General features: G+C 69.5%; 45 protein-coding genes and 1 pseudogene. 26 read left to right on the top strand and 20 right to left on the bottom strand.

From position 1 onward, the window contains the following. Positions 1-314: 314 nt before the first annotated feature. Positions 315-1,139: an NAD(P)-dependent oxidoreductase gene (locus tag DMH01_RS41855; RefSeq protein ID WP_125684989.1), complete on the bottom strand. Its 825-nt coding sequence runs from the start codon at positions 1,137-1,139 to the stop codon at positions 315-317. Positions 1,140-1,174: 35 nt separating this feature from the next. Next, positions 1,175-1,987 (bottom strand): IclR family transcriptional regulator, encoded by an 813-nt coding sequence (locus DMH01_RS41850; RefSeq protein ID WP_125684987.1) that lies wholly within the window; start codon positions 1,985-1,987, stop codon positions 1,175-1,177. Positions 1,988-2,141: 154 nt separating this feature from the next. Between DMH01_RS41850 and DMH01_RS41845 the strand changes: the two genes are divergently transcribed. The 8 genes from DMH01_RS41845 (at position 2,142) to DMH01_RS41810 (ending at position 13,267) form a co-directional block, all read left to right on the top strand. Beyond that, positions 2,142-3,653: a sodium:solute symporter family protein gene (locus DMH01_RS41845; protein ID WP_125684985.1), complete on the top strand. Its 1,512-nt coding sequence runs from the start codon at positions 2,142-2,144 to the stop codon at positions 3,651-3,653. Between the two features lie 46 nt (positions 3,654-3,699). Continuing rightward, positions 3,700-4,644 (top strand): 5-dehydro-4-deoxyglucarate dehydratase, encoded by a 945-nt coding sequence (locus DMH01_RS41840; RefSeq protein WP_125684983.1) that lies wholly within the window; start codon positions 3,700-3,702, stop codon positions 4,642-4,644. 2 nt (positions 4,645-4,646) lie between these two features. Next, on the top strand, positions 4,647-5,903 hold the full coding sequence (locus tag DMH01_RS41835; RefSeq protein WP_125684981.1) for a glucarate dehydratase family protein: 1,257 nt from the start codon (positions 4,647-4,649) through the stop codon (positions 5,901-5,903). Between the two features lie 4 nt (positions 5,904-5,907). Next, positions 5,908-7,053, top strand: coding sequence for a hypothetical protein (locus tag DMH01_RS41830; protein ID WP_125684979.1), 1,146 nt, complete (start codon positions 5,908-5,910; stop codon positions 7,051-7,053). A 14-nt stretch (positions 7,054-7,067) separates the two neighbouring features. After that, on the top strand, positions 7,068-8,525 hold the full coding sequence (locus DMH01_RS41825; RefSeq protein WP_125684977.1) for an aldehyde dehydrogenase (NADP(+)): 1,458 nt from the start codon (positions 7,068-7,070) through the stop codon (positions 8,523-8,525). Between the two features lie 105 nt (positions 8,526-8,630). After that, a complete protein-coding gene (locus DMH01_RS41820) occupies positions 8,631-10,973 on the top strand; it encodes a polysaccharide lyase 8 family protein (RefSeq protein WP_125684975.1) in 2,343 nt (780 codons plus the stop codon). A 277-nt stretch (positions 10,974-11,250) separates the two neighbouring features. Further along, positions 11,251-12,399 (top strand): epoxide hydrolase family protein, encoded by a 1,149-nt coding sequence (locus DMH01_RS41815; protein WP_125684973.1) that lies wholly within the window; start codon positions 11,251-11,253, stop codon positions 12,397-12,399. 58 nt (positions 12,400-12,457) lie between these two features. After that, complete coding sequence (locus DMH01_RS41810) at positions 12,458-13,267, top strand: alpha/beta fold hydrolase (protein WP_125684971.1); 810 nt, start codon at positions 12,458-12,460, stop codon at positions 13,265-13,267. Here DMH01_RS41810 and DMH01_RS41805 read toward each other — a convergent pair. Beyond that, positions 13,260-15,965, bottom strand: coding sequence for a BTAD domain-containing putative transcriptional regulator (locus DMH01_RS41805; protein ID WP_125684969.1), 2,706 nt, complete (start codon positions 15,963-15,965; stop codon positions 13,260-13,262). The genes DMH01_RS41810 and DMH01_RS41805 overlap by 8 nt on opposite strands. Before the next feature lie 124 nt (positions 15,966-16,089). On the opposite strand from DMH01_RS41805, the gene DMH01_RS41800 reads away from it, so the two are divergent. Next, positions 16,090-16,578 carry a hypothetical protein gene (locus DMH01_RS41800; protein ID WP_125684967.1) on the top strand — a complete coding sequence of 163 codons (489 nt, stop codon included), beginning with the start codon at positions 16,090-16,092 and terminating at the stop codon, positions 16,576-16,578. A 57-nt stretch (positions 16,579-16,635) separates the two neighbouring features. Here DMH01_RS41800 and DMH01_RS41795 read toward each other — a convergent pair whose 3' ends face one another. Beyond that, entirely contained in the window at positions 16,636-17,448 is an 813-nt protein-coding gene (locus DMH01_RS41795; RefSeq protein ID WP_125684965.1) for an SAM-dependent methyltransferase, read from the bottom strand. 171 nt (positions 17,449-17,619) lie between these two features. Here DMH01_RS41795 and DMH01_RS41790 point away from each other — a divergent pair, with 171 nt between their 5' ends. The 5 genes from DMH01_RS41790 to DMH01_RS41770 all read left to right on the top strand — a co-directional run bounded on the left by DMH01_RS41790 (position 17,620) and on the right by DMH01_RS41770 (position 25,738). After that, the gene (locus tag DMH01_RS41790) at positions 17,620-18,963 is read left to right on the top strand and encodes a cytochrome P450 (RefSeq protein WP_125684963.1); all 1,344 of its coding nucleotides are present in this window, start codon (positions 17,620-17,622) and stop codon (positions 18,961-18,963) included. A 76-nt stretch (positions 18,964-19,039) separates the two neighbouring features. Further along, entirely contained in the window at positions 19,040-20,089 is a 1,050-nt protein-coding gene (locus DMH01_RS41785) for an alpha/beta hydrolase (protein WP_125684961.1), read from the top strand. A 105-nt stretch (positions 20,090-20,194) separates the two neighbouring features. After that, positions 20,195-22,309 (top strand): EAL domain-containing protein, encoded by a 2,115-nt coding sequence (locus DMH01_RS41780; RefSeq protein ID WP_125684959.1) that lies wholly within the window; start codon positions 20,195-20,197, stop codon positions 22,307-22,309. Positions 22,310-22,412: 103 nt separating this feature from the next. Continuing rightward, a complete protein-coding gene (locus tag DMH01_RS41775; RefSeq protein ID WP_125684957.1) occupies positions 22,413-23,984 on the top strand; it encodes a substrate-binding and VWA domain-containing protein in 1,572 nt (523 codons plus the stop codon). An 8-nt stretch (positions 23,985-23,992) separates the two neighbouring features. Beyond that, entirely contained in the window at positions 23,993-25,738 is a 1,746-nt protein-coding gene (locus DMH01_RS41770) for a hypothetical protein (protein ID WP_125684955.1), read from the top strand. Here DMH01_RS41770 and DMH01_RS41765 read toward each other — a convergent pair. Further along, on the bottom strand, positions 25,732-26,436 hold the full coding sequence (locus DMH01_RS41765) for a class I SAM-dependent methyltransferase (protein ID WP_125684953.1): 705 nt from the start codon (positions 26,434-26,436) through the stop codon (positions 25,732-25,734). The genes DMH01_RS41770 and DMH01_RS41765 overlap by 7 nt on opposite strands. Before the next feature lie 40 nt (positions 26,437-26,476). Here DMH01_RS41765 and DMH01_RS41760 point away from each other — a divergent pair, with 40 nt between their 5' ends. Further along, a complete protein-coding gene (locus tag DMH01_RS41760) occupies positions 26,477-30,406 on the top strand; it encodes an alpha-(1->3)-arabinofuranosyltransferase (protein ID WP_125684951.1) in 3,930 nt (1,309 codons plus the stop codon). Between the two features lie 149 nt (positions 30,407-30,555). Next, on the top strand, positions 30,556-31,461 hold the full coding sequence (locus DMH01_RS41755) for a hypothetical protein (protein ID WP_125684949.1): 906 nt from the start codon (positions 30,556-30,558) through the stop codon (positions 31,459-31,461). A 5-nt stretch (positions 31,462-31,466) separates the two neighbouring features. Here DMH01_RS41755 and DMH01_RS41750 read toward each other — a convergent pair whose 3' ends face one another. Next, positions 31,467-32,666: a lipopolysaccharide biosynthesis protein gene (locus DMH01_RS41750; RefSeq protein WP_125684947.1), complete on the bottom strand. Its 1,200-nt coding sequence runs from the start codon at positions 32,664-32,666 to the stop codon at positions 31,467-31,469. Between the two features lie 68 nt (positions 32,667-32,734). Between DMH01_RS41750 and DMH01_RS41745 the strand changes: the two genes are divergently transcribed. Continuing rightward, the gene (locus DMH01_RS41745; RefSeq protein ID WP_125684945.1) at positions 32,735-34,426 is read left to right on the top strand and encodes a hypothetical protein; all 1,692 of its coding nucleotides are present in this window, start codon (positions 32,735-32,737) and stop codon (positions 34,424-34,426) included. A 3-nt stretch (positions 34,427-34,429) separates the two neighbouring features. After that, on the top strand, positions 34,430-34,609 hold the full coding sequence (locus DMH01_RS41740) for a hypothetical protein (protein WP_016335312.1): 180 nt from the start codon (positions 34,430-34,432) through the stop codon (positions 34,607-34,609). A 925-nt stretch (positions 34,610-35,534) separates the two neighbouring features. Here the strand turns inward: DMH01_RS41740 and DMH01_RS41730 are convergent. After that, a complete protein-coding gene (locus tag DMH01_RS41730; protein WP_125685049.1) occupies positions 35,535-36,767 on the bottom strand; it encodes a glycosyltransferase family 4 protein in 1,233 nt (410 codons plus the stop codon). A 163-nt stretch (positions 36,768-36,930) separates the two neighbouring features. On the opposite strand from DMH01_RS41730, the gene DMH01_RS41725 reads away from it, so the two are divergent. Continuing rightward, positions 36,931-37,629, top strand: a complete 699-nt coding sequence (locus DMH01_RS41725; RefSeq protein WP_125685048.1) for a class I SAM-dependent methyltransferase — start codon at positions 36,931-36,933, stop codon at positions 37,627-37,629. Here the strand turns inward: DMH01_RS41725 and DMH01_RS41720 are convergent. After that, a complete protein-coding gene (locus DMH01_RS41720) occupies positions 37,623-38,657 on the bottom strand; it encodes a DUF3068 domain-containing protein (protein WP_158633296.1) in 1,035 nt (344 codons plus the stop codon). The genes DMH01_RS41725 and DMH01_RS41720 overlap by 7 nt on opposite strands. Positions 38,658-38,882: 225 nt before the next feature. Here DMH01_RS41720 and DMH01_RS41715 point away from each other — a divergent pair, with 225 nt between their 5' ends. Further along, positions 38,883-39,266: a hypothetical protein gene (locus tag DMH01_RS41715; RefSeq protein ID WP_125684943.1), complete on the top strand. Its 384-nt coding sequence runs from the start codon at positions 38,883-38,885 to the stop codon at positions 39,264-39,266. Here the strand turns inward: DMH01_RS41715 and DMH01_RS41710 are convergent. Both DMH01_RS41710 and DMH01_RS41705 read right to left on the bottom strand, forming a co-directional pair. Continuing rightward, positions 39,263-40,438 carry a CdaR family transcriptional regulator gene (locus DMH01_RS41710; protein ID WP_125684941.1) on the bottom strand — a complete coding sequence of 392 codons (1,176 nt, stop codon included), beginning with the start codon at positions 40,436-40,438 and terminating at the stop codon, positions 39,263-39,265. The genes DMH01_RS41715 and DMH01_RS41710 overlap by 4 nt on opposite strands. 60 nt (positions 40,439-40,498) lie before the next feature. Then, the gene (locus DMH01_RS41705; RefSeq protein ID WP_125684940.1) at positions 40,499-40,936 is read right to left on the bottom strand and encodes a MarR family winged helix-turn-helix transcriptional regulator; all 438 of its coding nucleotides are present in this window, start codon (positions 40,934-40,936) and stop codon (positions 40,499-40,501) included. Positions 40,937-40,973: 37 nt separating this feature from the next. On the opposite strand from DMH01_RS41705, the gene DMH01_RS41700 reads away from it, so the two are divergent. Beyond that, positions 40,974-41,495 (top strand): hypothetical protein, encoded by a 522-nt coding sequence (locus tag DMH01_RS41700; RefSeq protein WP_125684938.1) that lies wholly within the window; start codon positions 40,974-40,976, stop codon positions 41,493-41,495. Here DMH01_RS41700 and DMH01_RS41695 read toward each other — a convergent pair. The 5 genes from DMH01_RS41695 to DMH01_RS41675 all read right to left on the bottom strand — a co-directional run bounded on the left by DMH01_RS41695 (position 41,485) and on the right by DMH01_RS41675 (position 45,330). Next, positions 41,485-42,255: a hypothetical protein gene (locus tag DMH01_RS41695; RefSeq protein ID WP_125684936.1), complete on the bottom strand. Its 771-nt coding sequence runs from the start codon at positions 42,253-42,255 to the stop codon at positions 41,485-41,487. The two genes, DMH01_RS41700 and DMH01_RS41695, sit on opposite strands and share 11 nt — an antisense overlap. A gap of 95 nt (positions 42,256-42,350) precedes the next feature. After that, on the bottom strand, positions 42,351-43,040 hold the full coding sequence (locus DMH01_RS41690) for a sigma-70 family RNA polymerase sigma factor (RefSeq protein ID WP_125684934.1): 690 nt from the start codon (positions 43,038-43,040) through the stop codon (positions 42,351-42,353). Between the two features lie 146 nt (positions 43,041-43,186). Continuing rightward, positions 43,187-43,684: a hypothetical protein gene (locus DMH01_RS41685; RefSeq protein ID WP_125684932.1), complete on the bottom strand. Its 498-nt coding sequence runs from the start codon at positions 43,682-43,684 to the stop codon at positions 43,187-43,189. Between the two features lie 108 nt (positions 43,685-43,792). Then, the gene (locus DMH01_RS41680) at positions 43,793-44,413 is read right to left on the bottom strand and encodes a hypothetical protein (RefSeq protein WP_125684930.1); all 621 of its coding nucleotides are present in this window, start codon (positions 44,411-44,413) and stop codon (positions 43,793-43,795) included. Between the two features lie 47 nt (positions 44,414-44,460). After that, complete coding sequence (locus tag DMH01_RS41675) at positions 44,461-45,330, bottom strand: alpha/beta fold hydrolase (RefSeq protein WP_125684928.1); 870 nt, start codon at positions 45,328-45,330, stop codon at positions 44,461-44,463. Positions 45,331-45,451: 121 nt separating this feature from the next. Here DMH01_RS41675 and DMH01_RS41670 point away from each other — a divergent pair, with 121 nt between their 5' ends. Continuing rightward, positions 45,452-48,535: a BTAD domain-containing putative transcriptional regulator gene (locus tag DMH01_RS41670; RefSeq protein ID WP_125684926.1), complete on the top strand. Its 3,084-nt coding sequence runs from the start codon at positions 45,452-45,454 to the stop codon at positions 48,533-48,535. A 1-nt stretch (position 48,536) separates the two neighbouring features. On the opposite strand, the gene DMH01_RS41665 is transcribed toward DMH01_RS41670, so the two are convergent. The 3 genes from DMH01_RS41665 to DMH01_RS41655 are packed head-to-tail and all read right to left on the bottom strand — an operon-like array spanning position 48,537 to position 52,982. After that, the gene (locus DMH01_RS41665; RefSeq protein ID WP_125684924.1) at positions 48,537-48,827 is read right to left on the bottom strand and encodes a hypothetical protein; all 291 of its coding nucleotides are present in this window, start codon (positions 48,825-48,827) and stop codon (positions 48,537-48,539) included. Then, positions 48,824-52,219 (bottom strand): TM0106 family RecB-like putative nuclease, encoded by a 3,396-nt coding sequence (locus tag DMH01_RS41660; protein WP_125684922.1) that lies wholly within the window; start codon positions 52,217-52,219, stop codon positions 48,824-48,826. Before DMH01_RS41660 ends, DMH01_RS41665 begins: the two co-directional genes overlap by 4 nt. A 52-nt stretch (positions 52,220-52,271) precedes the next feature. Continuing rightward, complete coding sequence (locus DMH01_RS41655; RefSeq protein ID WP_125684920.1) at positions 52,272-52,982, bottom strand: GntR family transcriptional regulator; 711 nt, start codon at positions 52,980-52,982, stop codon at positions 52,272-52,274. A gap of 120 nt (positions 52,983-53,102) precedes the next feature. Here DMH01_RS41655 and DMH01_RS41650 point away from each other — a divergent pair, with 120 nt between their 5' ends. Together DMH01_RS41650 and DMH01_RS41645 are read left to right on the top strand one after the other, a co-directional pair. Next, positions 53,103-54,017 (top strand): glycoside hydrolase family 16 protein, encoded by a 915-nt coding sequence (locus DMH01_RS41650; RefSeq protein WP_125684918.1) that lies wholly within the window; start codon positions 53,103-53,105, stop codon positions 54,015-54,017. A gap of 9 nt (positions 54,018-54,026) precedes the next feature. Beyond that, positions 54,027-54,890 (top strand): sigma-70 family RNA polymerase sigma factor, encoded by an 864-nt coding sequence (locus DMH01_RS41645; protein ID WP_125684916.1) that lies wholly within the window; start codon positions 54,027-54,029, stop codon positions 54,888-54,890. A gap of 285 nt (positions 54,891-55,175) precedes the next feature. Here DMH01_RS41645 and DMH01_RS41635 read toward each other — a convergent pair. Then, positions 55,176-55,351 (bottom strand): annotated as a pseudogene (locus tag DMH01_RS41635) (transposase family protein); the annotation flags it as partial. Between the two features lie 56 nt (positions 55,352-55,407). On the opposite strand from DMH01_RS41635, the gene DMH01_RS41630 reads away from it, so the two are divergent. After that, positions 55,408-55,950: a GNAT family N-acetyltransferase gene (locus DMH01_RS41630; RefSeq protein ID WP_233621876.1), complete on the top strand. Its 543-nt coding sequence runs from the start codon at positions 55,408-55,410 to the stop codon at positions 55,948-55,950. A gap of 284 nt (positions 55,951-56,234) precedes the next feature. On the opposite strand, the gene DMH01_RS41620 is transcribed toward DMH01_RS41630, so the two are convergent. Continuing rightward, positions 56,235-57,479 (bottom strand): HNH endonuclease signature motif containing protein, encoded by a 1,245-nt coding sequence (locus DMH01_RS41620; RefSeq protein WP_125684912.1) that lies wholly within the window; start codon positions 57,477-57,479, stop codon positions 56,235-56,237. A gap of 70 nt (positions 57,480-57,549) precedes the next feature. Here DMH01_RS41620 and DMH01_RS43775 point away from each other — a divergent pair. After that, the coding region (locus DMH01_RS43775; protein WP_148106597.1) for a helix-turn-helix domain-containing protein at positions 57,550-57,671 on the top strand (122 nt) is incomplete at its 3' end.

The following is a 57,671-nucleotide window of genomic DNA, read 5'->3' as shown; positions in this document are numbered from 1 at the left end:
TCGCCAGCCGTTTCCCCGCCGTGTTCGGGCACTTCCTCGTGGCCCCGGTCGATCGAACGGCTCTACGTGCTGTCCTTGGGCAGCCAACAAGCCAACAGGCATGTCCACTGGCACCTCGCGCCTCTACCACCCGGCGTCCCTTACGAGCAGCAGCAGACCGCGGTGTTCGACCCGGCACGCGGCTACTTGGACATCCCCGAAGACGACCTGGCCGACCTCGCGCGCCGTCTCGGGGAGCGTCTGACCGGTTGGTCGGGAGAGGGGTGTGTGGAAATAGGGACGTTCAACGTCCCTATTTCCACACACCCGTCACCTCAGAGCGGGTTGTGCGCCCCCAGCGGCGCGGTGCAGAACGGCCCGCCGACGTACTCCGCCGCGATCCCGGTCGGCGCGGGCTTGTCCGCCAGCTGATCCGCGTACGTCTCCGCGTTGTCGAGCGACTTGTAGCCCAGCGCTTCGGCTTCGGCGAGTGAGTAGACCCGGCGCGTGTTGTCCGAGACGCCCCAGATGAGGCGGTAGCCGGGGGAGGGGTAGTTCAGGCAGGCCTCGAACAGGCGCGCGCCGTCGTCGGGGGAGAGCCAGGTCGTCAGGCCGCGCGGGCCGAGGACGAGCGGGCTTTCGAAGCAGGAGCCGATCCGGATGACGATCACGTCCATGCCGAACCGCGAGTGGTACAGGCTGCCGAGCGCTTCGATGGTCGCCTTGCTGACGCCGTAGTAGGTGTCGGGCCGGGGTGTGGAGTCGGCGGGGAGGCCGTCCTCGCCTGCTTCGTCGTTGCGGCGGAAGCCGACGGAATGGTTGCTGGAAGCCAGGATCACGCGCGGCACACCGGCGGCTCGCGCGGCTTCGAGGACGGTGTGGGTGCCGTTGATGTTGACGTCGAGAGTGGCTTCCCACGAGTTCTCGCGGCTGTGCCCGCCGAGGTGGATCAGCGCGTCGACACCGGCGCAAGCCTTCGCCATCGCCTCGGGATCGGTCACCGACGCGGTGATCAGCTCGACGCTCTCGCCGGCCTCGGCTTCGGGCTGCGGAGCCAGGTCGAGCAGCCGCAGCACCCGGCCGGAACGGCGCAACCGCGGCCGCATCAGGGTGCCGACGATACCCGCCGAGCCGGTGATCAGGACGCGCTGGTCTGCCATGGGAACCCCTTGTCAGTGAAGGAAGTACGGAAGGATCAGCGGATGCCGGCGCGGCGCAGTTGCTGGCCGAGTTCCGCGGTGATTTCGGCGAGGAGTTCGCCGACGCGCCGGGCGTCGGCGTCGGTGACCTCGGTGACCGGCATGGAGCAGCTGATCGCGTCGGTGCCGGGGATGCGGTACGGGATCACGGCCGCGACGCACCGGACGCCGAGGCTGCCTTCCTCGATTTCCGCCGCATAGCCGCGTTCGCGGGTCTTCGCGCATTCGGCGTGCAGCGCTTCGACGGTGGTGATGGTGTTCGGGGTGAGTGCCGACAGCTCTCCGGTCAAGAGCCCGTCGATCTCGTCGTGCGTCAGTTCGGCCAGCAACGCCTTCCCCAGCGCGGTCGCGTGGGTGGGCAGCGTGCGGCCGACGCGGGACACGAGATGCGTCGAGTGCCGGGACTCGCGCGTCTCCAGGTAGACGACGTCGGTGCCCTCGCGGCGCGCGAAATGCGCGGTGTAGCCGGTCTTCTCCCGGATCCGTTCCAGTGCCTCGGTCGCGTACGGGACGACCGGGTCGCGGTCCAGATAGGCCGTGCCGCAGATCAGCGCGCGGACGCCGAGGCGGTAGCGGGCGGTGTTGGTGTCCACCTCCAGCCAGCCTGCTTCGAGCAGGGTGCGGAGCAGCCCGTGCAGGCTCGACCTGGGGAATCCGGTCCGCGCGTGGAGGTCCGACAGCGACAGCCACACGTCGTTCGCGGCGAAGGTCTCGATGAGGTCGATCGCCCGCCGGGCCGATTTGACCCCGGCGGGTTCGGCGGCGGGCGCGCCGTTCGCCACGGTGACAGCGGCTTCCTGCTGTGGCATCCGCGCTCCTCCATCCGGCCGTTGACTTGTGACTCCGGCCATATTAGCGTCCCGAACAGCGTTCTTATGGATGAACATAATCACTATAACAGACTCCGTTCATGAATGTGAACAGGTCGGGCTGGGCCTTCGTGAACGCGGAAAGGAGTCAACGGTGCACGTACTCGACTGGGCGATGGTCTGCGCGTATTTCGCGTTGATGGTCGTGATCGGCTGGTGGTCGCACAAGCGGATCCACGATGTGAAGGACTTCTTCACCGCCGGCGGCCGAATGCCCTGGTGGCTGACCGGGATCTCGCATCACATGTCCGGCTACAGCGCGGTGCTGTTCGTGGCCTACGCGGGCGTGGCCTACACGAGCGGGATCACCGTCTACTTCTGGGGCATGGCCAGTATCGGCATCGGTGTCGGTATCGGCAGCTGGCTGTTCGCCGCCCGGTGGAACAGGCTCCGGTCGAAGCTGGGGGTCGCGTCCCCGCTCGAGTACCTCGCGCGGCGGTTCAACGTCCCGACCCAGCAGGCGCTCGCGTGGAGCGGAAGCCTGCTGAAGATCTTCGACATCGCGGCGAAGTGGTTCGCGATCGCCACGATCCTCAACGTCTTCGCCGGGGTGGACTACACCTGGGGCATCATCATCACCGGTTCGGTCACGCTGGTCTACTGCACCGTCGGCGGTCTCTGGGCCGACGCGCTCACCGACTTCGGCCAGTTCGTGATCCAGGCCATCGCGGCCATCGCCATGCTCTGGGTGGTGCTGGGCAAACTCGGCGGCGTCTCCGGTCTGTGGACGATGTGGGGCGATCTCCCGCCGAGCCACCTCAACCCGACGACGTCGAAGTTCACCACGGTCGTGTTGCTCGTCTATGTGCTCGTGAAGACGCTGGAGTACAACGGCGGTATGTGGAACCTGGCGCAGCGCTACATGGCCGCGCCGGACACGCACGCGGCACGCCGGGGCGCGCGGCTCTCCTCGATCCTGTACCTGGTGTGGCCGCTGTTCATGATGTTCCCGATGTTCGCGGCTCCGCTGCTGATCCCGGACATCCAGAACCCGGACAACGCCTACGCGATCATGACGACGACGTTCCTGCCGCCCGGCCTGATCGGGCTGGTGCTGGCGGGCATCTTCTCCCACACGATGGCGATGGTGTCGTCCGACGCGAACGCGATCTCCGCGGTCATCACCCGTGACATGCTGCCGGTGCTGGTCAAGAAGACCCGGCGGTGGACCGAGGCGCAGGGGCTGCTGGCCGCCCGCATCACGACCGCGATCTTCATCGTGCTGACCATGGCGGTCGCCACGCAGGCCCCCAAACTCGGCGGTGTGCTCGGCATCGTGGTGCTCTGGGTCGCCGCGCTGATGGGCCCGATCTCGGTGCCGCTGCTGCTCGGCATGCTCCCGTGGTTCCGCCGGTCCGGCTCCCGCGCGGCGCTGATCTCGTGGGCGGGCGGTCTCATCGCCTACGCGATCGCCTATTACGGCTACAACGCCACCCTCGCGGTCACCGTGTCCACCCCGATCCTGGTCTCGCTGGGGTTGTTCATCGGGCTCGGCTACCTCATGCCCGAGCGCAAGGCCACCACCGACGAGCTCATCGACACGATCGACCGCGACGACGACGTCCTACCCCGCAAGTCGCAGGACGGCACCACCGTGCCCGCCTGACCGGGCCCGTACCCGGGACCATCCACAAAGAACGAAAGAGAAATCCATGGCACAGCCCAAGATCGAACTCGACGGCCTACTGGCGTTCCCCTTGACCCCCTTCACCGAGGGGCTGGAACTCAACCTCGACGCGTTCGCGGAAACCGTCGAGAGCCACGTGGCCGCCGGAGCCGGCGCGCTGTTCGTCGCCTGCGGTACGGGCGAATTCAGCTCGCTGTCCCCGGACGAGCACGCAGCGATCCTGCGCAAGGCTCGTGAGGTCGTCGCCGGGCGGGTGCCCGTATGGGTCGGGGCGGGCGGCGGTGCGGCGACGGCCCGTGCCGGGATCGCGGCGGCGGAGGCGGGCGGCGCGGACGGCGTCCTCCTCCTGCCGCCCTACCTGGTCACCGGTCCGCCGTCCGGGCTCGTCGACCACGTCCGGTTCGCCGTCGGCGAGTCCTCGATCCCGGTGATCGTCTACCACCGTTCCACCGGCGTGTTCACCCCGGACTCGGCCGTGGACCTGCTCGGCATCCCGTCGGTGGTCGGCATCAAGGACGGCTTCGGCGACGTCGAGCTCATGAGCCGGATCATCACCACGATCCGCTCCGCCGGCACCGACCGGGCCCGGGATTTCCTGTTCTTCAACGGTCTTCCGACGGCGGAGGTCTCCGCGCGCGCCTACGCCGCGGTCGGCGTGGCGCGGTACTCCTCGGCCGTGCACTGCTTCGCCCCGGAGATCGCGGCCCGCTTCCACCGCGCGCTCGCGGAGAACGACGACGCCGTCATGGAGGCGCTGCTCGCCGGGTTCTACCTGCCGCTGGTGGCGCTGCGGGACGAGGGGAAGGGCTTCGCCGTGTCGCTGGTCAAGGCGGCCGCGCGGCTGCGGGGTGACAAGGTCGGCTCGGTCCGGCCGCCGCTGGTCGAGCCCACCGCGGACCAGATCGCCCGCCTGGCGAAGATCATCGACGACGGGTTCGCCGTCCTCAAGTCCGTCGAGGCCGGTGCCTGAAGATGAAGGTTCTCGACGTCGTCCTGACCCCGGTCGCCTTCGCCGACCCGCCGCTGCTCAACGCGATGGGCGTACACGAGCCCTTCGCGCTGCGCGGTGTCGTCCAGCTGATCTGCGAGGACGGTGTGGTCGGCCTCGGCGAGTCCTACGGTGACCTCGCGTTCCTCGACCAGGTCCGGAAGGTGCTCCCGGAACTCAAGGGGCACGACGTGTTCGACCTGCCCGGCCTCCGCCGGAAGGTCGCCACCACCCTCGGCGAGGTCGTCTTCGCCGACGCGCACGGGCTCACCGGCGGTTTCTCCGTCAGCAAGACCGTCGCCAGCGTGTACTCGCTGTTCGAGGTGGCCGCGCTCGACGCGCAGGGCCACTACCTCGGCAGGCCGGTGGTGGACCTGCTCGGCGGCAAGGCGCGCGACGCCGTCGACTTCTCCGCCTACCTGTTCTACAAGTTCGGCGCCCACATCGGCGCCGAAGAGGACTCGTGGGGCGAGGTGACCACGCCGGAGGCGCTCGTCGGCGAGGCACGCCGCATGGTGGAGGAGTACGGCTTCGGCTCCATCAAGCTGAAGGGCGGCGCGTTCGACCCCGACCAGGAGATGGACGGGATCCGCGCGCTCGCGGACGCGTTCCCGGACCACCCGCTCCGCATCGACCCGAACGCGGCGTGGACCGTCGAGACCGGGATCCGGGTCGCCGAAGAACTCGACGGCGTCCTGGAGTACCTCGAAGACCCGACGCCGGGTATCGAGGGGATGGCGCGGGTCGCGGAGAAGGCGAACATGCCGCTGGCCACGAACATGTGCGTCGTGCGCTTCGCGGACATCGAGCCGGCGTTCCGGCAGCGAGCGGTCGGCGTAATACTTTCGGACCATCATTACTGGGGTGGGCTGCGGGACACCCAAGCCCTCTCGACCACGGCGGAATGCTTCGACGTGGGGCTTTCCATGCATTCGAACAGTCATCTCGGGATCAGTCTGGCCGCTATGGTGCACGTGGCCGCGGCGACGCCGCACCTGACCTACGCCTGCGACACCCACTGGCCGTGGAAGACGGCCGACGTCATCGCCCCGGGTGCGCTGGAGTTCGCCGACGGTGCGGTCGCGGTGCCCGACAAGCCCGGGCTCGGGGTCGAACTCGACCCCGACGCGCTGGCGCGGGCCCATGAAGACTATGTCCGAAGTGGACAGACCAAACGGGATGACGTGACCTATATGCGGAAGTTCGTCGGAAGCTTCGAACCGAATACGGCACGGTGGTGACGAGGTGAAGGTCACCGGATACGCCTACCCCTGGGACGTCGTCGACGATCCCGGCTTCGTCGAGCGGGTACGGGAACTCGGCGTCGACGAGGTCGCCGTCGCCGTGTCGTACCACAGCGCCCGCGCGGCGACGCCCTGGTCGCCCGAGCGCACTTCGGTCGTCGCGCGCCACGCGGCGCTGTACCGGCCGGTGCGTGAGGAGGCGTGGGGTGAGCTGAAACCCGCCGAGCCGGACTGGGTGGAAAGCCGCGACAGCGCGGGCGACGCCGTCCGGGTGCTGAACGAGGCGGGTGTCCCGGCGGCGGCGTGGCTCGTGCTGACCCATAATTCGCAGCTGGGCACGGAGTTCCCGGACTACACCGTGCGCAACTGTTTCGGCGAGCGGTACCCGTGGGCGCTGTGCCCAGGTCAGCCCGCCGTCCGCGAGTACGCCGCGAACGTGACCGCGGAGAGCCTCGCCGGGCTCGACTTCGCCACGGTCGTCCTCGAGGCCTGCGGTCCGCTCGGCACCGTGCACCAGCACCAGCACGAGAAGACCGACGGCGTCTGGTCGCCCGCGGTGGCCCGGCTGCTCTCGATCTGCTGCTGCGACGAGTGTCTCGACGCTTGGGCCGCGGCCGGGCAGGACCCGGCGAAGGCGCTGGGCAAGCTGCGGGCCGAGGTCCGGCGGCTGATCGACAGCGGTGACCTCCGGGCGACCGAGGACAAGATCCTGCCCACCCTGCGGCAGGTCCTGCTCGACACGCGGCAGCGGGCCACCGACGCCCTCCGGCGCGAAGTGCTCGCGAAGATCCCGTCCGGCCCCCGGATCGTGCTGCACGGCGCGATGGACCCGTGGGTCACCGGCGCGCTGCCGGGGCTGACGCCGTCGGCCCCGGACGACGTCGACGCGGTGGTGCTGCAGAACTGGGCACCCGGCCGTCCCAGCGTCGGCGCCGTCGCGGCGGCACGGGCGAAACTGCCGGAGAAGGTCGCCGTCGGCAGCTACATCACCGCGGTGGCGGCGAGCCCGGTACCCGACATCGAGGCCTACACCATCGAACTCGGCAAGGCAGGCGCCACCGAGCTGCACCTGTACCACCTCGGCCTCGCCGGCCCGGGGCGCTGGGCGGATCTCATCGCCGCCGTCAGCGCCGCGCAAGAACTCTAGGAGACGCAAGAAAAATGAGCCAGGCAACGGATCCCGCCACGCTCGACCAGATCCTCGCGGCCGCCGCCGATGCGGCAGGCACGGCGGCGGCCGCGACCCCAGCCCAGCGCGCCGGATGGCTCAACGCGGCCGCGGACGCCCTCGACGCCGCCGCCGACGAGCTGATCGAGCTGGCCAACCGGGAGACCCATCTCCCGGCTTCGCCGCGACTGCAGGGAGAGCTGAAGCGCACGACGTTCCAGCTGCGCCTGTTCGGTGAGGTGCTGGCCGACGGCGCGTTCCTCGGCGCCACCGTGGACCACGCGGACGCCGCGTGGCCGATGGGGCCGCGGCCGGACATCCGGCGGCTGCTCACCTCGATCGGGCCGGTGCTGGTGTTCGCCGCCAGCAACTTCCCGTTCGCGTTCAGTGTCGCGGGCGGGGACACCGCGTCGGCGCTGGCCGCCGGCTGCCCGGTCGTGCTCAAGGCGCACTCGGGGCACCCGGAGCTGTCCGCCCGCACCGGCGAGATCCTGCGTGGGGCGCTGGTCAAGGCCGGTGCGCCGGAAGGGATCTTCGCGGTCGTCCACGGCCAGCAGAACGGTGTCACGGCGCTGAAGGACCCGCGGATCCAGGCGGCGTCGTTCACCGGTTCGGTGCCGGGCGGGCGCGCGCTGTTCGACATCGCGACCTCGCGGCCGTCGCCGATCCCGTTCTACGGCGAACTCGGCAGCGTCAACCCGGTCGTCGTCACGCAGGCCGCGATCGACGCGCGCGGTGAGGCGATTGCCAAGGGCTACGCGGGTTCGTTCACCCTCGGTGCCGGACAGTTCTGCACCAAGCCGGGGCTGCTGTTCCTGCCCGAGGGCCACGGCCTCGAAGACACGCTGCGCGAGGCCGTCGCGGCGATCCCGGCGCAGCCGATGCTCAACGAGCGCATCGCGGCCGGATTCGCCGACGGGCTGGCGAAGCTGAGCGAGGTCGACGGCGTCGAGGTGCTGTCGGAATCCGGTGGCGCGGAAGGGATCTCACACGGCGCGACGCTGCTCGCCACCACCGCCAAGGCCTTCCTGGCCGACGCCGACACCGTCCGCGAGGAATGCTTCGGCCCGGCGTCGCTGATCGTCACCTACACCGATCAGGCCGAGCTGATCAGCCTGCTCGGGGTGATGGAACCGGGACTCACGGCGACCATCCAGGGCGAAGAGTCCGATGTGGACTGGATCCGCCCGGTGCTGCCGTCGCTGACCCGGGTCGCCGGCCGTCTGCTGTGGAACGACTGGCCGACCGGTGTCACGGTCACCTGGGCACAGGAACACGGTGGTCCCTACCCGGCGACCACCGCGCCGACCAGCACCTCGGTCGGCACCGCCGCGATCGAACGCTTCCTGCGACCGATCGCCTGGCAGGGCTTCCCCGACGCGCTGCTACCGGAACCGTTGCAGGAGAACAACCCGTGGGACCTGCCCCGCAGGATCGACGGGAAACGCTAGAACCTCGTGAGTGGTAAGGACGGCTAGAACCGTCCTTACCACTCACGAGACCCACCACCCGCCGCCGCCCCTGATCCCGTCTCGACCCCCTTGGGAGGCACCGTCATGTCCGGATTCGGTCACTTCGACAGGAGAACGGCTTTGCGGGGAGGCGCGGCCGCGGCCGCTTCGGTGGCACTCACGACCGCACTCGCGAGCCCTTCGACAGCGCAGCCGGCGGCCGCGGGGTCGTCGTCCGTCGTCTCCGGCTATCGCGAACTGCAGACCGGGATCGACCGGCCGTCGGCGGAACGCACCGCCGCGCTGGCGAACCTGGACCGGGTCGCGAAGTCCTACCACGACAGCATGACGGTCGGCGGCGGTCCACTGTGGAAGGACCTCCCGCTCGGTCCCGGCAGCGAGTTCACGACGTCGATGTACGCCCGGCTCCGCGCGATCGCGGTCAACTGGGGCACCCCGGGCGGCGCGCTGGCCGACGACCCGGCCGTGCTCGCCCGGATCAAGGGCGCACTGGAAGTGTTGTACACCAGCGATCAGTACAGCGAGAAGACCGCCGAGATCGGCAACTGGTACACCTACGAGATCGGTATCCCGCTCTACCTGCTGCACATCCTCGCGACGGTCGCCGACGAGCTCACTCAGGACGAACTCGGCAAGTACCTGAAGCCGGTGTTGAAGTTCTCCGGCGATCCGAACCGCCGCACCAACAACCCGAGCGTCGTCGAGACCGGCGCCAACCGCGCGGACAAGTCGATGATCTCCCTCGTCTCCGGCGCGATGCTCGGCGACGTCGAACGGATCAAGCGGGGCGTCGGCGCGTTCACCGACGTCGAAGGCGGGGGAGCGGCGAGTGTCATCGCCAAGCTCCACCGCGCGGCGGGCGACGGCTTCCACGCCGACGGCTCCTTCCTGCAGCACGACTCGGTGCCGTATCCCGGGCACTACGGGATCGTCCTGCTCACCGCCGTCGCGTCCGCGATCCACGTCACCCAGGGTACGGAGTTCGCACTGCCCGCCGACGTGTGCGACGCGGCATACGCGCTGGTCTCCGACACGTTCGCGCCGTTCGTCTACGCGGGCGCGATGATGGAGTCGGTCCGCGGCCGGTTCCTTTCGCGGCAGGGGGAATCCGCACACGACATCGGGCATCAGCTGACCGGCGCGGTCGTCCTGCTGGCGCGGTCGGCGAGCGGGAAACGCAAGGACGAACTCGGCGGCCTCGCCGCGAAGTGGATCACCGAGGACACTTTCGCGCCGTACCTGGAGATCCCCGATCCCGAACGGTTCGCGCCGGGGCCGGATCTCGTCGGCATCCCCGGCATCGAGTTCGCACAGGAGCTGCTGGCGACCAAGATCCGGCCGGCACGGACGGTCGCGACGCATCGCGTGTTCGGCCAGCAGGACCGGATGGTGCACATCACCGAAGGCTGGTCGGCCTCGCTCGGCGTCGCCTCGACCCGGATTTCGCGGTACGAGTCGATCAACTCGATGAACCTGCACGGCTGGTACGTCGGTGACGGTTCGCTGTATCTGTTCCTGCCCAAGGCGAAGGGACATTTCACCGACGCCTACTGGCCGACGGTCGACCCGCTTTCGCTGCCGGGCACGACAACCAAGACCGGTCCGACGCCGAAACTGGAGTCGGTGCCGCTGACGAGCAAGGATCACTGCGGCGGCGTCCGCTGGGACGCTCGGCACGGCGCTCACGCCCTCGACTTCGTTTCCCAAGACGGCACACTGACCGCGAAGAAGTCGTGGTTCTTCACGCCGTCGGGTGTGCTGTGCCTCGGTGCCGGGATCACCGACTCCTCCGGTGAGCGCGTCCGCACCACGATCGAGAACCGCAACCTCGGCGAGAACGGCTCCGGTGTCCTGCTGGCCGACGGCCGTCTCGTCGGCGGCTCGGAGACCTTGCGGCGCAAGCGATGGCTGCACCTGGAGAAGGTCGGCGGCTACATCCTGCTCGACGACGCGGAGGTCACCGCGTTGCGCGAGGACCGGACGGGGACCTGGCGCGACATCGACAAGGGCGCCAACACGAAAGGCACCACGGTGCCCTACACCCGGCGCTATCAGAAGCTGGTCATCGAACATGGGGCCAGGCCCTCGAACGCGAGCTACGCCTACGCCGTCCTTCCCACCGCGTTGGTGCTGGAGACGATCGCCTCGGCCTGGTCCTGGCGCGTGCGGTCCAACACCGCGACCGTGCAGGCCGTCCGGCTGTGGGACGCGACCCTGCTGGCGAACTTCTTCGCCGCGGGCTCCGTTGACGAGGTGTCGGTGTCCGGTCCTGCGTCGGTGGCGCTCGGCCGGACCCGCGACGGCTGGCATTTGGCCGTTTCGGACCCAACGCAGCGGCAGGACGTCCTGCGCGTGACCGTGCGGCGCAAGACCTTCGAGGTGCCGGTGAAGGGCACCTTCGGCGCCACGCAGGTGGTCCGCGTTTAGCCGACTAACTGCGGGTCGTTCAGGTCAGGACCTTGTCGTGAAGGGGACTTTCACTGCATCGGATGCGGTGAAAGCTCCCTTCACCTCTCCATGCTTGCCAGGGGCCGTGTCGCGAAAGCCACTTTCGGGACATCAGACGTCGCGAAAGTGGCTTTCGCGACACGCTCGGCCATGAGCACGCCATGATCGGCGGTGGTCTCACCGCGCCGCGTTTGGTCGACTAACTGCGGGGCCATTCAGGTCAGAATCTGGCCTGAATGGCCCCTACGGTCACCTCATGACCGACATCGAGCAGTTCCGCATCGACATCCCGCAGTCCGATCTGGACGACCTGGCCGACCGCCTGGCCCGCACCCGCTGGCCGTCGGCGCTGCCCGGTGCCGAGTGGAGCAGGGGTGTTCCGGTCGCGTACCTCAAGGAGTTGGCCGAATACTGGCGAGACGGCTACGACTGGCGCGTGTACGAGAAGCGGCTCAACGACTTTCCGCAGTACACCACGACCATCGACGGACAGCGGGTCCATTTCCTCCACGTACGGTCGCCGGAGCCGGACGCGATCCCGCTGATCATGACGCACAGCTGGCCGAATTCGATCGCCGAGTTCCTGAACGTCCTGGGGCCGCTCACCGACCCGCGTGCCCACGGCCTCGACCCGTCGCGCGCCTTCCACGTCGTCGCGCCGTCGCTGCCGGGCTTCGGCTTCTCCCCGTTCCCCGAGCCTGCCGACGAGCGGCCGTGGGACATCGCGCGGGTGGCGCGGACCTGGGCGGAGCTGATGAGCCGCCTCGGTTACGAACGCTATGGCGCACACGGGAACGACGCCGGAGCGCTGGTGACGCCCTGCCTCGCGGTGCTCGCGCCCGAGCGGGTCATCGGCTCGCACATCACGTCCGGGCTCGGCGTGCCGACCGGCGATCCGGCCGAGTTCGAGGGGCTCACCGAACGGGATCAGGCGGATCTCGCGGGGCTGCTGGAGCGCTTCGCGGGCGGCAGCGGATACGCGCCGTACCTGACGAACCGGCCTCAGACGCTCAGTTTCGGCTTCCTCGATTCGCCGGTCGCGCAGCTGGCGTACCTGGTCGAACGGTTCAAGGAGTTCGACGGCTGGCCCGAAGGCGCGGTGCCCGCCGAGCCGATCGACCGCGACCTGCTGCTCACGAACGCGACCCTGTACTGGCTGACCGGGACCGGCGGCACCTCGCTGTGGCCGTACTACGAGGGCGCGGCCGCGATGCCGATCGACCAGACCGCGGTGCCGACCGGCGTGTCCCACGGCGGGCCGTCCGCGCTGCGCACGATCGCCTCCCGCAAGAACGACCTCGTGCGCTGGGCGGATCACGAAAGCCCCAGCCATATGGTCGCGATGGCCGTCCCGGACGACGTGGTGGCCGAGCTCCGGGAATTCTTCGGAAATCTCGCGAAGTGATGTCGAGCGGTGGTCGTCGGCTCCGACCCAGGGGCGAAGCTAAAGTGCGAACGACCCCATGGAGGACCTGATGACCACCTCGTTCGAGACCGTCACCTCGGCCGACGGCACCTCGATCGCCTTCGACCGCACCGGGCAGGGCGCACCGGTGATCCTGGTCGGCGGCGCGTTCAACGATCGGACGACCGTCGCCGGCCTGGCCGCGACGCTGGCCTCGGACTTCACCGTGCTCGCCTACGACCGGCGAGGGCGAGGTGACAGCGGCGCGGGTGCGGTCTATTCGGTGGAGCGGGAGGTCGAGGATCTCGCCGCGCTGATCGAGCATGTGGGTGGTTCGGCGGCGGTGTTCGGGCACTCGTCGGGCGCGGTGCTGGGCCTGGAGGCCGCCGCGAGAGGCGTCGCCATGACCAGCCTCGCCGTGTACGAGCCGCCGTATGTCGTCGACGACAGCCGTACGCGGCCCGCGGCAGACCTCTTCGATCGCGTCCGGGCCTTGATCGCCGACGGCGACCGCGACGGCGCGGCCGAGCTCTTCCTGGTCGAGGGAACGGGCACCCCGGCCGAGGTCGTGAAGGGCATGCGGGACGACGCGATCTGGGCCTGGTTCACCGGTCTCGCCCACACCTTGCCTTACGACCTCGCGCTCTGCGGTCCCGGCAACGTGCTGCCCGCGGACCGGCTGGCCAGGATCGCGGTCCCGACGCTCGTCATCGACGGCGGGGAGAGCGACGCCTGGATGCGGGCAGGCGCCCGCGCGGTCGCCGACACGGTCCCCGGCGCGCGCCACGCCACCGTCGAGGGACAGGACCACGGCGTCCTCCACCAGCCGGAGACCCTGCGCGACCTGCTCACCGGGTTCCTCAGGTGACGACCTTCAGCGGTTCGGGGGACAGGCCCATCGCCGCGTAGTGGTCTCGTGCGGCGCGGGTCTGCCCCAATCCAGTGAGCGCGCGGGCTTCCTGTAGCCGGTAGCCGATCCGCCTCGCCGTTTCCAGCGCGAGCCGGTGCTGCTCTAGGCCCGCCGTCGTTTCGCCGAGGGCGAGGCAGGCGGTGCCGAGGCTGTTCGCCGCCATCGCCAGCAGCAGCGGATGGTTGAGCCGGGTGAGGATCGCGCACGCGCGTTCGGCCTGCTCGCGTGCCTCGCCCGGGCGGTGGGCGAGCAGCAGGGCGTCGGCGAGGTCGATCCGGCTCCACGCCTCACCGAACAGGTAGCCGAGATCCCGCGAGTCGGCGATCGAACGCTCGATGGTCTCGAAGGCTTCGTCGAAGTGGCCGAGCCGGGCGAGGACGAGGCCGAGCTGGGCCGAACTCAGGATCGTGCCGCGGTCGTCCTCGCGCAGCGCCACCGACCGGCGGGCCGACTCCAGCGCGTCGTCCAGGTCGCCGAGGACCTCCTGCGTGTTGCTGAGGTTGGTCCACAGCGTCGCGGCGGCGTCGGTGCTGCCGTCGGCGACGGCCAGGCCGTCCCGATAGAACCGGATCGCTTCGGCGTAGTGGCCGAGCATGCTGTGCAGGGCGCCCGCCCGGGACAGCGCCATCGCTTCGGCCACGCGGTCACCGGATCTCCGGATGACGTCCAGCCGCTCCATGGCGCAGTCCATCCCGTCGGTGAGCCGCCCGTTCTCCCAGAACGCCAGGGTGAGGTTCGCCAGGCTCAGCTGGATCGCGTGCGGATCCCCGATCCGGCGGGCGGCGGCGATCCCGGTCCGCGCCACGGCGAGCAACTCGTCGAGATGCCCGCGCTCCCGGAGGTGTTCCGCGGTGTCTTCGGCGATCCGCCAGGCGTACTCGTCGAGACCGGCGTCGAGCGCGTGACGCGTCACCGCGACCAGGTTCGCCCGCTCCTCGCGGTACCAACCGGGGCCCCCGCCGTCGCGATAGTGATCGAGCAGCCTGGTCGTCGCAGGACCGGATTCCTCGTCACGCGCGAGGGTGCGGGCGTGCTCGGCGATCAGGTCGTGGAACGCGTAGCGGCCCAGCGTGGGCTGCCTGAGCAAGTGGGCGTCGAGCAGGTCTTCCAGCAGGCGTTCGGCCTCGTGCTGGCCGGTGCCTGCCAGTGCGGCCGCCGCGGGGACCCCGATGTCGGTGCCGGGATTCCGCCCCAGCAAACGGAACATACGCTGCTGCGCGGCATCGAGTTCCCGATAGGACAGTGCGAAAGCCGCTGCCACGTCGCGCCCGGCGACCTTCAGCTCGGCCAGCCGGTCGTGTTCGGAGCCCAGCCGTTCGGCCAGGGTGTGAACAGTCCACTGTGGACGATTCTGCAACCGGGCCGCCGCGATCCGGATCGCCAGCGGCAGGTTCCCGCACAACGCGGCCACGCCCGAGTCAGGTCGTCCGGACGCCGCCGCGAACAGGGCGCCCGCCTGTTCGTCCGGCAGGACTTCGAGGCTGATCGACGCGGCACCGTCGACCGCGGCCAGGCGGCGCCTGCCGGTGACCACGAGCGCGACCGTGGCGGAACCCGGCAACAACGGTTTCAGCTGTTCGGCGCTCGCGGCGTTGTCGAGCACCACGAGCAGTGACCGGCCCGCCGTTCTGGCGCGCCAGAGCTCGGCCCGCCGATCCGCGCCGCCGGGGAGCCTGCTCGCCGGGATGTCCAGCTGGCCGAGCAGAGCTTCGAGCGCCGCCTCGGGCGAGAGCGGTTCGCGGGCGGGGGAGTGTCCGTGCAGATCCACGAACAGCTGCCCGTCGGGGAAGTCGGCGGCGAGCCGGTGCGCGACGTGGACGGCGAGCGAGGTCTTGCCGACCCCGGCCATCCCGTCGACGGCCACCGGGCGGCCGAGCCGGACGGCGTCGAGCAGACGGCCGATCTCGGCTTCCCTGCCGGTGAAATCCGGGACGTCGTAAGGGAGGAAGCAGCGGGTCTTGCCGTATTCCGGCTCGTCGCGGAGGATCCGTTCGTAGAGCTCGCGCAGCTTCGGCCCGGGTTCGATCCCGAGTTCCTCCACCAGCCGCGTCCTCGCCTGCCGGTAGACGTTCAGCGCGTCGGCCTGCCTGCCCTGCTGGTGCAGCGCGCGCATGAGCAGTCCGGCGAACGGCTCACGGAGCGGGTGTTCGGCGACCAGCGCCGTCAGTTCGGCGACGGTGTCCTCCCCGGCGGAGATCTCTTCGTCGAGGCAACGCTCCACAACGGACAGACGGCGCTCGTCGAGTTCTTCGGCCTCGCCGCGCAACGCCATACTGTCCACACCGGACAGAGCCGGGCCGTGCCAGCACGCGAGCGCTTCACGGAACTCACCGCGCGAGACGTGCTCCTCGAACGAGCGCAGATCGAAGGCGAGCGGGCGCAGGACGAAACCGGGTCCTTCGGCGGTCAGGACGTCTTCGGCGGCGCCCTCGGCGACGAGTGCGCGTTTCAGCGCGGTGGTGAGATTGCGGATCTGCCGGGTGGCCGTGGCGGGCGGATCCTCGTCCCAGACGACGTCCACCAGCCGGGAGACCGAGACGACGCGATCGGCGCCGAGCAGCAGCGCGGCCAGGATCCGCTCCTGCCGCGAGCCCGCCAGCTTCAGCGCCCGCGCGCCGCTGCGGCACTGCACCGGACCCAGTATCCGAAACTCCATCGCACCCCCTTCCGCGAGGTTAACCGGCCGCCCGCCCGCACCGGTGCGGAAGTGATGCAGCTGTGATGCGCCTTCCGGCGAACCTGCTGGTGTACGGAATACGGGATGTGGTGAGGAGAACCCCATGCGCAAGCGGTATTACGCGGCGTTGGCCGGGCTGGTCGTGGCCGCGGCGGGAATCGGCGTGCCCGCTGCGGCGGCGGCCGGGGAGCAGCAGGCCGAGGCGGAGCGGCAGGCCTGCCAGCGCGCGTTCGACCGCGCGGTCTGGGAGGACATGGACAGCTTCAACAAACGCGACGAGGCCCGCTACCGGGCGATCATCCACCAGAACATGGTGACGGTCGGGCGCCGGGGACAACTGTTCATCGGCTACGACGCCAACGTCGACCCGGTGGTCAACGAGCAGTTCAAGGTCCCGTACGAGTACAGCATGCCGTGGACGGTGACCCACACCGTCGTCGAGGACTGCAAGATGGGCTTCGCGATTCTCGACGCCTACTACAAGGTGCCGTCGCAGAACGTCGACCGGCACTACACGATCAGCCTGACGCTGGTGCGTGAGCACGGCAAGTGGCAGGTCATCAAGGACACCGTGACCGACGTCGTGCCCTGAGGGGGATCGTGAGTGGTGAGGACGGTTCTAACCGTCCTCACCACTCACGAGGTGACCCTACGGTTTCCGGCCCACCCCGGCGTACGGCAACGCGTTGATCTCCGGATCCTCGGACATGTCGCCGGCACCCTGGGGGTTCCACATCGCGCAGCCGACGACGCCGGGTTCGATGACGTCGAATCCGGCGAAGAACGACAGCACCTCGTCGTGGGTGCGGGGGATGGGGTCGTTCTGGGTGCTCTTGTACGCCTCGATGGCTTCGTCGAGGCCGCTCGAGTTCGCGTCGGCGGCGACATGCGAGAGGGCGAGGAAACTCCCGGGCGCGATCCGGTCCCGGTAGCGGGCCAGTATCGAGTGCGGCTCCCACGAGTCCGGCACGAAATGCAGCAGCAGCAACATGAACAGGCCGACCGGCTGGTCGAGGTCCAGCAGCTCCTTCGTTTCGGGCGCGTCGAGGATGTCGTTGACGTCCCGCAGGTCGGCCTGGATCGCCGCGCACCGGTCGTTGCCGCGCAGCAGCAGTTTGGCGTGGGCCACGGCGACGGACTCGCGGTCGACGTAGACCACCCGGCAGGACGGATCGGCCCGCTGGACGATCTCGTGGAGGTTGCCGACGGTCGGGATACCGGAGCCGATGTCGAGGAACTGCCGTACGCCCGCGTCCACCATGTGCAGCGCGGCGCGCCGGAGGAACGCGCGGTTGAGGCGGGCCGCGTCGCGGATTCCCGGCATGATCTTCAGGATCTGGTCGCCGAGGACCCGGTCGGCCTGGAAGTTGTGGTCGCCGTTGAGCCAGTAGTCGTAGACCCGGGCGGGATTCGGGACGGTCGTGTCGACCTCCGGGGGTACCCAGCTCAGGTTCGAAGTCACCGTCGTCGCCGCCGTTCGGTTGGGATCCGTTGGGGCACAGGAGTCTAGCGGGCTCGCGGGACCGGGCCGCCATCGTCCGATCGTGTGGATGTCCGGCGGTGGAACCCCGTCCGCGGCCCCGTGGCCCTAAGGTGGCCGGGTTCAGCGCCCAGGCACCGGGAGACGAGCACGATGGCACCACCTCCGGACGTCCCCGTCGCACCAGGCCGGTGGCCGATGCTGGGACATACCGTGCCGATGCTGCGTGATCCGGTGAAACTGTTGTCCTCACTGCGATCGCACGGCGACGTCGTGCGGCTCGACTTCGGCCCGATGCCGGTCTACCTGGTCACCACACCGGAACTGGCCTGGCGGCTGCTCGCCGTCGACGCGGCGAAGTTCGACAAAGGCATCGTGTTCGACAAGATGCGTCCGTTGTTCGGCGACGGGCTCGCGACTTCCAACGGAGCCTTCAACCAGCGGCAACGGCGGATGATGCTGCCCGCCTTCCAGCGAAGCCGTCTCGCGCTCTACGCCGAGACGACGATGACGAAGGTCGCTGTAGAGCTTGCGGACGCGTGGAAACCGGGCCAGGTGGTCGAATTCGACCAGCGCATGCAGGATCTCGCGCTGACCGTCTCCGGGCGCACGCTGTTCTCCACCGAACTCGGCGACGACGCGCTCACCGAGATCCAGCGGTCGATCCCGATCATGCTGAAGTACGTCATGGTCAGGGCGTTCTCGCCGAAGTTCGTGGAGCGCCTGCCGATCCCGGCCAACCGCGAGTTCGACGCGGCGGCCGCACGGCTGCGGCGGGTCATCGGCGACGCCGTCGTCCGGGCGCGCGAGAAGGGCGGCGACCAGGGCGATCTGCTGTCGATGTTGCTGCTGGCCGAAGACGACGAGACCGGCGAGAGAATGACCGACCGTCAGGTGGAGGACGAGGTCATCACGATCCTCACCACCGGCGCCGAGACGACGGCCGTCGCGCTCGCGTGGTTCTTCCACGAAATCGGGGCGCGGCCGGAGATCGAGCGCCGCTTCCACGCCGAGGTCGACGAGGTGCTGGCAGGCGGGCCCGCGCGGTTCGACCACCTGCCGCGCCTGGTCTACACGCACCGGATCATCAACGAAGTCGTCCGCCGCACTCCGCCGGTGATCCTGATGAGGCGGGCGCGGGAGGACGTCGAGCTCGGCGGCGTGCGCATCCCCGCCGGTACCGAGGTCGCGGTCAGCCAGCACACGCTGCACCGCGATCCGCGCTGGTTCCCCGATCCCGGCCGCTTCGAGCCGGATCGCTGGGAGCCGGAGCGCGCCGCGGCGGTGCCGAAGGGCGCGTTCATTCCGTTCGGCGCCGGCGCCCGGCTGTGCCCCGGACATCAGTTCGCTCCCACGGAGATCGCGTTGGTGGCGGCGACGATCGGCGCCCGGTGGCGGCTGGAACCGGTCCCTGGCGTGAAGGTCTTTCCCAAGATCAAAGCGACGATGCAGCCGAACCGGTTGCCGATGATCGCGCGGCCGAGAACCTCGGGCTGACGGTGAGCGCTCGATCACCCCGTGTAGGGTTCATCCTCCTTCCGAGCGTCCCGATTCCGGAGAGGGTTCTGTGAGAATGCCGCTCAAACTGGCCACGGCGGTGGCCGCCTGCTGCGTGCTCCTCGGTGGTTTCCTGGTCGCGGCCCCGGCCGAAGCCGTCGACGTCCGCTGTTCCGAGCTGGATCTGCCGGTCACCGGCCCGCTCGGCGAACCCGCCACGGTCCACGGCCGGTTCTGCCTGCCCGCCGGCCCGGCGCCCGACGCGGTGCAGTTGCTGGTGCACGGCGGCACCTACAACAGCGCCTATTGGGACCTGCCCTACGACCCGGATCGCTATTCGTACCAGCGGGACATGGCCAAGCACGGTTACGCGACCTTCGCCGCGGACCAGCTCGGTTCGGGCGGGAGCAGCAAACCGTTCAGCCTTCCGCTCCTGCTGCCGGTGCTGGCGCGCTCGATGCACGAGGTGATCGGCCATCTGCGCGCGGGCCGGGTCGGCGGCACGCCGTTCGAGAAGGTCGTGATCGTCGGGCATTCGGTCGGTTCCGGCATCGTCGCGGCCGAGGCCTCGACGTATCAGGACGTGGACGGCGTGATCCTGACCGGAATGACGCATCTGCCGTCGGTCCCCGCCTTGACCCTCGGGGTGCTTTTCGGCCTGCAACCCGCGTTCACGGACGGCACGCTCGGTTCGCTCGGCAGCGATCCGCTGTATTTCACGACGAAACCGGGAGCACGTGCCGGACTGTTCTATGCGACGGAAAATACCGACCCCCGCGTCATCGAAGCCGACGAGGCGACCAAGGATCAGGTTTCGGTCCCGGGAATGGGAACGGTCGCCGTGTTCGGGATCGTGCTGCCCGCGACGAAAGCGATCCGCGTGCCGGTTCTCCAGGCGGTCGGATCGAAGGACGTCCTGTTCTGCGGCCTTTTCGCGCTTCGGGACTGTTCGAGCGGCGAGACCCTGCGGCCGGCCGAAGCGCCGTTCTACCGGCCCGAGGCGCAGCTTTCCACGTATGTTCTGTCCGGTGCCGGACATTCGCTGGCCTTGCATCGCAATGCGGCCGAGTACCGGGACGCCACCCGCGTTTGGCTGAGGGACAAGGTGGGAGTTGCAGTACCGTAGGGTGACCACCCGATTGGATGATCGGTGAACCGTGAGTACGGATAGAGAATCGTGGAGGATGTTTCTCCACCACGGAATACGAAAGCGACCCCAGGACCGGCGGACGTGACTGCCCCACTTCCGGACGGCGATGAGTTCCCCGTATCGCCGGACGCCCCGAAAAGAACTTCATCCTCCGCAGCCCCGAAGCGGAAGAACACCGCGCCGACCCGCGCCACGCTGGCCCGCAAGTGGGCCTACCTGGTCACCGGTACGGCGTATCTTCCGTATACCCACGCCCAGATCGAAGAGCATTTCGCCGTTCTCCTGGACGAGGTCTTCGCGGCGGTGCTGAGCGAAGACGCGGAACCCGCGCAGGCCTCCGAAGCCGGCGCGCGGCTCGTCGCGCTCAGATGCGTCGGCCCGGACAGCCTCCGTCGCACGATGGAGGTGCTCGGCAAGGGACTTCTGCACGAACCGGAGTTGCGCAGCGTGAAGTCGCTCCCCGAACGGGTGTTGCAGGTGCTCGGCGCGCTCGCGGCCGGTTACGGCGAGGCGTTGCGCGAGAGCATCCAGACACAGCAAGAGGATCTGAGCCGCACCCTGGTCACGCTCGAACGCGAGACCCGGCGTGAACTGGTGCTGACCCAGGCACGGTTCGAGCAGCTCTTCACCGGTTCGGCCACCGGGGTGGCCGTCACCAGGGTCGACGGCCGCGTCCAGCGGGTGAACCCCGCGTTCGCCGAAATGCTGAACCGGCCCGTCGCGGACCTGGTCGGGCTCAACCTCTACGACCTCGTGCACCCGGACGACGCCGAGGGACTGCGCGAGGGCTACCGGAAGCTGCTCGAAGGCGAGAGCCAGCGGCTCGAGCTGTCGCGAAGACTCGTGGCCGAGGACGAGGAACCGATGTGGGCGGCCTTCACCGGCGCTGTCATCCGCGACCCGGCCGGCGAAGCCCAGCAGCTGATCACCCTGGTCGCGGGTGACACGGACGTCTCGTTGCTGCAGCGGCAACTGAGCCGTCAGGCCCTGCACGACCCGCTGACCGGCCTGCCGAACCGGCAGTGCTTCGGTACCCGGCTGGAACGGGCGCTGCGGCACGCCGACCCTTCGTTCGGCGTCACCGTCTACCACCTCGACCTGGACGGTTTCTCCCTGATCGCGGGCGGGCTCGGCCAGAAACAGAGCGACGACCTGCTGAAGAACGTCGCCGCGAAGCTGCGGGCCGTCGTCGGCGGCGAGGACGCGCTCGTCGCCAGGATCGGTGGTGACGAATTCGGCATCCTCATCCAGAACACCGCGGCCAGCCCGGACGTCGCCACCGTCATCGGCATGATCAACCAGGAGCTCTCCGAACCGGTCTACCTCGAAAGCGGCAGCGGGGTGGCGGTCTCGGCCTGTATCGGGGTCGTGCACCGGCCACCGAGGGACATCGCGCCGAACGAGCTGCTGCGCGTCTCCGGTATGACGCTGCGCCGGGCGCAGGCCAACGGTTACCGCCAGTGGGCGCTGTCCGACTCCCTTCTCGACACCAGGGAACGGCACGAGTTCGGCCTGGCCGTTTCCATGGCGGGCGCCTGGGAGACCGGCCAGATCGAGGTCGGCTTCCGGCCGCTGACGTGGCTGGCGGACAGCAGGCCGGCGGGTATCGAGGCGCGACTCGCGTGGAACCACCCGCGCCACGGCCGGATCGGTCACGACACCTGCGTCCGCTTCGCCGATGAGACCGGTCTCATCGCGCCGCTGGGCGAATGGCTCATCCGCACCGCCTGCGAGGAGTCGGACGGCAGGCTCCCGATGGTCGTGGGACTGACCCCGCATCAGGCCGCGGATCCCGATCTCGTCGGGTCGGTGCGGAACATCCTGACCGCGACCGGAATCGGGCCGTCACGCCTGCGGCTGGGCTTCCCCGCCGGCGCCGTGCTCGCCGAACGCGGCGAGACCGTCGACAACCTGCATCTCCTCGCCGAGATCGGCGTGGATGCGGAACTGCAGGACTTCGGGGCGGCCGGTGACGTCGTGTGCCTCGTCGACGTGCCCGTGCGGACGGTCCGGATCGCGCCACGGCTGGCGGAGCGGCGGACGGAACCGCTGGCGGAACGTTCGCTGCGGAACCTCATCGACACCGCGACCATGGCTGGCGCGACGGTGATCGCGGACGGTATCGACTCCACCGGCGACGCCGGATGGTGGCGGACCGCCGGTGCCCATATCGGTGCCGGACGGTATTTCGGTTAGGCCGTTTGCCGTAGCGGAAGGCGCTAAGTTACCCGAGGGTTGACGTTCGCGGGCGGATTGGGCAACATCCCAGGTCCTCACCCCGCACCTCGGAGGCAGGCACATGCAGGTAGGCCCGAGGCGTGGCGGGCGTTTCAACGCGCCCGTCGTCGTCTTGAGCCTGTTGCTGGTGATCGCGCTCGGCGCCTGGTGGGGCGTGGACTATCTGCGGGCCCGGTTGGCGGGCAACGGTTGCGACGCGCTGACGCCGGTCGAGATCACCGCGGCGCCCGACGTGGCGCCGGTGCTCACACGGCTCGCGAAGACCGTGCCGCAGGAAGAATGCTTCAGTGTCAACGTGACCGCGCGCGAGTCGGCCGAGGTCGCCGATCTGCTCGGGACCACCGCTTCCGGCGGGCCCGACGTCTGGGTTCCCGAGTCGAGCACGATGTTGTCGCAGGCCAGGGACGCCGGGGCGTGGAACCTGCCGGAATCCGGTCAGTCGGTGGCGAATTCCCCGGTGGTGCTGGGACTTCCCGACGAAACCGCGCGGCGGCTCGGCTGGCCGGGGAAGGCTCCGTCCTGGCAGGAGATCCTCGACGGCTCCCAGGTCGGGATCCCGGACCCGGCGCGCGATCCGCTCGGCGTCGCCGCCCTGCTCGCCCTGCGGAAGCTGACGGAGAAGGAGCCCGACCCGGCCGCGGCCTTCACCGCCGTCATGCGCAAACTGAACCCCGCGGCGGGCCAGACCCCGGCGACCGAACAGGCGGTACTCGCGCGGAACCTGGTGGCCGCGTACCCCGGTGTCCCGGTGCAAGGGTTCGACTATCCGTATGTCGTGCTGCCCAAGGCATCCGAAGCGTCGAGGACGGCGGCGGAACGTTTTCTGCGGCTGCTGCTCGATCCGCTCGCCGGGAGCATCTTCGCCGACGAGGGATTCCGGGCCCCCAACGGTCAGTTCGCCGTGCCGCGGGCGCAGGACAGCCGGACCGATCCGGCGCCGCATCCGCCGGGGCCTCCGCCGGTGACGGACCTGTACGCCGCGCTCCAGGCCTGGGCGGGGACGAACCTGAGCGCCCGGGTCCAGGTGCTGCTCGACGTCTCGGGATCGATGGCCGCCGCCGTACCTGGCACGGGGAAGAGCCGGATGGAGCTCACGCTGCAGGCCGCGACGCAGGGGCTCGGGCTTTTCAAACCCTCCACGGAGCTGGGGTTGTGGCTGTTTTCGACCAAATTGGACGGTGACAAGGACCATCGGGTCCTGTTGCCGATGAAGACGATCGCCGAGCAGAAATCGTCGGGCGGGGTCGAGCGGCTTCAGGCCGTGCGGCCTAAAGCCGGCGGCGCGACCGGGCTCTACGATTCGATCCTCGCCGCCTACCAGAACGCCAGGCAGAACTGGAAACCCGGCCGGATCAACCTGGTCGTCGTCCTCACCGACGGGCGCAACGAGGACGGCGAGACGATCGGGCTGCCGCGGCTGCTGGAGGAACTGGGCAAACTCCAGGACCCGAGGAAACCGTTGCCCGTCATCGGGATCGGCATCGGGCCGGATATCGACGCGTCCGAACTGCGGCAGGTTTCCACCGCCACCGGCGGGGATTCGTTCACCACCCCCGATCCGAGGAAGATCTCGGACGTCTTCTACCAGGCGCTGAGCAAGATCATGTGCCAGCCGCCGACCTGCAAGAATTGAGGCGACCCTTGGCTCTCCGGGGGAAAAGACCTTCGCCGGTCACGTCGGCCGCCTTCGCCGCCGGTGTGATCCCGTTCGTGCTGCACGCGTGGGCAGCACTACGCGGCAGCCTCGCGCAAGACGATTTCGTCATCACCTACCACGCCGCGAAGTCGGGGCCGTTCGACTTCGGCTACTTCTTCCAGGATTACCACGGTCATTTCGCGCCGGGCGGATTCCTGCTCGCCGACGTGCTGACCGCGTGGGCGCCGCTGAACTTCGCCGTGCTGATGGCACCGGTCCTGCTGATGCAGGCGGCGTCGTCCGTGCTGTTGTGGGCGATACTGGTGCGCTGTTTCGGGCGCCGGTGGGGGATTCTCGTCCCGTTCACGATGTTCACGACGTCGACCTTGCTGCTCGTCCCGACGTTGTGGTGGGCGTACGCCATCCAGATCGCGCCCGTGCTGCTGGCCGCCACCGCCGCCCTCCACGCGCACGTGCGGTATCTCGCCGACGGCGGGCGCTGGGCGATCGCCACCGTGGCCTGGACCGTGTTCGGGCTGGCCTTCTACGAAAAGGCCGTGTTCATCCCGGTGCTGATCGCCGGGATCACCGTGCTGCTCGGGATTTCCTTGCGCCGCCACCTCGTGCTGATGGGGGTCCTCGCCGCTGTCGTGGCGGGCTACGCCGTCGTTTTCCTGGCCTTGACCACGAGCCAGGTCGGGCAAGGCGGCGGTGCGGTCACCGTCGGCACGGTCGCGGACATGACGGGCCGGATGCTCGGCGACACCCTGATCCCCGGACTCGTGGGCGGGCCCTGGTCGGGGCCGGGGCCCGGTGCGACGTTCGCCGCTTCACCCGTGGCCGTCCGGATTCCGCTGCTGCTCCTGGCCGTCGTGGTGCTGGTCGCCGGGATCCGCGTGGGCGGGCTCCGGGCCAGGAAGGCGTGGCTGTTGCTGGGGCTGGTGTTCGTGGCGGACATCGGGCTTTCGGCGGCCACCCGGCTCACCGAGGTCGGCCCGGAACTGGGCAGCGATCCCCGCTACGTCGCCGACCTGGCGCTCGTCGTCGCGCTGTGTCTCGCTTTCGCCTTCCTGGAGCCCAAATCACTCGACCGGCCTTCGGACACCGTGCCGTCCACGGCGAAACGCCCGATCGCCTTGGCGTTGTGCCTCGCCCTGATCGCGAGTTCCGCCGTGGGGTTCTCCCGGCTGGCGCCCGGACTCCGGTTCGACCACTCCCGGGAGTTCCTCGCCAACGCGCGGGCCTCGATCGACCGGAATCCCGATCTCGTGCTGTTCGACACGGCGGTGCCGAATGACGTTCTGCACGGCTGGTTCGGCGAAAACGCCCGCACGTCCAGGGTGGTGGGGCTGATCCCGGGTTTCCTGTTCGACCAGCCGACGAGCCGGATGTCCCTTTTGGACGATACGGGCACCGCGCGGACGATCACCGGTGTGGAACCGGTTTCCCGTGGCGTTCCCGGCCCCGTGGCCGGCTGCGGGTACACCATTGGGGAGCAGCTGGTCCGCGTTCCGTTGGACACGCCCGTTCTCGGCCGCTACCTGCTGCGGATCGACTACTTCACCTCGGACGGCGGAGAAGGGTTCGTGGACCGCGACGGGACTCGCGTGCCGGTGTGGTTCCAACCCGGCCTGCACACCATGTACCTGCCGATCGAGGGCTTGTTCGACAAGATCGGCTTCCAGCTGTCCGCCAAGGGTGCTCCCGTCTGTCTCGCGAAGGTCGACGTCGGCAAGCCGCTCACTCAGTAGGGGTCGTACGGGCTGTCGTGGCCGAAGACCCTCGCCACGGGCGCCAGCCGGAGCCGTAGCAGGATCTTGATCCCGACGTTGCGCAGGAACCACGGCATTTGGGCGAGCACGCGCAACCTGTCCTTGACCGACGGAGGGGAGAGCCGGAACCGGGCCAGCGACGTCGCGCGGTCGAGGTACGTGTAGCGCCGTCCGAAGAGGACTTTCGCGATCGTGCCGATGGTGACGCCGATCGACGAAAAACAGTCGTGGACCAGGATTTCCCGGCCGTCGGTCAGGTTGGCCGACCAGCGCAGGTCGTCGGTGTAGGTCCAGTAGTCGTGTTTGCCGTCGATGTAGAGCAACTGGATCGGACGGTCCCAGTTCGGCCGGAGCTTCGTGCTGTACTCCGCCACGAGTTCCACGACGTCTTCGACGCCCGCTTTCCGCAGGTTGGCCTCGAACCGTTGGCGTGTCGGCGATCCGCCGAACAGACGGCCGTCGACGAACGGGTCGACGGCGACCACCCGCGCGCCGACCGTGCGGGCGGCGCTGGCGAGCACGATCGTCGAACGGCCCTGGTGGCTGCCGATCTCGACGATGAGGTCGCCCTTGTCCAGGCGGCAGGCCGCGTTCCACAAGGCGAGGCCCTGCTCCCGCGTCATCCAGCCCTTGACGGGTTCGGCGAGCGACCACGCATCTTCGAAACCGTCTGTCATAGGGCGCATAGTAGCCACGTTTCCGCCTAGTATCTACCGGATGGTAACCCCCGGGGCGCTTGTGAAACGGCCGAGCACGTGGATCGTGCTGGCGCTCACCGTGCTGTCCTTTGTGCAGCGTCCCGGCAGGACGACCTTCGACACGAAACTCGATCTCGCCGTGGATCCGCTCGCCTTCCTCGGCCGGGCGCTGCACCTGTGGAATCCCCAGGCGACGGCGGGGGAGTTGCAGAACCAGGCGTACGGCTACCTGTTCCCGATGGGACCGTTCTTCGCGCTGTGCCAGGCAGTCGGGATCCCGGTGTGGATCGCGCAGCGGTTGTGGTGCGCGATCCTGCTCTCGGTCGCCTTCGGGGGCGCGCTGCTGGTGGCCCGCGCGCTGAAAATAGGGAACGAACGGACTCGGCTGATCGGAGCAGTCGGTTACGCCCTCGCGCCGAGGATGGTCACAGAAATCGGTTCGCTGTCCTCGGAGATGCTGCCCGCCGTCCTGCTGCCCTGGGTGCTGCTGCCGCTGATCCTCGCCGACCGCATCGGCTCGCCGCGTCGTGCCGCCGGGTTGTCCGCGCTCGCCGTGCTGTGCATGGGCGGGATCAACGGCGCGATGGTCGTGATGGCGCTCGTGCTCCCGGGGTTGTGGCTGCTGACCCGGAAATGGCGGAGCACGCATGTCACGCTGGTCATCTGGTGGTTCGTCTTCGTCGTCGGCGTGGTGCTGTGGTGGTTCCTGCCGCTGGTGCTGCTCGGCCAGTACAGCCTGCCGTTCCTCGACTACATCGAATCCGCGACCAACACCACGGCGCCGATGTCGTTGTTCGAGGTGCTGCGCGGTACGAACCAGTGGGTCGCCTACGTCGTCCAGGGCACGCCGTGGTGGCCGTCGGGCTGGGCGCTGATCGACAATCCCGTGCTGATGGCGGCCACCGGGCTGGTGGCCGCGGTGGGGCTGCTCGGCCTCGCGCGGCGCGGACTGCCCGAACGGCGTTTCCTGGTGCTCGGCGTCCTGACCGGGCTGACGCTGCTGACCGTCGGCTATGTCGGGACGCTGGACAGCCCGCTGGCGGAGCCGGTGCGGCAGCTGCTCGACGGCCCGCTCGCGCCGCTGCGGAACGTGCACAAATTCGAACCGGTGCTGCGGCTGCCGTTGATGCTGGCGTTCGTCCACGGCATCACCAGCGCCGCACCCGCGCTGCGACGGAATCTGCGGCCAGCGTTGGGCGCCTTGCTCGTCGTGGCGATGGCCGCGCCGGTGTGGCTGCTGACGTTGCGGCCGGGGCCGGGCTGGGACGAAGTGCCGGGATATTGGTACGACGCGATGGGGCACGTCGCCAAGGCCGACGCGACCGCACGTACGCTGCTGCTGCCCGCGACAGGCTTCGGTGAGTACGACTGGGGCCGCACGGTGGACGAACCGGCACAGGCCATCGCGGACAGTCCGTGGGCGGTGCGGAATCAGGTCCCGTTGGGCTCGGAAGGCAACACCCGCCTGATGGACTCCATCGACGCGGCATTGGCCGACGGCAGAGGGGATCCCGGGCTCGCGGCGCTGCTCGCGCGATCGGGCTACCGGTTCCTGGTGCTGCGCGGCGACATCGACCGCGCCAAGGTCGGCGCGCCCGATTTCACGACGTTGCGCGCCGGGCTGGCCGGGTCGCCGGGGATCGAGAAGTCGGCCCAGTTCGGGCCGCTGGAGATCTTCGAGGTGAAACGGCCGGTGCCGCTCGTCACCGCGACGTCCGCGAAGGACGTCCCGACGGTGAGCGGAGGCCCGGAGAACCTGCTGCCGCTGATGAACTCCGGGCAGCTCGACCCTGGCACGCCGACGGTGCTGACCGGGGACGGCGGTTCGCCGGCCGGCCCGAGGCTGGTCACCGACGGGCTGCGCCGCGCCGAACGCAACGTCGGCGGCGTGCGGGACAACCTGAGCCAGACCCTGACCGCCGGGGAATCCGCACGGCAGCAACGAGCCGCAAGGGACGTCTTGCCGTTTCCCGGCGAGCAGCACCAGACCGTGGCCGCGTATCGGGGGATCCGTTCGGTCAACGCGTCGACGGCGGCTTCGTTCGCGGACGCGTTCGGCGGTTCGGATCCGAGTCATCAGCCGTTCGCCGCGCTGGACGGGGATCCGCGTACCGCTTGGCATTCGTCGAGTTTCACCGGTCCGATCGGGGAATGGCTCGAAGTCGAACTCGACACCCCGAGGCTGGTGAACTCGGTCGATCTCGCGATGGTCGACGACATCCGCGTCGGCTGGCCGCCGACCCGGATCCGGATCACCACGGACAACGGTTCCGTCGATCACCAGGTCGTCCGCGGCGCGGGAGCGCACAGCTACCCCGCGCCCGCGGGGGTGACGCGGAAGGTGCGGATCACGTTGCTGTCGCTCGTGGTGGGCAGGCAGGACGGCAACGTCGGGATCTCGGAGCTGAAGATCCCCGACGTCGATCCGCAACGCGCGCTCGAAGTCCCCGCCGACCTCGGACCCGGTTCCGCGCCGGGCTTCGCGTTCACCCGGGGCGCGCAGCCGCGTTATGCGTGCGTGCCCGACGGCGAGCATGTCCGCTGCGATGCCAACGCGGGTCGCGACGGCGAAGAACCGGACGGGATCCGGCGGCTGTTCTCGACGACCTCGCCGAGCACCTACGAGTTCGGCGGCACCGTGCTGCCCGCCGGCGGCGGCCGGTTCCCGGTGGACTTGCCGGGCGTGCAGGTGTCGGCGACCTCGCAACTGGGCGGGGATCCCTCGGCGAGCGGATTCGCCGCGGTGGACGGGAATCCCGCGACCACGTGGCTGCCCGACGTCACCGATCTGCGGCCGACGTTGACCCTGGACTGGACGAAACCCCAGACGATCTCGGGGATCCGCGTCGCCGCCGACACGGGCGCGCCCGCGCGGTTGGAACTGACCACACCGACGTCGAGCCGCTCCGTCGAACTCGACGCCTCCGGCGCGGCGACGTTCCCACCCCTGGAAACCTCGCAGCTGAAGATCGCGTTCGCCGGCCTCGACGACGACCAGCGGACGCGGAACTCGCTGGGTATCGGGAGCCTGTTCCTGACCGGCGCCGAACTTCCCGCCCCGGCCGCGGAATTCACGCTGCCTTGCGGATCGGGTCCGAACGTCCGCCTGGACGGCTTCGACTACGACACGTCCGTGCGCGGCACACTCGCCGACTTCGTCGCGCATCGGCCGCTGACGCTCTCCGCGTGCCCCGATTCGGCGGGCGGCGTCGACCTGGCGGCGGGCGGCCACGAACTGCGGACCGACCGGTCCGAGTCCTTTGTGGTCCAGGACCTGTGGCTCAAGCCCGTCGGGCAGGCTTCCGGAGTCGCCGGACACCGTGCCGTCACGGTGGAGTCCTGGGACGCGACGTCCCGCTCGGTCACCGTGGGCGGCGGCGACGAGTCCATTTTGGCCGTTCCGGAAAACGCGAACGCGGGCTGGACCGCTTCGCTGAACGGGACTCCGCTGGTGAAGACGCGCGTCGACGGCTGGCAGCAGGCGTGGATCCTGCCCGCCGGCTCCGGCGGTGTCGTGCAACTGGAGTTCACCCCCGACTGGAAGTACCGGTCGGGGCTGCTGATCGGCGCGGTCGCGATCCTGCTGGTGCTGATCGGCGCGCTGTGGCCCGCCCGTCGGCGACGTCTTTCGGTGGAGGCGGGTTCCGGGCGGGTGGTCCCGGTGGTGCTCATCGGACTGCTGGCCGTACTGGGCGGAATGCTGCCGATCGTGCTGCTGATCGCCGTCCTGCTCGCCCGCCAGTTCAGCGAACGCGCGCCGCGGTACCTCGCTTTCGGCGGCATGGTCGTGGGAACGCTCGTCGCGGTGGTCGGGCGGCTGCTGGGGCATGGTCAGGAGTGGGCCTACGGTCCGGTGACCCAGGCTTCGCTGCTGCTGGCGGCGGCGGCGATGGTGGCGACTTGTGTGCCTTGGTTCGGTGGACGCGAGCCCGAGGGTGACAGAGCGTAAGGGGTGTGTGGAAATAGAGACGTTGAATGTCCCTATTTCCACACACCTCCGCTTCACTGGACCGGTCACGACGTCAATCCGCGCTTTCTGTCGGTGGACTGGCTCAAGCTGATCAGGTGCGAAGAGGGGAGTGGGCGCAGCACCCACTGATGACGAGCGGCCCGGCCGTGGTCGGGGCCAAGCGCCTCGAAGAGCTCGGTGTGCCCAGGAGAACGATCTGGCGCCGGTGCGAGCCCGGTGGCGCTTGGCGGATGCTGCTGCCCGGAGTCGTGCTGCTCGGGAACGGCGAGCCGAGCGAAGAACAGCGGATCGAGGCGGGCCTGCTTCACGCGCGTGAAGGTTCGATGCTCACCGGCGTTCCCGCGCTCAGGCGTTACGGCCTGAGAAAGTTGCCGGATTTCGGCGACGTGCATGTCCTCGTACCGGCCGGGCGGGCGATCGCCAGTACCGGGTTCGTCCAGGTCGAACGGACGCGACGCCTGCCGGTGCCGCGGATCAGAGCCGGTGTTCCCACCGCTCCCGTGCCGCGGGCGGTGATCGACGCCGCACGACGAACTTCCGACCTGGATCCGATCGTGGCGATGATGGCCGAAGCGGTGCAGGAGCGTCATTGCCTGCCGAGGGCGCTCGCCGTCGAGATCGACGAGCGGTCTCGATTCGACCCGAGACTGCTACGGCCGCTGGCGCCGATCCTGGGCGGCGCGCATTCCGTCGCCGAGGCCGACGCGTGGAGCCTGTGGGCGCGTTCAGGGCTACCGGCGTTCCGCTGGAACGTGAAGTTCTTCGACGCGGCGGGCCGGTTCGTCGCGAAGCCGGACGGTTGGTGCGACGAGGTGGGGTTCGCCTGGGAAGTCGATTCCCGCGGCTATCACTCCGGCGGTGACCACTTCCGTGCGACCCTCGCGCGAAACGCGCGTTACGCCGCGGCAGGGATCGTCGTGCTTCAGACGTTGCCGTCCCGTATCCGAACCGAACCGGACGCAGTCCTGAACGAGCTCAAAGCGGCGTTTCGCAGTGCTCAGCGGCGTCCGCGACCTGACGTGCACATCGGATGAGCCGGTCAAGCGCGCCGCGACCGCCACTCCAGGACTGCGCCCGAGAGAGCCAAACCCCCGGCACAGCAGGCGGCGACGGTCACCACCTGAACGGCCGAGGAGTGCAGCCAAGCGGTCACCAGCACCGTTTCCACCACGACGGTCGTCCACATCAGCACGGTCACCCGACGGTCACCGGCGGCGAGGCGCGAGAACAGGAGGATCTGCACCAGCGCGAGCATCGAGCCGGCGAGGGCGAACGGCCAGACCGGCATGGTGCTGGCCGCGTAGCCGGAGCCGCCGATGAAGGTGAGCAAACGTGGGCCCGCGACCACCGAGACGAGGAGCACGACGGCGTCGAGGGCGGCGCAGACGGCCAGGGCGGCGGGCAGGATGCGGCGCCGGTCGTCGCCGTTCGCGAAACGGGGGAGCACCAGGACGCCGACGGCTTGAGGGAGCCAGTAGGCGATCTTCGTGACGATCGCGCCGAGCGCGTATTCGCCCGCTTCGGTCGCGGGGAGGGTGTGGCGCGCCAGCACCAGGTCCAGGTTCACCAGCAGGACCAGCGCCAGCATCGCCTGTGCCGCGTGCAGGACTTCGCCCGCGTGCCAGCCCGTCTTCCGCGGCCGCTGTCGTCCACAGAGGATCCAGCCGCAGACGATCACCAGGTAGGAGCCGATCGCGGTCCCGGCGAGCGCGCCGGTGGCGTCGCCGCCGATCAGCAGGCCGATCAGCGAGCCGCCGACCTTGCCCGCGCCTTCGAGCGCCATGAGTCCGGCCAGGCGGGCGAACCGGCCGCTGCCCTGCAGCAGGCCGTGGAAGAGGCCGAGCAGAGTCAGCGGTCCGAGCGTGACGGCGAGCAGCAGCGCGGGCACGACGGAATCCAGGTGCAGCACGAAGACCAGCACCGGCGCCAGAAGCAGGCCGATGGTCGCGACGATGGCACTCGTCGTGAGGCCGAGCGCGAGCAGTGTCCCGCTGTCCTGCGGTTTGCGGGCCACCCGCAGCGCGACCACGGTTTGCAGCCCCATCGCGGGCACGACGCCGATCACGAGCACCGCCAGCAGCGAGCTCAGCTCGCCGAACGCGCTCGGCGCGAGCAACCGGGCGGCGATGATGCTCAGCGCGTAGGCGCCGGCGTTGTTGGCCGCCAGCGCGAGCGAAACGAGGATCGCCGCGACACGCTTGTCGGTCCTGGTCTCCTCGACCTCGACGTCTACGCTCAACGGTGCTCCCATTACCGGCGAGTAATCGAGCGACCATAACCGTGATCGAGGCGGAAAGGAAAGGGCAGTTGGACGCACGGCGCGAACGTCTCGCCTTGGCCGCGGTGTCGGCCGGGCTGGCGTCGCTGGTGTTCCTGCCCGTGCTCGGACGCGGCTTCGTCCTGAGTTACGACATGGTGTTCGCCCAGCGTCAGTCGTTGATCCCGGACGCGCTCGGACTCGGTTCGGCCCTGCCGCGATCGGTTCCCGCGGACGCCGTGATCGCGCTCGCGACCGCGGTCGTCCCCGGCGACATCGTCCAGAAAATCGTCCTGCTGCTCTCGCTGTTCCTTGCGGCATACGGCGCAGGGCGGCTGGTCCCGACGGAGCAACTCGGTACGCGGATCGTCGCGGCCACCGGGTACGCGTGGACGGCCTATTTCGCGGAGCGGTTGTTCATCGGGCATTGGCCGCTGCTGCTCACCTACGCCTGCCTCCCGTGGATCGTGCGCGCCGCGCTTTCCCTGCGCCGGAACGAACCGAGGGCGCTCGCGGGACTGGTACTCGCCTGTGCCCCCGCCGTGCTCACGCCGCCCGGCGGTGTGCTCGCCGCGCTCACCGCGATCGCGCTGGCCGGGCCGCGGAAACTAGGCCACACCCTCGGTCTCGCCGTCGTACTCAACCTTCCGTGGCTCGTCCCGACACTCCTGCACCAGGGCGGCACGCTGTCCGATCCCGCCGGGGTGGCCGCCTTCAGCGCCCGCGCGGAAAGCTGGGGTCCGGCGATCGTGAGCGTGCTCGGGCTCGGCGGGATCTGGAACGGTGACGTCGTCCCCGGCAGCCGGGGCGCGCCGATGGCCCCGGTGCTGATCCTCGTCACGGTCGCCGTGGCGCTGGCCGGGCTCCGCCCCCTCGCGCGGAAGTGGGGGACGCCGCCGGCGAGAGCGTTGCTGTTGCTGGGAGTTCTCGGTGTCGTGCTCGCCGCGCTGGCGACGCTGCCGTTCGGCGAACCTGTGCTCTCCTGGGCGATGGGGCACGTTCCCGGCGCGGGACTGCTGCGGGACGCGCAGAAATGGGTGGCCTGGTGGGCGCTTCCGGTCGCGCTCGGGTTCGCGCTGGCGGTCGAAGCCGCCGCCACGCGCCTGCGGACCGGGGCGGCGCGGGGAGCGCTCGTCGTGGCCGCCGCGCTTTTTCCCTTGCTCACCATGCCCGATCTCGCCTGGGGCGGCTGGGGAAGGCTCGAAGCGGTGCGTTACCCGGAGGACTGGAACGCCGTCCACCGCGTGCTGGCGGAAGACGACCGGCCCGGCGACGTCGTCGCGCTGCCGCTGTCCACGTTCCGGAGGTTCGCCTGGAACGACCATCGGACCCAGCTGGACCCGGCGCCGCGGGCGCTGCCCGAGACAGTACTCGTCGACGACACGCTCCGCGTCGGCGGCGAGGAGATCGCGGGCGAGGATTCCAGAATGGACCGTGTCCGCGCCGCGAAGTCACCGGAAGACCTGTCGGCGGCGGGAATCGGCTGGATCCTGGTCGAACACGGGACGGCGGGACGGGTCGAGCCGCGGTTGCTGACCGGCGCGGAACGGGTGTGGTCCGGTGACTGGCTCACGCTTTACCGCACTCCCGGTGAGCCCGCGGTGACCGGGACGCGATCATCGATCCCCGTGGTGCTGGCAAACGGAGTAGCGCTGGTGTCGATCGCCGCCGCACTGTTGTGCCTTAAGTTACCGGTGCGTACATTGAGCCGACGCAGGAATTCCCTGTCTCGGAAGGAGTAGGTCTTGGGCACCCTCATCGGCGCGGCAGCCGCCGTCATCATCGGGCTCGCGACGGCCGCGGGCGGGAGTTACGCGCTGACGAACACCGCGGACCCGGACGCCGCACCCCAGGTGCAGGCGAAGATCAAGGAGCAGTTCAACCCGAACTCGAGCCCCGAGCACGTCATTTACGGCAACCGCTGAGCCGGTGTCCGAGCTCGCTTCCGACCACGCCGGCCGGGTCGTCGGGCTCTACGGCGACCCCACCGTTTCCTGGAGCATCCTCCTGGAAGCGAGACTGTCTTCGTTGCTGACGCCCGAAAAGGCGCGGATGCGGCTGGCGGTCGCGGTCGAGGAACGGCCGTGGCTCGGCGCCGCTCCCGAAGTCGTGGCCGTTTCCGGCGAAGAACTTCCGGCGATCCGCGATCGATTCGCCGAGGCGTCGTACGAACGCGGCGCGCCGTTGCTCCGGGTCGCGGTCGGCGTCGACGAGCCCGTCGTGCTGATCGCCGCGCACCATGGCGCCCTCGACGGCCTCGGCCTGCTCGCCGTCCTCGGGCTGGCCCTAGACGTCCCGATCTCGTCCGCCGCCAAGGGAATCGGCGAGCGCACGGCCGATCGATCCTTTCTCGTGTCCGCCTTCCAGCGGCTCGCTGAAGCGCTTTTCGCGCCTCCGGCGAGAATCACCCCGGAGCGGGCGGAAAGTCGCCCAGGAGACGTGTTCAGCGCGAGGATCCTCCCTCGCTCACGGTTCGGATCCTCGGCCTTCGCGGCGGCCGCCGCCAACCTCACCGAGACATGGAACGCCCGGCACGGCGAGGAAGCCGCCAGGGTGGTGGCCGCGGTCGGCGCGTCCTGGCGGAGCGGGGCCGCGCCCGAACCCTTGCACGACAGCGCGTTCTTCCGGTTGCGGCTCGGCGCGAAACCCACGGTCGCCGAAGTGGGCGCGCTGCTGTCCGCGCGGCCGCCGGAACCCGATTTCCCCGCCCGCAGCAGCAGGATCGCCCGGCTGGGCACCCGGCTGCTGGCGAGCAGGCTCGGTTCGACCTATCTGGTTTCCAATCTCGGCGTCGTTTCGGCGGCGGACGCGGTCACCTCGATCGCGTTCTACCCCGCCGCCAGCGGCCGCTCAGGCGTGGCGTTCGGCGCGGTGACCGTCGGCGAGACGACCACCGTCACCGTGCGCGCACGCCGCAAGGACTTCGACGACGCCGCCACAGCCGACCTGGCCGACGGAATCGTGGAAGCCTTGCAGTGTCAGGACCCTGGGATGGGGGATGGCCACCCCGGCCACGTCGCGCACGAGTGATTCGAAGCGGCTCACGCTGTGCTCCCAGTCGAACAGGCTCGCCCAGGTGATACCGGCCTTGCCCATTTCCGTCCGCCGTACCCGGTCGGCGAGCAGCCCTTCCACCTGTGCGGTGAAGTCGGCGAAGTCGTCGGCCAGCAGCCCGGTCTTGCCCTCCACAATGGATTCGGCCACCCCACCCGCCGCCCGGTAGGCCACCGACGGCACACCGTGCGCGGCGGCCTCCATGATGACGATTCCCCAGCCTTCCTTGACCGACGGGCACAGGTGCAGCCAGGACCGTTCCAGGATCTCGTGCTTCTCGGCCTCGTCCACCCAGCCGTGCAGCCGCACCCGGTCTTCGACGCCCCGGTCGCGCGCGTGCTTGCGCAGGACCTCTTCCCACGGGCCCTGGCCCACGATCTCCAGCTTCAGCGTCGGCCAGCGCCGGCTCAGTTCCGCGACGACGTCGATCGCGTGCTCGATCCGCTTGTGCGGCACCAGCCTGCTGACCGCGACCAGCGCCGGCTCCGTGCCGCGGACGGCCTTGCCGCGCGGGGGAGTGTCCAACCCGTTGGGCACCACGGTGATCCGCGAGCCTTCGACACCGAGCCCGGCCAGCTCGCCCTTGGTGATCTCGGAAACCGTGACGTAGCGGCAGTGCCGGAACAGCCACGGCGCCAGCCGCGACTCGATCCACCAGCCGATGCGGCCCAGTGTCTCGCCGAGCGCGCTGATCCACTGTTCCTTGTGGACGTGGTGCACCAGCACGAGAACCGGACAGCCCGCGACGAGCCTGGCGAAGAACGGCATCCCGTTCTGGACGTCGACGACGAGGTCGGCGTGCGCCTTCCGGATCGCCCGGAGCGCGTGGAGGTAGACACCGAACTTGTTGCCACGGCGGCGATAGCGGACCCCGTCGCGCCATTCGCCCGCGTTCGCGCCCGGGTACGCGGCGCACTGGATTTCGACCCGGTATCCGGCTTTGGCGAGCCCCTCGGCCATCCGCTCGACGTACCGCTCGGAGCCGCCGCCCTCCGGATGCCCGGTGTCGCGCCAGTTGACGAGCAGCACACGTGGCCGTTCCATCGTGGTTCTCCCAACCTGTTAGCGACAATGCTAGGTTACCGGTGCGTACACGGTAGAGGAATCATTCTCGGAAAGCGATGGTTCGATGGTCGGTAATCGGTCGGTGACCCCAGCAACGATGCCTCATCGCGCCACTTTGCGCAGATCGGTGACGTTGTTCCGCGCCTTTCTCACCGAGCAGACGGATCCGGACGGTTTCTACTCGGTGCTCGCCGAAGACTCGGTCCGGCAAGTGGCGCAGCACACTCCGTTGAACGGCCGAACCATCGTCGACGTCGGTGGCGGGCCTGGCTATTTCTCAGACGCGTTCCGTGCCGCCGGAGCCACGTATCTCGGCATAGACCCCGACGTCGGAGAGCTGACGGCGCGAGGAGAGCCCGGGGAGAACATGGTCCGCGGCAGCGGCACGAAACTGCCGGTGCGCACCGCGTCCGTTGACGTCTGCTATTCGTCGAACGTCCTCGAACACGTTTCCGAACCCGAAACCATGCTGGCCGAGATGTGCCGGGTGACCAAACCGGGCGGCACGGTTTTCGCCTCGTTCACGCCGTGGTATTCACCGTGGGGTGGCCACGAGACCGCGCCGTGGCATTTCCTCGGCGGTCACTACGCCCGGCGCCGGTATCTCGAAAAGAACGGCAAGGAGCCGAAGAACAAATTCGGGGAGAGTCTTTTCGCCTTTTCCGCCGGCGCGGCCATCCGGTGGGGGAAGGCCGCGCCGCTCGCCGATCTCCAGGAGGTCTACCCGCGCTACCATCCCTCCTGGGCCCAGTGGATCGCGCACGTCCCCGGTATCCGGGAGGTCGCGTCGTGGAATCTGGTGATGGTGCTGCGCAAGCGTCAGTGACGCGAGGGGGCGGGGCGGCGCTTCACCAGCAGGAAGACCCCGAGCGCGAGGAAGGCCGCGCCGCCGATCCCGAGCACGATCGGCCCGGTGCTCCCGATGAAGTCCAGCTTGCCCTTGTTCTCGTCCACCTGCTTGATCATCGCGTCGACGGTCGCGTCGGTGAAGGCCAGTGTGCCGTCGAAGACGACCGTGGGCGTGGGATTCGCGGCCGACCGCAATTCCTGGTGCGACCGCTGTTCCTGCTTGACCTGGATCCCCGTCACCGGCTCGATCCAGCTCGTGATGGTGCCCTGGTAGAACTGGCCCGTCTCGACGGAGTCACCGGTGGCGCCGATGAGCGAACCCGGCACCTTCTTCATGGAGATCTTCGTGGCGGGGATCTCCTGGACGAACTTGTAGACCTCGACGCCCTTGATGTCCTCGACGCCCTTGAACCGAGCCTGGACGGCGCGGCCGGTGTTGTCGTCGTAGACCTGGTAGTCCTTCTGTTCGGTGCCGAAGGGGAACTTGAAGTTCAGGCCGGGCTGCGGCTTGTACTCCTGGATCTCCTCGGGCTTCTCACCCTCTTTTTCGGGCTTCTCCTTGAGTTTGGTGACGAAGCTGCTGTTGGCCGAGCACTTCGCCTCCTGGTCGCCGCCCGGCGGGACGTAGCCCTCCGCGGTGCGGCGGTCGAAGCAGACCTGCCGTTTGCTCGCGCTGACCACGGTCTGATCGCTGGTGTCGACCACCGAGACGGCCATCAGCCATACGGCGACGTCCGTGCCCTCGCGCATCTCCGGCGGCGAGAAGTTCGCCACCACGCGGGCGGTCGCCTTCAGCTTGGCGTCGTCACGGATCTCCGTGACGGTCTTGCCGCCTTCGGTCTTCACCGCGAGCACCTTGGACGCGGTGCCTTCGAGAACCGACGTCGATTCCTGGTTCAGGGGCACCTTGGCGAGTTCGGGCTTCACGTAGGTCGGCAGCAACACCGCGCCGGCGACGGCGAACACCCCTAGTGCCAAGAAGATCAGGCTCAACGCTCGACGCAACAGGTCCTCCTGGTGAGACACATTACCCATCGGTAATCAGTCGCCAGATACTGGCTCTTCGGCAGGTCAGCGTCAAAGGTGTGACCGGCGGTCACAGGCACCGCGTGCGACCGGAAGGCGGTACGCGCGCCGCCATTCGGCCCAGGCAGCCAAACATGTTTGTTCCCGGGAACAACGTGAGCGGGACCACCATCGGACGACTTCCGGTGCGTGGAAAGGAACTTTGTGCCGCAGGACCCGAACCATCCCCGCGCGCTGGACATCGGCGCCTACTCGGATTCGATCACCGACGTCGAGCTCCGCGACGCCGTCGCCGACGTCGCCGCGCTGCTTTCGTTGCACGGCAACGTGATCCGTGATCTCGACGCCAGGAGATCACGGTGGCGCCCCGGGCGGCGGTCCCCGCATCCCGACATCGTCCTGTCCGCGGCCGGAAGACGTCCACAGTGGACGAGGTCCGCGAACCCCGAGGTGACGCTGCCGGTCGCCACGACCGCGCGCGGCCGGACCCTCGCGGTGCGGCTCACCGCGCGGCCCGGTCTCGGGCACACGCTGCTGGACCTGGCGAGGATCATCGACGCCGACATGGCGCCGGAGAAAAGGAGCTAGGCGTCGTCCGCCAGGCGGACCGCCTCCAGCGCGACGTAGAGCTCGCCGACGTCGACCGGGTCGGACAGGTCGCGTCTGGTCAGTTCCTGCACGCGGCGCAGCCGGTACCGGACCGTGTTCGGGTGGACGATCAGCCGGTCCGCGGCCTCCTTGGCCGAGCCGTGCCCGGCGAACCACGCGACCAGCGTGTCGAGCAGGACCTGCCGCTCCGGTTTGGGCAGCATCAGGAGCCCGGCCAGCACCGAGCGCAAGACATCGCGCGACATCTCCGGCGCGCTCGCGACCAGCGTGGTGACCGGGGAGTCGCCGAAGACGGCGACCCCGGCGGCGCCGGTGGTCAGCGAGCGGCGGGCGATCCGGGCCCGGTGGACCGCGTCCGGTACTTCGAGGAACCCGTTGAACGGCCTGCTCATCCCCGCTGCCAGCGGCAGGGTTCCGAGCACGTCGCGCAGCCGCCGGACGTCCTCGACGCGGTCGATCACGACGAGGCCGACCTCGGCGGCGGGCCGCCAGGCCGACTTCCAGCGCCGGGCTCGCAGCAGGGCTTCGACGCCGGGCCGTTCGTCCGGCTCGATGGGTTCGGTCACGACGGCGACGAAGGTGCCCGCCGTCGGGAGGTCGAGTTCCTTGGCCGCGTTCTCCAGTTCGGCCTGGGTGGCGAACCGGCCTTGCAGTAGACCGTCCAGCAGGGCGAGCTTCTCGTGGGAGAGTTCGGCGGCGACTTCGCTGTACGCGGTGGTCAGGGCGTCGGAGTAGAGGTCGATGGTCTTCCACACGTTGGAGTTGATCTCCACCGTGCGGGCCGGATTGATGAAACCGGGGCCCGCCAGTTCCAGCAGGCGCTCGTAGACGAAGATCCCGCCGATGCGGAACGCGCGGAGCACGGACGGCAGCGGGATACCCTGCCTGGCCTGGGCCAGCCCGGTCTTGCGGGCCGCGTCGAGCGGGAGCCCCCGGCCCTCGACGAGCGCGGTCAGCGCCCGTTCGAGATTCGCTCGGCAGACCTTGCGCAACTCGTCCGGCGCGGTGCTGTCCACCTGGTGGTAGAACTCGTCCTCGTCGCTGAGGAGCTGGGCCAGGCGGTCACTGAACTCGGGCAGCCGGGTGAGCATCGCCTGCATGAGCACACGCTGCTCCCGGGGTGCGGGAGTAGCGAGAGCTTCGGTGCCCATCCGTCAACTCTAACCCGCATCCGTGGCCGCTTTTTATCACGATGCGACGAAAGGGCGGTTTCAGGAGCTGAGCGCGGTTGACAACCTGCGGAGCGTGTCGCGGGCTTGCCGCAGCTCATCGGGGGTGACACCGCTGTCGTCGAGCACGTCGCGACGCCGGGATTCGCTCGCGTCCCACAGCCGCTCCAGCAGTCGTGAACCCTCGGGCGTGATGGCGTACAGGGGCGAGCGGCGATGGGCGGGATTCGGCTCCGCGCGAAGCTGGCCGGCCTCGGTGAGGTCGTCCGCGACGCGTTGCACGGCTTGGCGGACCTGGCCGAGCCGCTGGGCGATGGCGGGGACGGCGAGCGGTTCTTCGGACACGGTGCTGAGCACGTGCCAGCGGGCGACCGTGGTGCCCAGCCCGGCGGCCTCCCGCTCGCTGATCCGCCGGCTCAGCCCCGCCAGTTCGTAGACGTCGGCGATCAGCAGCCGGTAGTCGCGGACGAGGTCGGTCATATTTGACAGCATACTGTCAAATTGTCATCCTGGCCGTATGGACGTCACGGAACGGATCGCCGCCGTCTTCACCGCTCCGGGACCGCGTCCCGAACTCGCCGGACGGCTGGGCGTGTTCGAGCCGCTGATCGGCAGCTGGGATCTCGTGGTGCACAACCACGCCGAGGACGGGACCGCCCGAACCGTCGACGGGGAATGGCATTTCGGCTGGGCGCTCGACGGCCGCGCGCTGGCCGACGTGTGGATCAGCCCCGCCCGGGCGAGCCGGGGTGACGGGGTGGACGGGGAGTGGGGGATGAGCCTGCGCTTCTACGACGAGAAGATCGACGCGTTCCGGTCGACCTGGCTCGGCCCCGGCAACGGCTGGGTGATCCCGTTCCTCGGCAAGCCGACGGAGGACGGCTTCGAGATCGAGGCCGACACCGACGGTGTCCGGCGCCGGTGGATCTTCTCCGAGCTGACCCGTGAGAGTTTCTCCTGGCGGGCGGAGGAAACGCTGCCGGGCGAGGACCCCTTCGTCCGGCAGCGTTTCGAGGCCACTCGCGCGGTCAGTGGTTGATCTTGAACCACGGCTGGGACCAGCCGAGATAGGTGTAGTTCCACGCGGTCTTGATCTCCGAGATCGTGGTCTCGGTGAAGCTGCCGGGGCCGTGGATGTCGTTCGACAGGAACTTGCCGCCGCCGATGGAGATCATCGTGTGCCCGGTGCCGCCGTTGCTGAAGAACGCGAGCCCGCCCGCGGGGACCTGGGTGTCACCGGGGTGCTTGTACGAACCCGGGATCTGCGTCCAGTGCACGTAGGCGGTTTCCGAACCGCTCGCGGTCCAGCCGTAGGCCCACGAGTTGATCCGGTCGCACCAACGGTAGTAGTTGGGGTCGTTGTTCGTGTGCACATGCGCCTTCGCCCACGCGACGGCTTCGGCGCAGGTCCGCGGGTTGCCGGTGCCCGCGGTGGAGCACGAAAGGGTGCTGCCGGCGCAGTTCGGGGCGACACGGCCGTCCGAACCGGTGTAGACGTAGGCGTCGCTGATGTAGCCGCCCTTCGACGGCACGTAGTCCCAGATGTCGGTGGTGCCGTACTTCCCGGTCACCGTCGAGCCGTTCGTCTGGCAGTCGATCGTGACGGCGGTGCCGCTCGCGACGGTGCCGACGGAACTCGCGGTGGTGCTCGGGCTCGACCGCACGGTCACCGCCACCCCGGAGTCGGTGTTCACCGTGCCCGTCGCCGCGAGCGCCTCACCCGCGCCGCCGAGCATGATCGCCCCGGCCAGGGCGATCGTGCCCATCGCGCCTCTGGCGATCCTCGATCGGATCTTCATCTCTGTCCTCCAGTGGGTTCCCCGAATAGGGGGACAGGATGGTGGATCCCCGTACAAGGCGCGTACAAGAAGACGATCGTCCGAAGTGGACGGTTCTATACCGGGACGAGCTCCGGTTCGGTGACCGGTCCGATGATCGGGACATCGTTCGCGTACCGGGCGTTCCGCTCGGTGAGGAGCGTCCGAAGCCGCGCCAGCGCGCGGAACTGGGCCGCGCGGACCGCTCCCGCGCTCGGCAGGCCGAGCCGTTCGGCCGTCTCCTCGGCCGAAAGCCCGAACACGAACCGGAGCGCGAGCACCTGCCGGTGTGGCATCGGCAATTTCGCCAGCAGGACACCTGCCTGCAACCGGTGTTCCAGGCGCTCGATCTCGTCCGGGTCGCGGCGGGCCCAGAGCGGCAGTCCGTCGCCGATCTCCGGGACGGAGGCGACCGGTTCGCGGGAGCGGCGCCGGTGCAGATCGGCCACCTTGTGCCCGGCGATCCCGAGGACGAACGCGAGGAACCGGTCCGGGCGGTACCGGTAGCGGGGCAAGGCGATCAAGACCGCCTGCAGCACGTCCTGCGCGCAGTCCTGTGCGTCGCAAGCGCCCGTTCCGGTGCTCCCGAGCCTGCTCGCGCAGTAGCGGAACACGTGCGGGCAAAGGAAACGGACCAATTCCCGGATCGCGTCCGGATCACCGGCCACGGCCGCACGGACCACCCTGCTCTCCGGGTTGGGCAAGCGTCCCGCCGTGGCGGCGGCACGGGAGTCCGCGGGGACCGTCGATGGCGCTACCTCGTCCAAGTCTGCACTCCTGGTTCAGGGGAACTGGCCGCCAAGGTGTGCGCCCGTCATCGGGGACTGGGACTTCGTGCGCGGTGGTCCAGCTTGCCGTTCCGTGCGAGGGATGTCCACACGACGGGCCGGAAGTCATCCGAACCGCGCAATGTCTATTGTGGACACTGGCGGGGCGCCACCTTGAAGCAGGACAGCACCGGGGGATAGGCGGTGGTGTCGGTGCTGAGGAGATCCGACGTCCAGACCAGGCAGTGCGCGAGAACCCGGATCCGCTGGTCGAGATCGGCGTTCTCGCAGGCCTCGCCGATCTGGTCGGCGCAGGTGTCTCGGTCGTCGCGGACGCTGGCGGCGATGGCGCGGACGATCGCGGCCACGCCCGGATCGAGCCGGTCGGGCCGGACCGTCCTGCCCGCGTGATCCCGCAGGCGCAAGGTGAACGGTTCACCGATCCGCAGCGATCGGCGGCGATCCTTGGCCGCCAAGGAGAACGTGTCGACCAGCCGTCCGACGACGTCGCCGAGCGCCGGTGCGCGCCGGGTGGACGAAGCGGTGGACACCAGCGCGGTGGCGAGCCGGTCGGCTTCACCCGATCTGGTGAGCGATAGGAGATCGCGGGCGACGGTGTGCGCGCGTTTGGCAGTGGGTGTCATATCGGGCCCCTCGTTCGGCGTGCCGCCTCCCGATACCCGTCCGAGTGACGGCCAAACCCGAATGGCGGTCGATTGCCGCCGCCGGGGGTGCGGGTTGGGCCGTTCGGCTCAGGCCGATGGGCCGTCCCCGACGCGCAGGTAGCCGCTTACGGCGGCGACCACCTGATCCGCGCGAGACGGCTCGAGGTTCCGCACCCATGCCCGGAGCGCGTCGATGAACCCGGCGAGGTCTCGGTTCACGCCTTGGAGAAGGGCGGGGAGATCCTGACGCCGGATCTCCAGCCGCCGTCCTTCGGGGGACCCCCAGTCCTCGTCGTCCACGTCCGGCCAGAACCGGATGATCTCGCCGTCGAACTCGAACATCGTCCCCGGCCCATGCCCGAGGTCGGGCCCGTTCCCGTCCGGCAGCCCGTGCCAGTCCGGCCAGTCGGTCAGGTCGGCGCAGCAACCTGGAGTCACAGCGATGCCCTCGGCCTCGAGCTGCAGACCGCCGGGGAGGAAGGTGCGCTCGAGCCGCACCAGCTCGTCGAACGCGGTCTTGAGGTCGGGCTGGGTGAGCTCGTCGCTCATGCTGTTCCCGAGCAGGGAGAGCATGACCGCGCCGACGTCGTCGGAGGGCATTTCGCGGTGCAGGGGGATCCACTCGCCGTCGTGGCCGCGAAACGGCCAAAGCTCGAAGGACGAATAGCTGGGCGGCAAGGATTCCACCACCGGAAAGAGCCTGGACATGCTGTGACGATAGGGCCGTGACCCTGTCGGAGCCACGGCTTTTCGTCCTAGCGTGTCAACAGGTCTCGCAGTGCCTTCACCACCTCCGCCGGTGATTCCTCGGCCATGAAGTGCCCCGCCGTGACCGTCCGGTGATCCAGATCGGTCGCCCACGCCTGCCAGAGCGCGACGGCGTCGTAGCCCAGTGCGGCGCCCCAGTCCTGCTGGAGCACGGTGAGCGGCATCGTGAGCCGGTTGCCCGCGGCGCGGTCCGCCTGGTCGTGCTCGACGTCGATGCCCGCCGACGCGCGGTAGTCGGCGACGATCGAGGTCACCGCGTTCCGTGACGCCTCCAGGTACGCGGCCCGGACGTCGGCGGGGATCGCGTCGCCGCGCTGGGTCCACGCGTCGAGGAAGTGACCGAAGAACGCGTCGGGCGCGGCGCCGATCAGCTGTTCGGGCAGTCCGGGCGGCTGGGCCATCAGGTAAAGGTGGAAGCCGACCGCGGCGGTGGTGCCGTGCAGGACCTCCCACATGTCCAGCGTCGGCAGCACGTCGAGGATCGCGAGGTGGCTCACCTTGTCCGCGTGGTCGAGGCCGGCGCGCAGTGCCACCAGCGCACCCCGGTCGTGCCCGGCGAGGGCGAACCGGTCGTGACCGAAGGCCTTCGCGACGGCGACGACGTCGGCCGCCATCGAGCGCTTCGAGTAGGTCTCGCCGGTGTCGGCGGGCTTGTCGCTTTCGCCGTATCCTCGCAGGTCAGGGCAGAGGACGGTGTGATCGGCCGCCAGATCCGCCGCGACGTGCCGCCACATGAGGTGGGTCTCGGGGAAACCGTGCAGCAGCACGATCGGGCTGCCCGTCCCGGCGACGGCGACGTTGAGGGCCACGCCGTCCGCGACGGGCACACGCTGGTAGTCGAATCCGGTGATGCGCATGGGTACCTTCCTGGTCGTTCGGTGATGACCGCCAGCGTCCCCGGCCCGAATCAGCACCCGGTCAGCGGCGACCGAGCGGCCGGGGCACGATGATCACCGTCCGTGAAGCGAGGAGGTGACGATGCGGTTCGGGGTGCTCGGCCCGCTCGTGGCCGAGGACGCGCGGGGCGAGGTCGGGCTCAAGGGGCCGCGGCACCGCGCGGTGCTGGCCAGGCTGCTGATCGCCCGCGGCCGGGTCGTGCCGGTGGAACGGCTGGTCGACGACCTGTGGGAACGCCCTCCCGAGGGCGCGGTCGGCGCGGTCCAGACGTTCGTCGGGGCCTTGCGCCGGGCGCTGGAGCCCGATCGCGCGCCCCGCGAGCCCGCGCGGCTGCTCGTCACGGTCGCCCGCGGCTACGCGCTGCGCGCCGATTCTGTCGACGCGTGGGACTTCGAGGCCGCCGTCGCCGCGGCTCGTGAACTGCTCGACGCCCGCCGGCCGGGCGCGGCACTGTCGCAAGTGGACACCGCGCTCGGGCTCTGGCGTGGTCCCGCGTACGCCGAGTTCGCCGAGGAGGGCTGGGCCGTCGGCGAAGTCTCCCGCTTGACCGAACTCCGTTCGCTGGCGGGAGAACTCCGTGCCGAAGCGCTCCTCGCGCTCGGGCGTGCCGCCGAGGCGATCCCGGAGCTGGAACCGCTGGTCCGTGAACATCCGTTGCGGGAGAACGGTTCCCGGCTGCTGGCGCTCGCGCTTTACCGTTCCGGGCGGCAGGGCGAAGCGCTGGCCGTGTTGCGCACGACGCGCGAACACCTCGCCGCCGAACTCGGCATCGATCCGAGCGCGGGCCTGCGGGATCTGGAGGCCGGCATCCTGGCGCAAGCGCCCAGCCTGGAGCCGTCCGCGCCCAAGATCGCCGAGCGGCCACTTGTCGGGCGCGACGCGGAGTTGGCCGAGCTCGAAGAAGCCGTGACGCGGTCGCGGCTGGTGCTCGTCTCCGGTGACGCCGGGGTGGGGAAGACCGCGCTCGCCGAAGCGTTCTCGGCCCGTCTCGCCGCGCGGGGCTGGACGACGGCCTGGGGAAGCGGTCCCGACGACGAGGGCGCGCCGCCCGCCTACGCCTGGACCCGGATTTTGGCCACGCTCGCCGACGCCGGGTACGGCCCGGCACCGACGGCGGAGCCGGGGACCGAAGATCCACTGGCCGCGCGCTGGCGGTGGCATCGCGCCGTCGCGGCTCATCTGTCCGGTGCCGCACCGCTGCTCCTGGTCCTCGACGACCTGCATTGGGCCGGCGAAGAGACCTTGGCGCTGCTGGCCTCGGTGCTGGCCGAGCCGGTGTCGATCATCGCGACCTATCGCGGCACCGACCCGCCCGCCCGGCTGACGGATTTCCTCGCCAGGGCCGCTCGCCACGAGCCGGCGCGGATCTATCTCGGCGGCCTGCCCGAGACCGAAGTCGCCGGACTGGTCCGCGCCACGACCGGAGAAGTTATCGATCCGGACACCGCCGCGGTGCTCCATCGGCGCACCGGCGGCAACGCGTTCTTCGTCCGTGAACTCGCCCGTCTCCTGGCCGCCGAAGGGGCGGCCGCCTTGGACGCGGTGCCGCCGGGCGTCCGCGACGTCGTCCGCCATCGGGTGGACGCGCTGCCGGACGACGTCGGCGGTGTGGTGCGGCGGGCGGCGGTGATCGGGACGGACGTCGATCTGGACGTTCTCGAAGCCCTGGTGGGGAAAACCGCGCTCGACGCCGCCGAGATCGCGGTCCGGCGCGGATTCCTGACCGAGCGGGCGCCGAGCCGGTTCCGGTTCGCGCACGCGCTCGTGCGGGACACGCTCTACCACGATCTCTCCCGTTCGCGGCGGGCCCGCGAGCACGGCGAGATCGCCGAGGCGCTGGAACAGCTCCGCCCGGACGACGTCGACGCCCTGGCGCACCATTTCCTCCTGTCGGAGGAGCACGACGATCGTGCCGCGCGGTACGCACAGGCCGCCGCCGAACGGGCCGAAAGTCGTTTCGCTTCAACGGAAGCGGCACGGCTCTGGGACGCCGCACTCACCGCGTACGACCGGTCCGGCGCCTCCGACACGGCGAAGCGGCTGGATCTGATCATGGGCAAGGCCCGCGCTGCGGCCGTCGCCGGCGGGCTCGGCCAGTCGCGGAGGCATCGGGCGGAAGCGTTGGAACTGGCGGAAAAGCTGGACGATCCGCTGCTGACCGCGCGGGTGATCGGTGCCTTCGACGTTCCCGCCAGCTGGACCGAAAGCGACGACCGGGAACTCGCTTCCCGGATCGCGGAAGCCGTCGAGCGCACCCTCGCCGCTTTGCCCGCCGAACACAGGGCCGAACGCTGCCGGTTGCTGGCCACTCTCGCCGTCGAGATGCGGAACGCGGGCGGACAGCGGGCTCGCGAGGCGGCCAGGGAAGCCGAGGCGCTCGCCCGTCGGCTGGACGATCCGGCTCTGCTGGCGTTCGCGCTCAACGCCCGGTTCCTGCAGTCCTTCGACCGCGCCGGTCTCGCCCCCGAGCGGGCCGCGATCGGCGCCGAACTGGTCGACCTCGCCGCGCGGCACGGGCTTGTGACGTTCGAGGTGCTCGGGCACCTCGTGCTCTTGCAGGCGAAGAGCGCGCTCGCGGATTTCGCCGCCGCGGACCGGCATGCCGCGGCGGCGGACGAACTCGGCGACCGCTACGGCCTTCCGCTCGTCGGCGTGTTCACCCGGTGGTATCGCGCGATGCGGACCGCGATGACCGGCCCCGGCGGGGAAGCCGCCTATCGCGCCGCGGCGGCGGGTCTCGCGGGAACGGCCATGTCCGGTGTGGACAACGGGATCCTCGCGCTCGCCCTGTACTGCGACCGGATCCAGCGAGGCTTGCCGTCCGAAGCGCTGGAGGACGACTACGGTGCTTACGAAAGCTGGTGCCGCCCGGTGTTCCCGATCCCGGATTCGCCAAGGGATCTGCTGTTCGAGGCCCGCACCTGTCTGCACGCCGTCGTCGCGATCGAACTCGGTGACCGGACGACGATGGAACGCCTGTACGCCGAGCTCCTGCCCGCCGAAGAAGAGATCGCCGGTGCCGGGAGCGGGATGCTCACCCTCCGCCCGGTCGCGTACTACCTCGGCGAGCTGGCCACTGCCCTCGGCCTGCGAGAAGCGGCAGCCGAGCACTATCGGAAGGCGCGGGCCATCGCGGTGCAGGCCGGTTCACCGCACTGGGATTAGCTCACTGCTCCCGCATCGCGCGGCGGATCTCGGCCAGCTTGTCCTTGGCGGCCTTGTCGCGGTCGGCGATCTTCTTGTCGAGTGAAGCGACGTCTTCCTTGCCGCCGAGCCCGGCGAGCTCGGTCGAGCCCAGCGACGTCGTGTAGCGCTGCTCGATCCGGTCCCGCACGTGGTCGAACGAGGGCACGCCGCCCTCGCTGTAATCCGGCTCCGGGACCTCGACGGGCGCGGTCGGGGTCTCTTCGACGATCTCGGCGTCGAGGATTTCCTTGTCCGGTTTGTTCTCGGTCATCGTCCACTCCGTCCTGCGTGCCACGGCACGGCTTCGGTCATCAACCCGAGCATGCCCGAAACCAGCCGCATCTGGTCGACCGTGCGGATGTCGGCTTCGACCAGCCGCGGCGAGCAGACCACGATCGCGAGCGCCTGCGCCCGCGAGAGCGCCACGTTGAGCCGGTTGCGGGAGAGGAGGAAGTCCAGGCCGCGCGGCAGATCGACGGCCGACGACGAGGTCATGGTGGTGATCACCACCGGCGCCTCCTGCCCCTGGAACCGGTCCACGGTGCCCACCCGGACACCGGGGTGTCCCGCCTGGTCCAGCGCGCGGGCCACGACCCTGGCCTGCAGGTTGTACGGCGCCACGACCAGGATGTCCTCGTCGCCGAGCGGCCGGGGTTCGCCGTGATCGGTCCAGGCGCGGCCGTGGAGTTCGGCGACGAGGGCGGTGACCGCCTCGGCCTCCTCGACCGACCGCGTCGTGTTGCCGTGGTGGTCGACTTCGGCGAGGTACAGGCCCGCCTCGACACCGTCGATCGCCCGCTCGGCGGCCGAGGGATGCGAGTGCAGGCGGCCCGCGTAGGACAGCCGCGACACCGGCGCGCAGACGGCCGGATGCATCCGGCGGGTCTCGTCGAGGAAGTACCCGAGCTCGGCCGGGATGATGTCCGCCTCACCGATCAGATGCCCGAGCGCGGACGCTTCGGCGCCCGCGGGATGCGTTCCCTGCACGACCTGCGGCAACTGCTGCGGATCGCCCAGCAGCAGGAGATTCTTGGCGCACATCGACACCGCGAGCGCGTCGGCGAGGGCGAACTGGCCCGCCTCGTCGATGATCAGCAGGTCGAACGGCTCTTCCCGGATCGCGGTGTTCGCGAACGTCCAGGCCGTCCCGCCGACCAGATGGCCGGTGTCGTGCTCCTCGCGCCATTTCACCAGCGCGGGATTGGTCTTCGGCTGCTCCCACGGCGCGGCCGGATCCGGGGTCCGCTTGGCGCGTTTCGCGCACGGCAGATCCGGCGCGTTCTTGAGCGCGGCGGACAGCACGTTCTCCACGGCCTTGTGACTGGTCGAGGTGACGGCGATCGTCTTGCCCGCGCGCACGAGTTTCGCGATGAGCCTCCCCGCGAGGTACGTCTTGCCCGCGCCGGGCGGGCCCTGGACGGCGAGCGTGGAACCGTCGAGCGCCTCGACGGCCTCGATCACCGTGCTCACCAGGTCCGTGCCGGCGTCGGGCAGGCTTTGGGCGTCGCGCAGCCGCGGCGTCGTACGCCGGAGGAGATCGACGCCGGGATGGGCGGGCAGCGCCGGCAGCGTGTCGACGACGAGGCGCGCAAGATCCGCGACCGCGTCGTCCTTGGGGGAGGGGCGGACCGGGCTCCCGGGCAGCACCGCGACCGGCCGGTCGGCGGTGGTCTCGTCCGGCGGGCAGCTTTCTTCCAGGGTCAGCTCGACGGCGGTGGCCGAGACGACCTTCGCGTCCCGCGCGGCCGCTCCGTACCGCAGACGGACGTCGTCACCGGGGGCGAAGGGATGCGGCCGGTCCGGGTCGCAGCGGAGCGTCAGCGAGCGTTTCGCCTTGCGGACCCGGCCCGATGGCGGCACCCATTCCCCGGCTTCCAGCGAGACCGGGACGGTGCAGGCGTTGTCGGTCTCCAGATCGCCGAGCGGGGCGGCGAGCTGGCGGAAGTACTCCCACCACGCCGGATTCGTCTCGCGGCGGTGGTAGCCGACGGACGCGGCCAGCAGCGCGCGGGCGCGATCCTCGCCGGTGAACTCGGCCGGATCGTCGGGAAGCCCGTCCAGCAGCGGATCGACCAGCGCGGCCAGCTGCGCGGCGCGTTCGGCGCGTTTCTGGGCGGCGACGTCCTCCTCGGTCTGCCGGAGCAGAGCGTCCACATCGGACTCTTCGGCCGGCTCGGCGAGCGGGATCCCTTCGTCCACGCGGACTTTGTGAAGGAACTCGAAGAGCCGCAGCGTCGAGACGCAGTCGTATTCGTTGTAGTCGCTGATCCCGCGCAGCACTTCGTCCGCGTGCTCGGTCTCGCCGGAGGCGGTGAGCGTCAAGTACTCCTCGTAGGCCTCGATGCTCGAAACCGCGGTCTTGACGTCGCCGTCGCGGGCTTCGGGCATGTAGAGCGGTTCGAGGTACTTGATGGAGTACGACCGCTGCGAAACCCGGAGTGCCTTGCGCACCACGGAATACAGGTCCACCAGGCCGCCGCTGCGCAGCAGATGGTCGACGGCGTCCTCGCGGGTCCCGTGCACGGCGGCGAGCCGCTTGATCGCGGTGACCTCGTACGGGGCGTAGTGATAGACGTGCGAGCCGGGGTGCTCCGCGAGCCTCGCGGTGGCGAAGTCGACGAACTCTTCGAAGGCCCGTTTCTCCTGAGACCGGTTGTGCGCCCAGAACGGCGTGAACTTCGTGCCGTTTTCGGCGGTCACGGCGCCGAAGAGGTATTCGAGCCCTTCGCCCGCCAAGGCGTACGGGTCGCCTTCCATGTCGAAGAAGACGTCGCCGGGCGCTGGCGGCGGGAGTTCGGCCAGCGCGTCCGGATCGATGACCTCGTAGGCGATCTGCCCGGTGGCGTCCTGGCGGACCTGGATCGCGGCCTGGGCGCGCAGTGTGGTGAACGACGTCGTCGAGATGTCGCGCGGCCGGTCTTCCGGTGCGGCGGTCGCGAGCGCGTCGATGGTGCCGAGGCCCGCGGCGACGAGTTTGCGCCGCTGGTCGCCGCGCATTCCCGCGACCAGTGAGAGGTCGCGATCGGCCTCGCGGGCGCTCGCGCAGTGCGCGGCGTAGGAGCAGCCGCCGCACGCGGGCCGCTCGTCGGCCCACAGCGGGACCGGCAGGGTCGGCGGCCGGTCCCGCAGCCGGGCGCGGAGCCGGTCGACCAACGGGAGGAAGTCGTCGACGCGGAACGAACGCGTGCTGTGATCGCCCAGCAGCAGATGCATCCGCGGACCGGCGGGCCAGCCCGCTCTGCGCAGCGCGTCGGCGTACGCGGTCAACTGGACGACCGCCGCGGGCTTCGCGTGCCTGGCCAGCTTCGTGTCGTAGACCTCGTAGCGGCCTTCGTCGTCCCGCATCAGGAAGTCGGCGCGGCCGGAGAACTCGCCGTCGTGGAAGACCGCCTGGTAGATCACCGGCGCACCGGCCCGAAGCGCCTCTTCGGTGGCCTTCGCGGCGACGACCGGGTCGCGTTCGTCGATCTCGACGACGGCGCTCCGCTCGCCTCGCAGCTTGTCCAGCGTCGCGGCCTCGTGCGCGCGCCCGTGCGTGACCGCCAGCTGATCCGGCCCGGAGCCCGGCCGCGGCGCTCCCGGGAGGCCGGCGGCCAGCGCCTGGTTCAGGAGGCTGCGGTGCTCGCATTCGAGCAGGTCGGCGAGATCGGACGGGGTGTACATCGCCCGGGAGTCTCGCACGGACTCCCGGATGGACGGTCCCGGCGCGCCGGAGTCAGCCGGAGGTGTGGTCGAACTTCAGATGTGAGGTGATCCGGTAGCGGTCACCCCGGTAGATCGAGCGGGTGTACTCGATCACGCGGCCACCCGCGTCGCGCGTGGTGCGCTCGAACAGCAGCGCGGGTGAGTGCTGCGGGACGCCGAGCAGGCCGGATTCGTCGGCGTCGGTGACGGTCGGCTCGATGATCTGCACGGCCGTCGCGGGAACGACCTCGTACCGGGAGCGGAGCAGTTCGTAGAACGAACCGGACTCGAACCCCGCGGCCGTGATGTCCGGCACGAGGTCGCGGGGGACCAGGATCCGTTCGATCGCCATCGGCGCGTCTTCGACCACGCGGACGCGGGTGACGGCCACGAGCGTGTGACCGGGGGAGACCTCGAGCCGTTTGCCCAGCCGGGCGCCCGCCGGTGTGGTGGCGAAGTCGATCACCCGGCTGGTCCAGTGACCCTCGGCGGGCGGGGCGAACTGTTCGCCGCCGGTGGCGGGCACGAGGTCCTGGGAGATCTTGCGCGGCGCGGTGAAGGTGCCGCGGCCGTGCTCGCGGACCACGAGACCGTCTCGCTCCAGCTCGTCGATCGCGGCCCGCAAGGTGGGGCGCGAGACGCCGATTTCACTGCTCAGCGCGCGTTCCGAAGGCAGGACTTCGCCCGGCTGCCGCCGCTCGATGAGCTGGCGTAGCCGGTCCTTGACCTCTGTTCGCCGCATGACCACAGCCTACCCAGTGGTCGGCGTGAATTGGCTGGTGGACAAGTTGTCTAGACCTATTGACTTTACCACTTCCGGGGGAGACGGTGAAAGAAACTGACCAGTGGTAAGGAGACGACGATGTCGACCTCAGGGAAGTTTCGCGTTGCCGCCGTCGCGGCGTTGTCGGTCGCCGCACTGGCGGTGGCGCCGGGTGCCGCGGCCGGAGCGGCCGCTTGCGGGGCACTGTTCGACGATTTCCACTACGGCTCGCACACCGACGGACTCCTCGCCCAGCACGGCTGGCAGGTGCGATCCGGCGCCGGCGGCCCCGGCGTCGGCGGTGCGCGCTGGGCTCCGGAGGGCATCACCTTCCCGACGTCCGACGGGGACAAGGTGCTGCAACTCGCCTCCGCCACCGACGGCACGCCCGCGGGCACGACGCAAACCGAGATCATGCAACCCGACCGGCGGTTCTTCGAAGGGACCTACGCGGCCCGGATCCGCTTCTCCGACGCGCCGGTGTCGGGCCCGGACGGTGACCGGATCAACCAGACGTTCTTCACCATCAGCCCGCTCCGCCACGACAACGACCCGATCTACAGCGAACTGGACTTCTCGGAGTACCTGCCCAACGGCGGCTGGGGCGAGACGGGGCCGACGAACTTCCAGACCAGCTGGCATACGTACACGCCGGATCCGTGGTACGCCGAGAACAAGAGCGACAGCCAGCGCCGCAGCATCGACGGCTGGCATTCCGTCGCCGCGACCGTGTCCGACGGCCACGTGCGGTACTACATCGACGGCGCCCTCGTGGCCGACCATGACCGCAGTGGGCCGTTCGACGTGTACCCGCGGCAGAACATGTCCTTGAATTTCAACCAGTGGTTCATCGACCTCACGCAGCACAGCGGCGGCACGAGCACCTACCTCGAACAGGTCGACTGGGTCTACTACGCGAAAAACGAGGTCCTGACGCCGCAGGCCGCCGCCGAACGGGCCGCGTCCTATCGGTCCTCGGGCGTGCGGTTCGCCGACGATCTCGGTGGCTGTTAGATAGGAGCCGTGGATCGGCTGACTGAGCGTTTCGAGGAACACCGGACCAGGCTGCGGGCGGTGGCGTACCGGATGCTGGGTTCGGCCAGTGAGGCCGAAGACGCCGTCCAGGAGACCTGGCTGCGGCTCGACCGCGCCGACGCGGGGGAGATCGAGAACCTCGGCGGCTGGCTGACCACGGTGGTGGCGCGGGTGTGCCTGAACGTGCTGCGCTCGCGCGACCACCGTCGGGAAGAACCGCTCGACGACCAGCTCGCCGAATCGGCCGACTCCTCGGCAGACCCCGCCGCCGACGCGGTGCTCGCCGAGTCGGTCGGCCTGGCGATGCTGGTCGTCTTGGACACGCTCGCGCCCGCCGAACGGCTCGCGTTCGTCCTGCACGACATGTTCGCGGTGCCGTTCGACGAAATCGCCCCGCTGATCGACCGCACCCCGGCCGCCGCCCGCCAACTCGCGAGCCGCGCCCGGCGCCGTGTCCAGGGCCGATCCGTCGCGACGGAACCGGACGTCGCACGACGACGCCAGGTCGTCGACGCCTACCTGGCCGCGGCCCGCGGCGGCGACTTCGACGCACTCCTCCAACTCCTGCACCCCGACGTCGTCCTCCACGCCGACAAGGCGGCGGGCCCCTCGCGCGCGCCGATCTTCCTGCGGGGCGCCGACACGGTGGCTCGTGGTGCGGCCGCCGCTTCGGTGCGAGCGGCGGTCACCCAGCTCGCGCTGGTGAACGGTGGCATCGGGCTCGTGATGGCCGACGAAGGACGGCCTTCGGTGGTCCTCGCGTTCGCCTTCGTGGACGGGAAGATCAGCGAGATCGACGTCATCGCGGATCGGGAACGGTTGCAGGGGCTGGACCTGGTGATGGTGGACTGAGCCGGGTTGCGGTTCGGTCGCGAACGAGTACCGATGGCCCGCCCTGTGGCTTGAGTCGTTAACGGTTTCTTGCCGTGGTCCGCCTTCTTTTCAAGGCTCTTCGAGCCAGGACCATGTCGGAGGAACTGCCCGGCGCCACGAAGTGCGGGAGAAGGAGACCTATCGGGACGCGTATTAGCGCGATCGTGATCGAGTGCTCTATTCATCCGCGTTTCGGCGGCTGGCCGGGGTGACTCAAGTCGCCGCGGTCAGTGAGCAATTGGTGCTGCACAACCGGCTCACGCACAGCTTGTCGGCTGCTTCGCGGATGTAGCGGTAGGCGGTGGCCACGCCGATCCCGGAACTGGCGGCGAGGCGTGCGTAGGTATCCCCGCAGCGCAGGTGCGCGAGCATGAGCGTGCTTGGCGGTGCACCGGTAGCCTGCGCCACCGAGTGCTTCGTTCGCGGCGACGCCGTTGCAAGGTTGGGAAGTGCTCACTGCCTGACAGGTGATGGTCTGGGCGCGATACTGGCCTTCATGACTCCAGCGAACCGCCCGGACAAAGTCCGCTTGAGGGCGTTCACCGAGGCCGACCTCACCTTTCTCGACCGCCTCTGCACGGATCCCGATGCGCTCGGCGAGTTCGAGTGGCCCGGATTCGGTGATCCGAGGGCACGCCGCAAGCGATGGGAGATCGACGGGTACATCTCCGCCGAGTCCGCGGCGGTCGCGATCGCGCGGGCCGACGACACGGTTATCGGCATCGCCTCCTGGAAGCCCCGCGGCTTTCCCTCGGGTGTCACCTACGAGATCGGCGTGGGGGTGCTGCCCGAGCATCGTGGACAGGGGGTGGGCACGGTGGCGCAGAGGCTGCTCGTGGACTACCTGTTCGGCCGCACGACCGCGAACAGAATCGAAGCCCTCACCAACGGCGGTAACCTCGGCGAGCAGAAAGCCCTCGAACGCCTGGGGTTCCGCCGGGAAGGGGTCATGCACGGCAGGTCCTTCCAACATGGCGAGTATGTCGATGTGCTCGTCTACGGTCTGCTCCGCTCAGAGCATCGCCCCGGAACGCCATGAGCACTTCTCCCAACCTGTTCAGAGTGAGGTTGGAAAGGGCTCCGTGTCATCTATCGCGATATCGAGTGTGACGACGCGACGAAAGGGACTTTCAAGGACAACAAGGAGGCCCGATGCGCTCGGGCAGTCACCGACTACATCTGCCTGCTCACCGAGGCGCAAGCGGTCGATCTCGGGAAGCGGTTGGCGGGGCGGTCGGAGAGTTCGATGTTCGGCACCTGGTTCAACTGAACGTGGGCATGCCGAGGGGCCCGTCGCCGGTGGGGTCGGCGGGCTCCTCGGGTTCAGTGGTGGTTGTGGCGTGGGGTTTGTAGCGGGTCCAAGTATTGGGGTGGGATGAACTCGGGCCGCCCGTTGGTGATGTGGACTTTCCAGCCGGATTGTCCGTGGATGACCATGTGGTGGTAGCGGCAGAGTAGGCAGAGGTTGTTCAGGTCGGTGTCGCCGAGTTGGCCCCACGGCAAAATATGGTGGGCTTCGCAGTGTTTGGGTCGTCGGTGGCAGCCGGGGAAGGCGCAGCCGTGGTCGCGGAGGTTCAGGGCTCGTCGTTGGGCTGGGGTGACGGACCGGGTGGCGCGGCCGATGTCGAGGGGTTCGCTTTCGGTGCCGAGGACGGCGGGGATGATCTTGGCGTCGCAGGCGAGCATCCGCGCGTGGCGTGCGGTGATCTGAGTGACCCCGTCCACGCGGGCCGACCCGAACCCGGAGGTCAGCGTTTCCAGAGGAATGGTGACCACGATGGTGGTGCGGTCTCCGGAGAGGGTGGGGGCTTTGTCGTTGGTCATGGCGTAATGGATGGCGTCGAACAACGCGTCCCCATTGCGTTCGCCCGGCGTGCGGGGGTCGCGGTTGCCGTCCTCATCGATGGGTCTTCGTTGTCCCCAGGTTTCGAACAGGGCGTTGGCGCGCGCCCCGAATTCGGGGTCGAGGAGGCCGTTGAGCCGCCACCAGCCGTCGTCGCGTTTCCGTAGATGGACCTCCCGCGACGGCGGCTTCAGGTCTTCGTCTTTGGGCTCGTTGCCGTCGGGATCCAAATGCGCCAAGAGTTCGGCGCCGCCGTTGATGATCTGCTGGGGGCCGGCGTGGCGGGCCAGGTTCACCAGGATCTGTTCCGCGCCGGTCCGGTCTTCGGCGGATACGTCGGCGGGGATTTTCTTCAGCACTGCCAGGAGTGGGTCAAGTTGCTGGTGCCCGAGGTCCCCGTCGGCCGCGGCGGCTCCGGCGATCGGCGCGGACGCCGGGGCGGGAGTGCCGTCGAGGTTGCGGCTTTCGTTCAGTGCCAGCGCACGGGTGACGGTGTCGCGGGCTTCTGTGGGGGTGATGCGGGCGGTTTCGGCGAACCAGCCCGCGGTCGAACCATGCCCGAACAACTCCATCGGACCGCGGGACTCGATCTCGGCCAGGAACTGCCCGACCTCGGCCAACGCCTGTCGTGCCACCGACAACCGCTCCACCACGCCGTGCGCGAGCTCGCGCGCACCGGCACGCCACAGCTCTTGTGGCGGTTCGAGGATGCGTTGGCTGGACACCCCCTCGGGCTCAGATGGTCAGTGCACCGGCCGGGGATAATGATCGTTCTGGGTAGCGAGGGGGTGTTTCGTGTCGCGTGGTGTGCCGTTGCGTTCGGTGGAGCGTGAGTTGATCGCGTTCGGGTTGAGGCAGGGGAAGTCGTTTCGGGAGATTGGGGCCTGGATTGGGCGGGATCATTCGGTGGTGTCCCG

Source organism: Amycolatopsis sp. WAC 04182, from assembly GCF_003947465.1.
GTDB lineage: Bacteria > Actinomycetota > Actinomycetes > Mycobacteriales > Pseudonocardiaceae > Amycolatopsis.
Note: the sequence above shows the minus strand (reverse complement) of the source record. Positions and strands in the feature narration are given on the sequence as shown.

Bases quoted from the DNA above. Each gene is read 5' to 3' on its own strand.
- DMH01_RS41785 (WP_125684961.1), top strand. From the start codon at position 19,040: ATGCCGCTCAAACTGGCCACGGCGGTGGCCGCCTGCTGCGTGCTCCTC.
- DMH01_RS41850 (WP_125684987.1), bottom strand. From the start codon at position 1,987: ATGCCACAGCAGGAAGCCGCTGTCACCGTGGCGAACGGCGCGCCCGCC.
- DMH01_RS41655 (WP_125684920.1), bottom strand. From the start codon at position 52,982: ATGCGGCGAACAGAGGTCAAGGACCGGCTACGCCAGCTCATCGAGCGG.
- DMH01_RS41630 (WP_233621876.1), top strand. From the start codon at position 55,408: ATGACTCCAGCGAACCGCCCGGACAAAGTCCGCTTGAGGGCGTTCACC.
- DMH01_RS41760 (WP_125684951.1), top strand. From the start codon at position 26,477: ATGGTAACCCCCGGGGCGCTTGTGAAACGGCCGAGCACGTGGATCGTG.
- DMH01_RS41765 (WP_125684953.1), bottom strand. From the start codon at position 26,436: ATGACAGACGGTTTCGAAGATGCGTGGTCGCTCGCCGAACCCGTCAAG.
- DMH01_RS41695 (WP_125684936.1), bottom strand. From the start codon at position 42,255: ATGAAGATCCGATCGAGGATCGCCAGAGGCGCGATGGGCACGATCGCC.
- DMH01_RS41835 (WP_125684981.1), top strand. From the start codon at position 4,647: ATGAAGGTTCTCGACGTCGTCCTGACCCCGGTCGCCTTCGCCGACCCG.
- DMH01_RS41665 (WP_125684924.1), bottom strand. From the start codon at position 48,827: ATGACCGAGAACAAACCGGACAAGGAAATCCTCGACGCCGAGATCGTC.
- DMH01_RS41825 (WP_125684977.1), top strand. From the start codon at position 7,068: ATGAGCCAGGCAACGGATCCCGCCACGCTCGACCAGATCCTCGCGGCC.
- DMH01_RS41840 (WP_125684983.1), top strand. From the start codon at position 3,700: ATGGCACAGCCCAAGATCGAACTCGACGGCCTACTGGCGTTCCCCTTG.
- DMH01_RS41800 (WP_125684967.1), top strand. From the start codon at position 16,090: ATGCGCAAGCGGTATTACGCGGCGTTGGCCGGGCTGGTCGTGGCCGCG.
- DMH01_RS41700 (WP_125684938.1), top strand. From the start codon at position 40,974: ATGGACGTCACGGAACGGATCGCCGCCGTCTTCACCGCTCCGGGACCG.
- DMH01_RS41650 (WP_125684918.1), top strand. From the start codon at position 53,103: ATGTCGACCTCAGGGAAGTTTCGCGTTGCCGCCGTCGCGGCGTTGTCG.
- DMH01_RS41670 (WP_125684926.1), top strand. From the start codon at position 45,452: ATGCGGTTCGGGGTGCTCGGCCCGCTCGTGGCCGAGGACGCGCGGGGC.
- DMH01_RS41710 (WP_125684941.1), bottom strand. From the start codon at position 40,438: ATGGGCACCGAAGCTCTCGCTACTCCCGCACCCCGGGAGCAGCGTGTG.
- DMH01_RS41680 (WP_125684930.1), bottom strand. From the start codon at position 44,413: ATGTCCAGGCTCTTTCCGGTGGTGGAATCCTTGCCGCCCAGCTATTCG.
- DMH01_RS41805 (WP_125684969.1), bottom strand. From the start codon at position 15,965: ATGGAGTTTCGGATACTGGGTCCGGTGCAGTGCCGCAGCGGCGCGCGG.
- DMH01_RS41685 (WP_125684932.1), bottom strand. From the start codon at position 43,684: ATGACACCCACTGCCAAACGCGCGCACACCGTCGCCCGCGATCTCCTA.
- DMH01_RS41775 (WP_125684957.1), top strand. From the start codon at position 22,413: ATGCAGGTAGGCCCGAGGCGTGGCGGGCGTTTCAACGCGCCCGTCGTC.
- DMH01_RS41660 (WP_125684922.1), bottom strand. From the start codon at position 52,219: ATGTACACCCCGTCCGATCTCGCCGACCTGCTCGAATGCGAGCACCGC.
- DMH01_RS41810 (WP_125684971.1), top strand. From the start codon at position 12,458: ATGGAGGACCTGATGACCACCTCGTTCGAGACCGTCACCTCGGCCGAC.
- DMH01_RS41705 (WP_125684940.1), bottom strand. From the start codon at position 40,936: ATGACCGACCTCGTCCGCGACTACCGGCTGCTGATCGCCGACGTCTAC.
- DMH01_RS41815 (WP_125684973.1), top strand. From the start codon at position 11,251: ATGACCGACATCGAGCAGTTCCGCATCGACATCCCGCAGTCCGATCTG.
- DMH01_RS41855 (WP_125684989.1), bottom strand. From the start codon at position 1,139: ATGGCAGACCAGCGCGTCCTGATCACCGGCTCGGCGGGTATCGTCGGC.
- DMH01_RS41755 (WP_125684949.1), top strand. From the start codon at position 30,556: ATGACGAGCGGCCCGGCCGTGGTCGGGGCCAAGCGCCTCGAAGAGCTC.
- DMH01_RS41820 (WP_125684975.1), top strand. From the start codon at position 8,631: ATGTCCGGATTCGGTCACTTCGACAGGAGAACGGCTTTGCGGGGAGGC.
- DMH01_RS41675 (WP_125684928.1), bottom strand. From the start codon at position 45,330: ATGCGCATCACCGGATTCGACTACCAGCGTGTGCCCGTCGCGGACGGC.
- DMH01_RS41790 (WP_125684963.1), top strand. From the start codon at position 17,620: ATGGCACCACCTCCGGACGTCCCCGTCGCACCAGGCCGGTGGCCGATG.